Annotated in this window: 39 protein-coding genes and 2 pseudogenes (1 of these 41 running past the window's edge); 21 read left to right on the top strand and 20 right to left on the bottom strand. The window is 44.0% G+C overall.

Annotated features, from left to right (window positions below; all coding sequences use genetic code 11):
• Window positions 1–46 precede the first annotated feature (46 nt).
• Window positions 47–349: a transposase gene (locus BUQ89_RS14640; RefSeq protein ID WP_028461960.1), complete on the top strand. Its 303-nt coding sequence runs from the start codon at window positions 47–49 to the stop codon at window positions 347–349.
• A gap of 301 nt (window positions 350–650) precedes the next feature.
• Window positions 651–1,520 (top strand): glutathione-dependent disulfide-bond oxidoreductase, encoded by an 870-nt coding sequence (gene yghU / locus BUQ89_RS10000; protein WP_028461961.1) that lies wholly within the window; start codon window positions 651–653, stop codon window positions 1,518–1,520.
• Between the two features lie 695 nt (window positions 1,521–2,215).
• On the opposite strand, the gene BUQ89_RS09995 is transcribed toward yghU, so the two are convergent.
• The gene (locus BUQ89_RS09995) at window positions 2,216–3,106 is read right to left on the bottom strand and encodes a class I SAM-dependent methyltransferase (protein WP_028461962.1); all 891 of its coding nucleotides are present in this window, start codon (window positions 3,104–3,106) and stop codon (window positions 2,216–2,218) included.
• Between the two features lie 441 nt (window positions 3,107–3,547).
• On the opposite strand from BUQ89_RS09995, the gene BUQ89_RS09990 reads away from it, so the two are divergent.
• The 3 genes from BUQ89_RS09990 (at window position 3,548) to BUQ89_RS09980 (ending at window position 6,374) form a co-directional block, all read left to right on the top strand.
• Window positions 3,548–4,144 (top strand): TetR/AcrR family transcriptional regulator, encoded by a 597-nt coding sequence (locus BUQ89_RS09990; RefSeq protein WP_028461963.1) that lies wholly within the window; start codon window positions 3,548–3,550, stop codon window positions 4,142–4,144.
• Window positions 4,145–4,279: 135 nt separating this feature from the next.
• The gene (locus BUQ89_RS09985; RefSeq protein ID WP_028461964.1) at window positions 4,280–4,555 is read left to right on the top strand and encodes a DUF4242 domain-containing protein; all 276 of its coding nucleotides are present in this window, start codon (window positions 4,280–4,282) and stop codon (window positions 4,553–4,555) included.
• A gap of 67 nt (window positions 4,556–4,622) precedes the next feature.
• Window positions 4,623–6,374 carry a tetratricopeptide repeat protein gene (locus BUQ89_RS09980; RefSeq protein WP_028461965.1) on the top strand — a complete coding sequence of 584 codons (1,752 nt, stop codon included), beginning with the start codon at window positions 4,623–4,625 and terminating at the stop codon, window positions 6,372–6,374.
• A gap of 403 nt (window positions 6,375–6,777) precedes the next feature.
• On the opposite strand, the gene BUQ89_RS09975 is transcribed toward BUQ89_RS09980, so the two are convergent.
• On the bottom strand, window positions 6,778–7,953 hold the full coding sequence (locus tag BUQ89_RS09975) for a GGDEF domain-containing protein (protein ID WP_028461966.1): 1,176 nt from the start codon (window positions 7,951–7,953) through the stop codon (window positions 6,778–6,780).
• A 790-nt stretch (window positions 7,954–8,743) separates the two neighbouring features.
• Here BUQ89_RS09975 and BUQ89_RS09970 point away from each other — a divergent pair.
• Window positions 8,744–9,979: a Glu/Leu/Phe/Val family dehydrogenase gene (locus tag BUQ89_RS09970; protein ID WP_036573451.1), complete on the top strand. Its 1,236-nt coding sequence runs from the start codon at window positions 8,744–8,746 to the stop codon at window positions 9,977–9,979.
• A 93-nt stretch (window positions 9,980–10,072) separates the two neighbouring features.
• Here BUQ89_RS09970 and BUQ89_RS09965 read toward each other — a convergent pair whose 3' ends face one another.
• Window positions 10,073–11,878: a coiled-coil domain-containing protein gene (locus BUQ89_RS09965; RefSeq protein ID WP_028461968.1), complete on the bottom strand. Its 1,806-nt coding sequence runs from the start codon at window positions 11,876–11,878 to the stop codon at window positions 10,073–10,075.
• A 631-nt stretch (window positions 11,879–12,509) separates the two neighbouring features.
• On the opposite strand from BUQ89_RS09965, the gene BUQ89_RS09960 reads away from it, so the two are divergent.
• The gene (locus BUQ89_RS09960; RefSeq protein WP_028461969.1) at window positions 12,510–14,462 is read left to right on the top strand and encodes an amylosucrase; all 1,953 of its coding nucleotides are present in this window, start codon (window positions 12,510–12,512) and stop codon (window positions 14,460–14,462) included.
• Window positions 14,463–14,681: 219 nt separating this feature from the next.
• Here the strand turns inward: BUQ89_RS09960 and BUQ89_RS09955 are convergent, their stop codons facing one another.
• Window positions 14,682–16,199, bottom strand: a complete 1,518-nt coding sequence (locus tag BUQ89_RS09955) for a protein kinase family protein (protein WP_143071264.1) — start codon at window positions 16,197–16,199, stop codon at window positions 14,682–14,684.
• 259 nt (window positions 16,200–16,458) lie between these two features.
• Here BUQ89_RS09955 and BUQ89_RS09950 point away from each other — a divergent pair, with 259 nt between their 5' ends.
• Entirely contained in the window at window positions 16,459–17,196 is a 738-nt protein-coding gene (locus BUQ89_RS09950; protein WP_028461971.1) for a DUF1499 domain-containing protein, read from the top strand.
• 61 nt (window positions 17,197–17,257) lie between these two features.
• Here BUQ89_RS09950 and BUQ89_RS09945 read toward each other — a convergent pair whose 3' ends face one another.
• From BUQ89_RS09945 to BUQ89_RS09925, 5 genes are all read right to left on the bottom strand, one after another.
• On the bottom strand, window positions 17,258–18,409 hold the full coding sequence (locus tag BUQ89_RS09945) for a GNAT family N-acetyltransferase (RefSeq protein WP_036573456.1): 1,152 nt from the start codon (window positions 18,407–18,409) through the stop codon (window positions 17,258–17,260).
• Between the two features lie 10 nt (window positions 18,410–18,419).
• The gene (locus tag BUQ89_RS09940) at window positions 18,420–19,022 is read right to left on the bottom strand and encodes a DUF938 domain-containing protein (protein ID WP_028461972.1); all 603 of its coding nucleotides are present in this window, start codon (window positions 19,020–19,022) and stop codon (window positions 18,420–18,422) included.
• Window positions 19,023–19,218: 196 nt separating this feature from the next.
• Window positions 19,219–20,436 (bottom strand): PQQ-dependent sugar dehydrogenase, encoded by a 1,218-nt coding sequence (locus BUQ89_RS09935; protein ID WP_245812979.1) that lies wholly within the window; start codon window positions 20,434–20,436, stop codon window positions 19,219–19,221.
• Between the two features lie 190 nt (window positions 20,437–20,626).
• On the bottom strand, window positions 20,627–22,822 hold the full coding sequence (locus BUQ89_RS09930; protein ID WP_083399544.1) for a TonB-dependent receptor family protein: 2,196 nt from the start codon (window positions 22,820–22,822) through the stop codon (window positions 20,627–20,629).
• A gap of 685 nt (window positions 22,823–23,507) precedes the next feature.
• Window positions 23,508–24,983, bottom strand: coding sequence for a DegQ family serine endoprotease (locus BUQ89_RS09925; RefSeq protein ID WP_028461973.1), 1,476 nt, complete (start codon window positions 24,981–24,983; stop codon window positions 23,508–23,510).
• A gap of 620 nt (window positions 24,984–25,603) precedes the next feature.
• On the opposite strand from BUQ89_RS09925, the gene BUQ89_RS09920 reads away from it, so the two are divergent.
• From BUQ89_RS09920 to BUQ89_RS09910, 3 genes are all read left to right on the top strand, one after another.
• Complete coding sequence (locus BUQ89_RS09920; protein ID WP_028461974.1) at window positions 25,604–28,126, top strand: 3-hydroxyacyl-CoA dehydrogenase/enoyl-CoA hydratase family protein; 2,523 nt, start codon at window positions 25,604–25,606, stop codon at window positions 28,124–28,126.
• Between the two features lie 72 nt (window positions 28,127–28,198).
• Window positions 28,199–29,398: an acetyl-CoA C-acyltransferase gene (locus BUQ89_RS09915; RefSeq protein WP_028461975.1), complete on the top strand. Its 1,200-nt coding sequence runs from the start codon at window positions 28,199–28,201 to the stop codon at window positions 29,396–29,398.
• A 103-nt stretch (window positions 29,399–29,501) separates the two neighbouring features.
• Window positions 29,502–29,975 (top strand): hotdog fold thioesterase, encoded by a 474-nt coding sequence (locus tag BUQ89_RS09910; RefSeq protein WP_028461976.1) that lies wholly within the window; start codon window positions 29,502–29,504, stop codon window positions 29,973–29,975.
• A gap of 185 nt (window positions 29,976–30,160) precedes the next feature.
• Here the strand turns inward: BUQ89_RS09910 and BUQ89_RS09905 are convergent, their stop codons facing one another.
• Entirely contained in the window at window positions 30,161–30,457 is a 297-nt protein-coding gene (locus BUQ89_RS09905; RefSeq protein ID WP_028461977.1) for a hypothetical protein, read from the bottom strand.
• Between the two features lie 258 nt (window positions 30,458–30,715).
• Complete coding sequence (tnpA, locus tag BUQ89_RS09900; RefSeq protein ID WP_074202590.1) at window positions 30,716–31,084, bottom strand: IS200/IS605 family transposase; 369 nt, start codon at window positions 31,082–31,084, stop codon at window positions 30,716–30,718.
• A 78-nt stretch (window positions 31,085–31,162) separates the two neighbouring features.
• Between tnpA and BUQ89_RS13945 the strand changes: the two genes are divergently transcribed.
• The 3 genes and pseudogenes from BUQ89_RS13945 to BUQ89_RS09890 all read left to right on the top strand — a co-directional run bounded on the left by BUQ89_RS13945 (window position 31,163) and on the right by BUQ89_RS09890 (window position 34,022).
• Entirely contained in the window at window positions 31,163–31,669 is a 507-nt protein-coding gene (locus BUQ89_RS13945; RefSeq protein WP_218612787.1) for an RNA-guided endonuclease InsQ/TnpB family protein, read from the top strand.
• Between the two features lie 15 nt (window positions 31,670–31,684).
• Window positions 31,685–32,395 (top strand): annotated as a pseudogene (locus BUQ89_RS13940) (RNA-guided endonuclease InsQ/TnpB family protein); the annotation flags it as partial.
• 271 nt (window positions 32,396–32,666) lie between these two features.
• Window positions 32,667–34,022 (top strand): DUF3422 family protein, encoded by a 1,356-nt coding sequence (locus BUQ89_RS09890; protein WP_028461802.1) that lies wholly within the window; start codon window positions 32,667–32,669, stop codon window positions 34,020–34,022.
• A 112-nt stretch (window positions 34,023–34,134) separates the two neighbouring features.
• Here BUQ89_RS09890 and BUQ89_RS09885 read toward each other — a convergent pair whose 3' ends face one another.
• Entirely contained in the window at window positions 34,135–35,514 is a 1,380-nt protein-coding gene (locus BUQ89_RS09885; RefSeq protein WP_028461803.1) for an L-serine ammonia-lyase, read from the bottom strand.
• Between the two features lie 421 nt (window positions 35,515–35,935).
• Between BUQ89_RS09885 and BUQ89_RS09880 the strand changes: the two are divergent.
• A pseudogene (locus BUQ89_RS09880) lies at window positions 35,936–36,207 on the top strand (transposase); the annotation flags it as partial.
• Window positions 36,208–36,286: 79 nt separating this feature from the next.
• On the opposite strand, the gene BUQ89_RS09875 reads toward BUQ89_RS09880, so the two are convergent.
• The 3 genes from BUQ89_RS09875 to fur all read right to left on the bottom strand — a co-directional run bounded on the left by BUQ89_RS09875 (window position 36,287) and on the right by fur (window position 39,147).
• The gene (locus BUQ89_RS09875; RefSeq protein ID WP_028461804.1) at window positions 36,287–36,553 is read right to left on the bottom strand and encodes a hypothetical protein; all 267 of its coding nucleotides are present in this window, start codon (window positions 36,551–36,553) and stop codon (window positions 36,287–36,289) included.
• Between the two features lie 412 nt (window positions 36,554–36,965).
• On the bottom strand, window positions 36,966–38,216 hold the full coding sequence (locus tag BUQ89_RS09870; protein WP_051537621.1) for a lytic murein transglycosylase: 1,251 nt from the start codon (window positions 38,214–38,216) through the stop codon (window positions 36,966–36,968).
• 484 nt (window positions 38,217–38,700) lie between these two features.
• A complete protein-coding gene (gene fur / locus BUQ89_RS09865) occupies window positions 38,701–39,147 on the bottom strand; it encodes a ferric iron uptake transcriptional regulator (protein ID WP_028461805.1) in 447 nt (148 codons plus the stop codon).
• Between the two features lie 80 nt (window positions 39,148–39,227).
• Here fur and BUQ89_RS09860 point away from each other — a divergent pair, with 80 nt between their 5' ends.
• The 3 genes from BUQ89_RS09860 to BUQ89_RS09850 all read left to right on the top strand — a co-directional run bounded on the left by BUQ89_RS09860 (window position 39,228) and on the right by BUQ89_RS09850 (window position 41,456).
• The gene (locus tag BUQ89_RS09860) at window positions 39,228–39,626 is read left to right on the top strand and encodes an outer membrane protein assembly factor BamE (RefSeq protein WP_036573290.1); all 399 of its coding nucleotides are present in this window, start codon (window positions 39,228–39,230) and stop codon (window positions 39,624–39,626) included.
• Window positions 39,627–39,750: 124 nt separating this feature from the next.
• Complete coding sequence (gene dapB / locus BUQ89_RS09855; RefSeq protein WP_028461806.1) at window positions 39,751–40,557, top strand: 4-hydroxy-tetrahydrodipicolinate reductase; 807 nt, start codon at window positions 39,751–39,753, stop codon at window positions 40,555–40,557.
• A 77-nt stretch (window positions 40,558–40,634) separates the two neighbouring features.
• The gene (locus BUQ89_RS09850; RefSeq protein WP_028461807.1) at window positions 40,635–41,456 is read left to right on the top strand and encodes a symmetrical bis(5'-nucleosyl)-tetraphosphatase; all 822 of its coding nucleotides are present in this window, start codon (window positions 40,635–40,637) and stop codon (window positions 41,454–41,456) included.
• On the opposite strand, the gene BUQ89_RS09845 is transcribed toward BUQ89_RS09850, so the two are convergent.
• Together BUQ89_RS09845 and BUQ89_RS09840 are read right to left on the bottom strand one after the other, a co-directional pair.
• Window positions 41,389–42,204, bottom strand: coding sequence for a lysophospholipid acyltransferase family protein (locus BUQ89_RS09845; RefSeq protein ID WP_036573300.1), 816 nt, complete (start codon window positions 42,202–42,204; stop codon window positions 41,389–41,391). The genes BUQ89_RS09850 and BUQ89_RS09845 overlap by 68 nt on opposite strands.
• A 364-nt stretch (window positions 42,205–42,568) precedes the next feature.
• Window positions 42,569–42,847 carry an MTH1187 family thiamine-binding protein gene (locus tag BUQ89_RS09840; RefSeq protein WP_028461809.1) on the bottom strand — a complete coding sequence of 93 codons (279 nt, stop codon included), beginning with the start codon at window positions 42,845–42,847 and terminating at the stop codon, window positions 42,569–42,571.
• An 805-nt stretch (window positions 42,848–43,652) separates the two neighbouring features.
• Between BUQ89_RS09840 and BUQ89_RS09835 the strand changes: the two genes are divergently transcribed.
• On the top strand, window positions 43,653–44,123 hold the full coding sequence (locus BUQ89_RS09835; protein ID WP_028461810.1) for a hypothetical protein: 471 nt from the start codon (window positions 43,653–43,655) through the stop codon (window positions 44,121–44,123).
• 588 nt (window positions 44,124–44,711) lie between these two features.
• Window positions 44,712–45,368 carry a hypothetical protein gene (locus tag BUQ89_RS09830; RefSeq protein WP_028461811.1) on the top strand — a complete coding sequence of 219 codons (657 nt, stop codon included), beginning with the start codon at window positions 44,712–44,714 and terminating at the stop codon, window positions 45,366–45,368.
• Window positions 45,369–45,652: 284 nt separating this feature from the next.
• Here the strand turns inward: BUQ89_RS09830 and galU are convergent, their stop codons facing one another.
• Window positions 45,653–46,531 carry a UTP--glucose-1-phosphate uridylyltransferase GalU gene (gene galU, locus BUQ89_RS09825; protein ID WP_028461812.1) on the bottom strand — a complete coding sequence of 293 codons (879 nt, stop codon included), beginning with the start codon at window positions 46,529–46,531 and terminating at the stop codon, window positions 45,653–45,655.
• A gap of 368 nt (window positions 46,532–46,899) precedes the next feature.
• Between galU and BUQ89_RS09815 the strand changes: the two genes are divergently transcribed.
• Window positions 46,900–55,614, top strand: a complete 8,715-nt coding sequence (locus BUQ89_RS09815) for a glycoside hydrolase family 94 protein (protein ID WP_245812977.1) — start codon at window positions 46,900–46,902, stop codon at window positions 55,612–55,614.
• A 310-nt stretch (window positions 55,615–55,924) separates the two neighbouring features.
• Here BUQ89_RS09815 and BUQ89_RS09810 read toward each other — a convergent pair whose 3' ends face one another.
• Window positions 55,925–56,860: a carbohydrate kinase family protein gene (locus BUQ89_RS09810; RefSeq protein WP_028461815.1), complete on the bottom strand. Its 936-nt coding sequence runs from the start codon at window positions 56,858–56,860 to the stop codon at window positions 55,925–55,927.
• 131 nt (window positions 56,861–56,991) lie between these two features.
• On the bottom strand, window positions 56,992–57,671 hold the final stretch of the coding sequence (gene gcvPB / locus BUQ89_RS09805; RefSeq protein ID WP_028461816.1) for an aminomethyl-transferring glycine dehydrogenase subunit GcvPB. 766 nt of this gene lie beyond the right edge of the window; only the last 680 of its 1,446 coding nucleotides appear in the window; its start codon lies off the right edge, out of view; it ends in the stop codon at window positions 56,992–56,994.

Raw genomic sequence — 57,671 nt, 5'->3', positions numbered from 1 at the left:
CTTCGTTTAGGAAGGGGAGGATGTCAATGCACGTTGTTTATCTGGCGTGTCATCTGATTTAGGCCGAGAGGGTTACGGTATAGTCCGTCTATTCTACGGTTTGTTATTACAGTTTATGGAAGATTTAAGTGATCGGGAATGTGAGCGATTTTTGAAAGAGAAGCTGAGTGGCAAATGGTTGTGTGGATTTAGATTAAGAAGACCTCTGCACAACTGCATGAAGGTATTTCAGATCGAATTGTCAGGGCAGTCTCAGCAACAGCTGATGGCGGAATTTAATCATTTGAAAGCTTTTTCAGATGTTTATTTCCTGGCTTGGCCAAATTATGGGCACAGGGACATATTCTAAGCGAACGGCCACCAGTGTTGATAATTTCTGGCTGCTCTCCAGCAATCCTTGGGACGTGATTGGCGGCAGGGCTGCGGGATAAAGGCAGCATGGATTCAAAGAGATACCGCGAAGATATTTGATCCCTGGGGTATCGAGCCGGATTTGGTGGTTAAGGATTTAATTGAATTAAGCGAGCAGTTTGGCGGGTAAGGGTGGCGGTAATTTAATAATGATTTTGCGCTGGACATTGTTCTGAACCAGGTAAATATACAAAAAATCAGCCAAGCTGACGCTATCAGTGTTTTTTAGTGAGGGTTTTATGAGTGATGAATACGTGGCACCGAAGGTTTGGGTTTTTGAGGATGAAAATGGTGGCACTTGGTCCAAGACAAACCGCCCCATGTCGGGGGCGACACATGAGGCAACGCTGCCAGTGGGGGCTCATCCACTACAGCTTTATTCGATGGGCACACCCAATGGACAGAAGGTAACAATTATGCTTGAGGAGCTCCTGGCTTTGGGCGAATCGGGGGCGGAGTACGATGCACATTTGATTCAAATTGGCGAAGGAGATCAATTCTCAACGGGTTTTGTGGAGGTTAACCCCAATTCTAAAATTCCTGCATTGCTCGATTGTTCAGGGAAAAGCCCTGTACGTGTTTTCGAATCGGGTGCGATTTTACTGTATCTGGCAGAAAAATTTGGCCATTTTTTACCGCAACAGATAACTGAGCGGACTGAGATGCTTAACTGGCTGTTTTGGTTGCAGGGCTCGGCGCCTTACTTAGGCGGTGGCTTTGGGCACTTCTATTCTTATGCACCTCAAAAAAATAAATACGCCATTAATCGTTTCACCATGGAAATTAAACGTCAGCTCGACCTGCTCAATAAACAACTCGCATCGCGGCGTTTTATTGCGGGGAATGATTACGGCATTGCCGATATGGCTATATGGCCATGGTATGGTAATTTGGTACTGGGAAACCTGTACGATTCGGCTGAATTCCTGGGTGTAAAGAGTTACCAAAATGCCAGACGCTGGGCTGATGAAGTAGGGCAACGCCCTGCGGTACAGCGTGGGCGTATAGTCAATCGGACATGGGGCGAGTTATGGGAGATACTAGCCGAACGGCATGAAGAGTCAGACATTAACAATGTTCTGAAACTAAAATCCTCGAGACCAAGCTAGATGGGATAGTCGTGAGATGCTTTCCCAGAGAGCGATACATCTATCTGATTTGCACAGCGGCGAGGAATAAAGCGGTATTTTGGGCGTATCTTGTGGTGATGCCGTAATTTATAGTGTTCTTTGTCGTAAGACCTTTGTGCAGTGTGGTTTTCCTTTGAGAGGATTATGATTGTCATGCCTTGTCTGTTCAATAATTTCGTTGCTCTCATAACTGCGATCTGCCAGCAAATAATTCGAATCAGGTCCTTCGATTAAGCGATCAGCTTATGTTCAATCCGTTGTGGTACCTTATGTAATGAAATCACTGACCGGCATGCGATGCGCATCCACGGCCAGATGTATCTTGGAGTTGAGCCTCCTTTTGTGCGACTCATGCCTTGATCTCTGCCTTCCGACCCCGGCGGCAAATCCCGCCACAGTGCGTCCGTGCGCATAATCCAAGGCTTTTGTAAGAGTCCTCGCTAGAGGTTTAGGTTTTTTACTATTGATTATAAATAGTTAATTTTTCAACTACTGGGATTTTGCAAAGGTCTCTCAGGTTATGTCCGGTTAATCTGTGTAGTGAATTGTGCAGTAATGCCGTCAGCAATAGGAACCTGCCGAAGTGGTTCAAGCAGAAATTTATTAAACGTAGCAGGCTTCCTCACCCTTTAGGGTGAGGAGGGTGACGATGTAGAAACTCCACCGGCAGGTATTTAATTTTTATCTTCTTTGGGACGCAGCAATTCGATGATGATATACGATACGAAATATTCGCCGATAAAAGGCGTATTCATAAGCATACGGCCGATTTTCTGTCGAACACGCGAACCAGTAAAGCTATGAAGCTCATGACGTGCAATTTGAAATCCGACGTTATGAGCCAAGGTCTGAAATGTTGGGATATCCAGTTTATTAATATAAGCCTGTTCTTCGAATGATGACCAGGCACGCCATTTATTTGACTTTTTGTTTCCCTGTTCATCCAGATCCCAGTGTCGAGGAACGAATTCTGGCAGGTCATATATTTTTTCGGCAGTCCGAAACATTGCACGCTCACCAAAAATTACATGTGCCCAGGGAACTGGAATGAGTGCCTCCATATGTGGTCCCCATGGACCCTTATAGGGGAACCATTCTATGAGACATCGTCCACCAGGACGGAGTGTCCGATACCAATCACGTAAGATGAGTTGAGGTGACATAACGTGCTCTAGACAATCGAATGCCAGTAACGTATCAAATGATTGATCGGAGACTGGCAGTTGATCCGTAGAGCCCAACAAAAATTCGACATCAACACTGTCCGGGAGTACTGCGCGCGTGAGTGCCTTTTTTGCGCGTTCGATCGCTATATTATTAATATCGACGCCCACGATCTTCTTGGGATATTTTTCCTGTGCAAGAAAGAGACTCATGGGACCATCGCCAGAACCAAAATCCAGCACATCTTTACCCGTGATGTTTGAATCAGAAAATGCCGCCCAGCTTTTTGAAAGGGAATCGTTGCGCCAGTCCCCGTAAGCATCATAATTAACCGTTCGTTCGGTGGGAGGGCGCATTAATTTCTTGCTGAGCGTGAAACATGCCTGAGTACGAATATCCATAATTGCTCCTTATCTGATTACTGTTTTCTTAAAGAGACGGTGGCCAGTAAATAAATAATTGAAAGGTCTTGCCTGTCTTCTTTTTCTCTGTGTCTGGAATCGATGAATCTCGCTGAAGATCAAGTACGTGAACGAGTATCATTTGAAGCGATCTGATAACCTGTTCGGAAGATGATGATGTCAGTTATTGCCGCTGATTATATTTGGAAATAACGAAACACTGTTAGTTTAACAGGATCCTTCGATCAACCAGTATCCTTGGCGACAGATGAGGCAGGTGCTTGAGGATATCAACAAGATTTGAGACGTGAAAAGTCCGCCTAAAAGATAGTCACGCTATCAATGTGATATGTAAAGATCTAGTTCCGAAATGCATTGCGTTATGATTATGGTTAAAAAATTCTTCTTTACATTTAAGACAACCGGTCGTATTATAAAACTATGCATAAATCAACTAAAAAAGAATTGAATAAAGAGAATCTTCTGGACCATGGCGTGAATTTACTCATGGAGCAGGGCTATCATGGTACAGGGTTACAGGAGATTCTGGATGCTGCTCATATTCCTAAAGGTTCATTCTATAATTATTTTGGGAGTAAGGAGAATTTTGGTGCAGAAGTGATTCAACACTATATTGATCCCTTTATTGGACAATTAACGCATCATTTACAGCAATCAGAAATGGATGCACTGGGTGCGATACAACACTATTTTGCTGAGCTCATTACAGAGCTTGAGAAAAATGAATTCAAGGGGGGTTGCTTATTGGGTAATTTAATGGGAGAGATAGGCGATACCAGCGATATCTGCAAGGAATCGCTGCAATCGGCTATTGATCGTTATCGGGATTTACTGCAATCTGGTTTAGCCAAGGCGCAACAGCAGGGTACGATAAGATTAGATAAATCAGCTAAGGAGATGGCCGATTTATTAATAAATACCTGGCAAGGGGCCTTATTAAGAACAAAAATAGAAAAATCGGCTGCGCCCGTGAAACAATGCTGCCAAAGTTTGCTCGGGGATTTTTTTAAGCCTTGATGCTATTTCTTTGTAGAACGTACGGACGCCGTTAGGTTGGTTGGGGGTGTGAATATAAGCTATAAGAAAAGCTGATTTTTTTATTATTTATAAATAATACGACTGGTCATTTTTAATTCTATCTGGAGATGTCTCATGCCTAAATATATTATCGAACGTGAAATTCCTGGAGCAGGTTCGTTAACTGCGCAGGATCTACACGCTATTTCTCAAAAATCATGTGGTATATTAAACAATATGGGTTCACGCGTTCAGTGGCTGGAAAGTTACGTGACAGAGGACAAGGTCTATTGTGTTTACATTGCGCCAAATGAAGAGGCTGTCAGAGCGCATGCTGAGCAAGGTGAGTTTCCCGCCAACCGTATTTCTCGTATCAAATCTGTAATCGATCCGACTACCGCAGAAAATTAATACCTGCTGGCAGTCGAAGGTAACTTCGACTGCCTATGAAAATCAAGTATTATTTAAGGAGGTGTTTATGCAGCTTTATACGCTTAATATCCTGGTAACAGGATTAGTATTGATTGCCACCAGTGCATCCGATTCATTCGCCCAGGCGAGTGATCAGTTTTTCGCCGAAGATAAAATGCGTTCTACCGCTGTCTCTGCTGCTGCGGGTCACAAACATTATGAGTCTACAGATTTATCGAATCAGCCAGGACCAGAGGGTCAATTCGCCCCTAGACTGCAAAATCTGGGGACTCATACCTTTCCAGTCAGTACGAAAAATAAGGAAGCCCAGCTATTTATTAACCAGGGACTTAATCTGGCCTATGGCTTCAATCATGCTGAGGCATATCGGGCATTTCAGGAAGCTGCCCGACTCGATCCTGCGCTTGCAATCGCTTATTGGGGGCAGGCACTCGTACTGGGTCCCAATATAAATGCAATGATGGAGCCAGACGATGAACCGTTGGCTTTAAAGCGGGTACAGCAGGCGAAGTCGTTGATGGACAAGGCAACAGAGAAGGAACAAGCGCTGATCAATGCGCTTGCGAAACGCTACTCGGGTAAATCTGAGCAGCGCGTAATAAATGACAGCGCTTATGCGGATGCCATGCGAACAGTGCATGAGCGTTTTCCAGATGATCCTGATATTGCGATGCTTTATGTAGAGTCAATGATGGATCTTCGCCCTTGGGGTTATTGGATGCGTGATGGTCGCCCGTACGAAGGAACTGCCGAGATTGTGGCACTCATTGAGAGCGTGTTAGAGCGTCATCCGCGCCATCCTGCGGCATTACATTTATACATTCATCTTATTGAGCCGACAACCACTCCTGAGCGTGCCGAGAAAGCAGCGGATACCCTGCTCACCTTAATGCCGGCAGCAGGACATATGATACACATGTCATCACACATTTATCAAAGAGTGGGGCGGTATAGCGATGGAGTAAAGAGTAACCAGCTGGCAATTGCGGCTGATGAGGATTATATCGCGCAGTCCCAGGCTCAGGGCTTGTATCCTATGGCCTATTATCCGCATAATATTCATTTTCTTTGGTTTGCTGCTACGACAGGAGGGCAGCGCCAGATTGCACTTGAGTCAGCTCGCAAGCTAGCCAGTAAGGTCGATGATGCACTACTTAAAGAAATGCCATTAACTGCAGTATTTCGTATGGTGCCTTATTGGACGCTTGCACGGTTTGGATTGTGGAAAGAGGTACTCGCGGAACCGAAGCCACCTGCTACCAGTGCATTTCTAAAGGGGAGCTGGCACTACGTACGCGGCTTGGCATTTGTGGCAACCGGAAAGCTGAAACAGGCTGAAGAAGAGTTGGCGATATTGCGTGAGATTATGAACGATCCATCGTTAGATGGTCCTCTTTTTTCAAAGAACACTCCCCGTACCGTACTAAAAATCGGACCTGAGGTATTGGCTGGCGAGATCGCTGCAGCTCGTGGACACTTTGATTCGGCCATTTCACATCTTGAGCGTGCGGTTCGCTTTGAGGACGCACTGGTTTATACCGAGCCTTTAGAATGGCATTATCCACCACGGCTGGCATTAGGGGCTGTTCTATTGGAAGCAGGGCATCCGACTGAAGCGGAGACAGTGTATTGGGAAGATTTGCAGCGGAACCGTGATAATGGATGGGCGCTTTATGGATTGTGGCAGGCACAGCGCGCGCAGAATAAGCATGGTGAAGCAAAACTGACGGAAGCTCGTTTTAAGAAAGCCTGGACACATGCTGACGTAACGCTGAGCTCATCACGTTTTGGGCGCTAGCAGGGATCAGCTGTAGTGCACGCGTAATCATGTCGCGATCCTGCTGTCAGCATTCAATATAATGCTTCTGGGCTGGATTGCGGCAGTCTTATTTTACTTGTAATTTAATGAAAGCTAATAATAACAAGCTGATCATGGCGATTGAGGCGTTATTGGAGTAATGCAGTGTTGCCTGATCTGGGCTATTGACATATCGAGACTTTTGCAAAAACCCTCACCAGAAGTTTTTTGCTATTGATTATAAAGGGTTAATTTTTTAACTATTGGGGTTTTGCAAAGGTCTCGTATCCTTATCTCAGAATGAGTTGTGGCGGCGGATAGCTGATTCGATGAATGATACCAGCTTGAAAGCAAGCCGCTTCTAAAACATGGCTGGACATGGATTGACAATATGGATGTATCTTTAAGCACGTGCATGCACAGAATACATTATTACCCGGTTACGCCCATCGTGTTTAGCACGATACATCGCTTTATCGGCAGCAACGATTAGCGAGGCGAATTCGAGTCCGGCATGTTTTGTATCCGCAATGCCAATACTGATGGTGCTGCACAGCACCTCGCCATCGAATTCGATTGACATTGCAGCAAAGGACTGTCGCAGTCGATCCGCCAGCTTCCAGGCATCTTTCTCCAATGTTGTGGGTAAGAGTATGCAGAATTCCTCACCGCCGTAGCGAGCGAGATAGTCGTTGCTACGAATGGATTGCTGCGCTACTACGGCCAACCGCTTTAATACCTCATCCCCAGCTTGATGACCATAACGATCATTGATCGATTTGAAATGATCGACATCAATCATCATAACTGAAAGAACTTCGTCAGTACGGGAACAACGCGCTAGCAAGCGAATAGATTCTTCTTCTAAGCTTCGCCTGTTCATTACCCCGGTCAACCCATCAGTTGACGCTAATTTTTGATGATTTGCGGTAAGTCGGTAATTCACCATCAATACGAAGCCGAAAGCGATACTCATTTGTGCCATGCTGGCGGTAAAGAATGATACCGGGTTAAGTGGTATCTGAGAATAAAGGCCATACGTATTTGCTGGCGAGAGAAAAATGATGATTGCCTCGATCAAAAACATTGTGGTGAGAACTGTAAATCCTAATGCGGTGAACCAGTACGCTGTACGCAATGGTTGTTCAATATGAACAAACAAAGCACGGGCACTGGCCGCGTTGATGAGGCATAATAAAATTGAATTGATAATAGTTCTGGAATGAATATCAGGATAAAAAAGTACGAACCAAATACTTTGTAAAAATGTTAATCCGGCCAGCAACCAGGGAATGACTGGATTGCATTGCCTTGTTTTGAATAGTTGAATGCCGTTAAACTGAAAACCTGCGCCCGCGAGAGTAAATGTAGCACCCAATATCAGAGCCCATGGATGGCCGGGTGGTTCAAGTTGAGTATAAGCAAAACTAAGACCTAGTCCGGTACAGAAACAGCCAATCGCCCATTGTCGTACCCCACGGATATTGTCAGCATGTAATTCAACTAATGCCAGCAGACCAGAAAACAGCAAATTCAGCGCCGATATCATGACTAGCATTGTACGGAGGTCGAGATTCATTGGCAGAATTGTTTTAGTTGAAAGAGTGCGTTATTTATTCGATTCAAGCAACTAAGTGATTACTAACTGGGTGGTTAATATCAAATCAAGAAAATGGTTGGTTTGATCTTTCTCGAAAAGATACCAGAAACCTTCACAAGACTCGTTATTTCTGAGTAAGCCCTATCAATTGTGATTGTTGTCCGATGGTGAGAGGATATTTTTATAACTGTCTCGTTATAAAACATGAAAATGATTAACCTAATAGATTTCATCGGTCTAAAGAGTATTTTTTCCTGTGAGAATAGCCATATCAGGCGATCGAACGGCTGATTGTTGAGTTATTAACACTGTATTGGAAAACAATGCGCCTCAATCCATGGGAAAATGGATTGTTTATGGCAGAAATAACGCATCAAAAATCGAGAGAAGTCATTGAAAATCAGCAATAAAATCAAAAATAGATCTCATGTCATCGGAGTTCATCTTTAGTCTCGACAATTTCACTTCAGAAAGCATTATACAGCGCTTTTAAAGTAAAGCGCTTGGATGAAGCCATTTTAAGCTTATGATTGATAGCGTTTGAATGGTATTGATTAACCATCAATATAACTGATTTCATGAATTTGGAAAGCATAGAACTATTCGCTTCATATTGATGGGTATGCGTGGCTTTTTTTGCCGCTATGATGTTATAAAAAATATGTTTTTATGCTGTTGATTATGAATTAGAATACCGACAATCTGGTCATTATAGCTGGCGTATTGGGGAAGACGTTATCATGTACCAAATAATCAGGGGAGGCGGATTATGAGTCAAAGAAGCTGCGGAACAAATTATCTGAGCTGGGCACTGGATTATCTGGGTATGGATGAAAGGCTATGTGCTTATCTGACGACACCATATCGAGAGATTACCGTGGAATTACCTTTGCTGCGCAAAAATGGCATTGTTGTTTTTAAAGGCTATCGTGTACAACATAACCATGCGCGCGGGCCATTCAAGGGGGGGATACGCTATCACCCCGAGATGAATCTAGCGCACGCTCATGCCTTAGCCGAGCTGATGACATGGAAGACGGCTCTGGTGAATATTCCCTTCGGCGGAGCTAAGGGTGGTATCACCTGCGATCCTGCTGCGTTGGACGAGGTTGAGCGTGAAATGCTGACCAAACTGTATACGCGCCGTATGGCGAATTTATTTGGACCTGAGAGTGATATTCCTGCCCCTGATATGGGTACGGGTCCACAAGAAATGGCCTGGATCTATGACGCCTATAGTGGCTATACCAGCGGGCATCATCCTGGTGTGGTTACCGGCAAGCCTCTGCAGCTGGGTGGATCAATTGGACGCATTGAAGCAACCGGTCGGGGGGTATCACTGGTTACTAAATGGGCGGCGGAAGCCTTGAATATGAGTTTTCCTGATGTAACTGTTGCAATACAAGGATTCGGTAATGTGGGTGTGCATACCGCACGATATCTGAAACAGGTCGGCTGCAGGATTATTGCGGTCAGTGACGTTGATGGCGCTTTATACAATCAGGCTGGTTTGGATATCGAAGCCGTGCGTAAGACTTGTGAAGAAAAAAAGATTTCGGTGAATCAAGCGCTTGATTATGGAGATTCAATAAAACAGGATGAGTTGCTGGCTCTGGATGTGGCTATTCTGATACCGGCTGCCATCGGTGATGCAATTCATGAGGATAATGCGCCTAAAGTTAAGGCACGCTTGATTGTTGAAGCTGCAAACATGCCAATAACACATGAGGGTGAACGAATACTGACTAGCAACGGGATTACTATTATACCCGATATTATGGCCAATGCAGGAGGAGTGACGGTTTCATATCTCGAATGGATACAGAATCGCAGTGGTTTAATCTGGAATCTGGAAGAAGTAGAAAAGAAAACTGATCATATTTTGTATCAGGCCTGGTGCGCGCTGTGTAGGCGTCGCCAGAATGAATTAAGTTATAGGCAGGCTGCGTATCTTATTGCTGTCGAACGCGTTGCGCAGAGCTCAGCATTACGTGGCTATATTTAAAGAGTATTTATCTGGCTCATGATCTGCGGGGAGGAGCTAGCCATACGCAGGTGCTTGTTTTCCACGACCGAGTCTGAGCCAGTTGTGACGCTATCAATGAATTGATTTTCCAGATGACTGATTGTTTTGTTCACGCATCGCTTGAAATCCATCTCCTTGATGCAGCACCAGCTGGGGAAAAGGAATAACCCAATTTTCTCTGTTACAGACCTCGACACAGGTTTTTTGGATCAAACGACGTAGCATAAAATAGGACCCCGCAATTTCACTATTAAAGTTGATAAAGATCAGATAGTCCAGCGAATTTACGCCCGCTTCCTTGAAATCAACCATCAAATTTAAAACTTGATTATTGAGTTCCGCTTTTTCAAACGCTTGAATAAGTGCTTCTCGGAAGCGGATTGGGACAGCATCCAGGCATTCTGTTTGATGTTGATAGTCGATTCCAAATGTTACCGCTAAACCAAAACCCTGACGTGAAAGATTATACAAATCCAGGCGAAAGAAATCCGTGGCAGGAAATTGCACCAGGCTACCTGCTATCTGCAGCTGCACCAATTCCAGAGTTTGTTGCAATACCAGCCCGAGGCGGCCATCTGGCAACAGCACATATTCGCCCGCCTGGCAAGGAAACCAGGGTTCATCAATGACTGGACGCGATATCATGCTGTCTAATGCTCGCAGTGGTAGTCGCACAATACCCTTCAGATCAGGATTGCGTAACAGTGAATGTACATTAATCGATTTTACCTGCATTGGGAGGCCATTATAAACAACCCGTTCGCCAACCCGAACGGGGCCCATATCCAATAACAGTCTGGTTTCAGCAATATAGTGAGGCAGAATCTGTCGGAAACTTAATACGATGGCCACCAATAGAATGATGCCGAGTGTCAGCAGCAGGAAGTCGCTTGCGAGATAAAAAGTCATGATGATGGCTAATATCACCAGTAATCCAGTCAGAATACGGTAGGCATAGCCTATTAATCGAACTTGCATGCTGTTACGACGACTGGGTGAGATGAGTTTTTTCTGATATAACCAGAACAACCCGTTCATCAATTGCCAAACACCGAGTGCAGCGACGATCGCGGTAATGAGCGTTAACCCGCGGCCGAATGCAAAGTTTGTCAATCCGGATTTCAGATTTTGCCACCAGTCGCTATCCGTACCTTGCAGGCTAGTCAGCTGATAATGGGCAATCTCCAGATTGCGCTCATTATCAATTTGCCGTTGTTCCCATTCTTTAGCAATTGATTTGGATTTAGCCTGGGCTAATGGCGTCATAGCATCTGGCTTAAATTGTGCTATTGATTTAAGAGCTTGCCTGATTAGCTTATTTTGCTCTTTCAATCGAGAGATATTGTTACGTAATTTCTCAATTTTACGCGGTTTTTCAGTAAGATCTTTGAGCCCATCGATGATCGGCCTGGTTGCCTGGATTAATTCTTCGCGCCAATCGAATGGCCGTGCGGGGGTATCTGAAAATGGTTCCAAATCTAAACCACCGATGATAATTTGCTCGAATGACTGGTTCAGCTGTGCAATATCGGTATTGAGTGTATCAATGTGTTGTTGCACTTCTTTTTTTTCATTTTCCTGGGTAGATTTGATTAACTGCTGCTGCTCGGCCAGCTGCTTGCGCTTGTCTTGCAAAGATTGTTGTATATCAGATAACCGTGCGATTGCTTCTTCATGGCGCATTTCGATATCATTGGATTGATCGCTTGCAGTTGCAGCGCTGTCTGGTATCTGTTCTTGAGCATGTAGCGTCGGTACAAGCGAAATCAGGGCTAATAGACATACCAGTGCATAGTATCTTAAATAGTAGCGTCCAGAAATAAAAGCCTGCAATAGCATATCTCGTAATTGGATGGATGTTGAGTTGAAAATCTTCATGCACATATCAACCGAAGACTGTCAGTTTATCTTCAAATAGCTTGAGACTTTTGCAAAAGCCCTCGCCAGAAGTTTTTACTATTGATTATAAAGAATTAATTTTTCAATTACTGGGGTTTTGCAAAGGTCTCAGCTTGAATATGATTAGATCATAGCTACTTTTTAAGTGTGGATCTACAAAAAACTGATTTGACCCATTTTTGCGTGAACGTGATGAGCGTAGAGCGAGGGTAGTCTATTTCTCTGTGTAGCTTGAATAGTCAGATTGGTGGTTGAGATCGGAAGCGAGTGCTTCATCCAGATGGCTTGACAATGATTTATCTCAAGTGCACTATCAAATCGACCAGGTGCCTAAGCTGATGGGAATGCTAATCTCTCAGATTGAGGAGCAACCTGTCTAGCGGAAATTATAATACAAATAGATGGATAGCCAATGCCGATGCCATCACCCTCAATACGCTATACACCCTCATACGCTATCGTATATCCTGATTATGGAATTGAGTGACGGCGTATTGTCTCGATGAGGGTATGCACAAAGCGTTTATGCGATATGCGATCTATCTGATGATATCGAGAAATAGCTTTGATTAGGTCGTAGTCGGCATCCTGAAATATACGGGGTAGAAGCATGTACGAACAACATTCACACTCGTTACTTAATGAAATATTAGTTGCACTTAAACCGGAGATCAAACGTCGCAACTTACAGCACTTCTATACCCGTCTGGGAGCCAATTTTTACGCAATTCATTCATTATTCCATGTATTGTATGGAAAACGCCCTGATTTCAAAGTACAAATGCTGCGTCTGGTAGAAGCCATGGCGCGACAGTATATCGCCAGACCCATGGTGTTGAAAAGAAATGATTTGAATAGGGAAAAGGATCACAACTGGTTCCTGAGCCAGGAATGGGTAGGTATGGCACTTTATAGCGATGGCTTCGCGGACCATCTTGAAGGGTTGCATAACCATCTCGCTTATTTGCAGGAACTGGGTGTCAACATGTTGCATGTCATGCCCGTGCTTGATTGCCCGCCGGGTAGAAGTGATGGCGGTTACGCAGTGCGGGATTTTCGTAGGGTAGATGAGCGTATCGGAACGATTAAACAGCTGGAGTCATTGGCCCGTGAATTAAGAAAACGGAATGTGTTGCTGACCCTGGATGTAGTCGTGAATCATACTTCAGAGACACATGCCTGGGCGCAAAAGGCGCGAGCGGGCGAAAAGGAATATCAGGATTACTATTACATATTCGATGATCGAGAGATCCCGGATAGGTATGAAGCGGGTATGCCTGAAATCTTTCCTGAAACTTCTCCCGGTAATTTCACTTGGAATGAGACTATGGGAAAGTGGGTGATGACCGTGTTTAATCATTTCCAGTGGGATCTGAATTATGGTAATCCTCGCGTCTTTATCGAAATGATCGATATTATTTTATTCTGGGCTAATAGTGGTGCCGATATTATTCGGCTGGATGCGGTTGCATTTTTATGGAAGAAGATTGGTAGCACCTGTCAAAATGAACGTGAGGCACACTTGATTCTGCAATTAATGAAAGACTGCTGTCAGGTATCAGCACCGGGGGTGCTGTTTATTGCAGAAGCCATCGTGGCACCAGTGGAGATTATTAAATATTTTGGAGAGGATGCGATCAATGCTAAAGAATGTGAAATTGCCTACAATGCGACCTTTATGGCCTTATTGTGGGATGCAGTCGCAACTAAGAATGCAGTATTGCTCAATCGTGGCATTAAAAGTTTGCCGGATAAACTAGATCGGGCGACCTGGCTTAACTATATTCGCTGCCACGATGATATCGGTCTTGGGTTTGATGATAATGATATCCGTTCGTCAGGTTACGATCCGCAATTGCATCGTCGTTTTTTAGTAGATTATTACACCGGAAAATATGATGATTCTAGTGCCAGAGGACTCCGTTTTGGAGAGAATCTCAAAACGGGTGATGCACGTATAGCCGGTTCGCTAGCCTCCCTTGTTGGGCTTGAAAGCGCATTGGAGCATGATGATAGTGACGAAATTGACAGGGCAATCCAAACTATTTTGTTGCTGCATGGCCTGATTATGTCATTTGGTGGTATTCCTCTGTTGTATTACGGCGATGAAATTGGCACATTGAATTACTACGCATATCGAGATGATGAAAGCAAATATGATGATACTCGTTGGGTGCACCGACCGAAAATTGACTGGAATAAAGCGGAACTAAGACATAAACAGGGATCAGTGGAACAGCGTATTTTTGGTGGATTGAAAAAAATGATCGCGATTCGCAAAGAAGTGCCCGCTTTTGCTGATTACAATAATCGGCAGTTACTAGAGGTTGATAATCTTAATGTGTTTGCATTTTTACGTTTCGATCATCAGGATACCCACGCAAGGGTATTGGTGATTGCCAATTTTAGTATGTCTCCTGAAATGCTCGATACGAGTATATTGCGGCGCATGGGTTTCTTTCATCATCATGAAATGTGGGATTTGTATTCAGGCCGCATGCTACCAAGCATTGATGGAAAAATTGAGATTGCTCCCCTGACATTTTATTGGTTAACAAAATAAAACCATTCTGCACAGATAGCTGATTTTTCATGCATCCTGTCATCGTATGAACTACTTTCCACCGCCTGATATCTAGTTTTTATAAACAACAGGTTGATGAGGAGAGACTTTTGCAAAAGCCTTTGCCAGAAGCTTTCTACTATTGATTATAAAGAGTTAATTTTTAAACTATTGGGGTTTTGCAAAGCTCTCGAGGATTTTTAGCATGTGAAATAAATGTTAGTACGTTGATTGATCGGTGTGGGCATTGGAAATCATTTCATGCGCTGCATCGATATGCTCATAATAGGCCTTCAGCGTACCACTATTCCGTTTCAGCCTGTATTCAGAGCTATTCCTGAAACGTAATGCTTCAGCGGCAATCAGGCGATGCTGTGCCATGGCGGGTGCCTCTTGTAATGCGGATATGAATCTATGCCAGTTATTGCTAGTTAACCAGTGCTCAAAGGCTTCAAGTTGAAAAACATGAACGTTTGGATTAATGCGCGCGAGTTGAATACGGCCAGGTTGTCCATGTAGCTCATCGGCAAAATAGCTTGCCCGCCACAAATAGCTGGTGACCAGGCCAAGTTGCACGTAGTGCTTGAGTCGATCAATTTCATCGACATTGAGTTTTCTGGGTAAACGCTGCAGAAACCCTTTAACCGTCGCTTGGGCATTGGTAGGGGAGAATTCACCTGTTATGGCATCGAAAGCGAAAAAGGAAAGCGTTCTGCCCAGGTCTTTCTCCAGCGGCGTATGATCACCATTTCGATGCGTACCAAAAGCAATATTATCAAAATCAAAACTTTGAGTGATGCGCCATTGATTTATCCGTGGGTCATAAATGGCTCCGACATTAGCCGGCTTGATTTCATTGTGTATGGGCACATTTTGAGCCGGAGTTTGTGCCAGACTTGCATTAATATTTTCTTCCAACTGATTAAATCGCGCTAATATAATTTCTAGCTGATTTTCTTCGAGTCCACGTTTGAACGCCTGTGCTTCGTGGCTTTGACCTAGATTAGGTAGATATTGCTCGATATGTGCACGCAAGATGCGTCGATCATGATTGGTGCGCAGATAAGTCAGGGCATGGCTGATTTGAAAAATATCCTGTGCAATCTGACGACCCAGAATAAAGCCAGCGGGATCTGCTGTATCAATGTCAGCAGGCAAGTGACATGTAACGGATTGCATTGCATCACTTACTTTGACAATATATTCACCCAGTGTCTGCATCAACGCGATCTGACCGCGTTGCCCACCAGGTATGGCTGTCAGTGTCTCAGGCAGGCTGTCTATTCCGTTTTTTGCTACTTCGGTCAGAGTGATGGTTTGTCCAGAAAACAAAGAAAGTAAATTAGCCGATACGTTTGCAAGTTTTGCTGATACGATTTGATATAACTGTCCGTTTGCGCCTGGATAGGTTTTAAAGGTAGGGATAGTGCTATGCAAACGGCATTCTTCAGTACACAATACTGAAAAAGGAATATTACTGCGTACGAAACCCGGCTTAACCATTTTAAGGAAAGCTTGATTTTCATTTTGCTGGGCAATAAAAGCGAAGCTTAATCGCCCTGAATTCACTACTTTGATAGTGGTTGCAGGCGATAGAAAATCGATATCATTACTCCTGTCCAGATTTTTGACAGGATAGGCGTGTGCAAAAATCTGCCTGAGTAAATCAAAGTTATTCTGTTCCAGCTCAGGGTGGCGTGCGATAGTATTCTCCTTTATCAATAAGTCAGGGAACAAACTGATGATTAAGCTGGAGCGCTAACAGGTTAATATAACGCATGAATATTGCTTACTCTTCAGTGTCGCGGTGTTGGATACAAGTTATGAGTTTGCCTGGAAGAGCATAGAAGAACCATCGCGCTACACCTAGGAAAACCGGTATGTGTGTCATATGTTCTAATCGTAAATGTATTTGAATATCGGATGGATTGAAACATGTTTATCGCGTCAAATCCTCATTAATTGAAGATCAGGATCTATTAAAAGGAGATATATTATGGACGAACGTTCAGTCCTGGCCTATTGGAGTTTTAGATTTGCATTGCTGGGCATGCTAATTGCGATTTTTGCTATTCTGGGGTATCGGTTAGACATCATGCATTTTCGTCCGGCTCTGTTTGGTCTCATCGGCGCCGCTGGCATAGGCTTATTGGCAGCACTTTTCGGCATCATTGGTTTGATTATGGCAGTTAGGAAAAAGCAATCCGGCGGGGTCTTTGCATTGGCTGGATTAGCTCTTGGATCTGTCGTCGCGGTGCCCATTTTGCTTGCTGCACAGGCCGGTTCCCAAGTGCCCCGTATTCATGACATTACCACGGATTTGCAGGACCCCCCTGAATTTGTAGCTATGCAATCTGTACGCGCGCCCACGCAAAATCCGCTTGACCGAAAAATGCCGGTTAATCTTGCTGCGCTGCAGCAGGCGGGTTATCCTGATTTGAGTACTGTATTGATCCAGAAAAACCCAAACCAGGTCTTTGAGGATGCGGTTACGCTAGTCAAGGAACGCGGTTGGGAGATTATTGCAGCGGTCTCTGCTGAAAATAGCTGGATTGAAGCAACTGCAACAACGCGAATCATGGGTTTTAAGGATGATGTTGTCATTCGTATACGAGAAAGGGGAGGTGAATCGATTGTTGATATGCGCTCTGTTTCCCGCGTTGGGCAAAGTGATCTGGGTGTCAATGCGGCACGTATCAAAGCGTTCTTAGCCGATCTGCGCAATGTAAAATAATGATTGCCTGATGGCTTGAATAATAATCTGATACGACAGAGGCTAAATAGATGCGTTGGTTTCAGATGGCACGGCTGGAAGCATTAATGATTTCGATATGCTTCTGTTCTATCTGGTTGATGTGATTTACATTTGCTTGCCAGATTCGACTCATGGCGGGTTCGTAGAAACGGTGCAGGCTGTATACGGGTTGTGCTAAAAATCCACGCCGACTCTTGTGTTCGGCATTGCCGGATCCTGCATCAAAAAAACGGATGTTATTGGCAATGGCCCATTGGATAGGCTGGTAATAGCAGATCTCGGAATGCAGGTGATCAAAATGATCCATACTGCCCCAATAGCGTCCGTAAAGCTGTTCTCCTTGACGTATTAGCATTGATAGTGCGACGGGATCGGCGCTGTTATCATCTTCAACAGCCGCAACAAAGACTATGTAGCGAGCCAGATTTCCACTCAGTCCCTGAAAGAAGCGGCGGTTGAGATAATGGCTCCAATTGGAAAACTTATTGCAGGTAGCTGCATAAAAGTCATACATATAATTGAACCAGGCCTCCGGTGCTTCAGATCCGGAGACAATGACAAACCGACTTGTTTGTCCATCGAGTTTGCGTCGTTCGCGACGAATATTCTTGCGTCGCTTGCTGTTGAATACGTCCAGATAATCTTCAAAATTATCGTAACCTCGATTTTCCCAGATCAGAGCATGGTGCAGCCAGGGTGACATACCCAGCGTGTGCATGTGCTGACTCCAGTTAGGATCTGTGCGCAGGAAATGACAGCTGGATAAGTTTTTCTGACGGCAGAATGTATCGATTTCCCTTAACATGTGCTGGCAGAGGATAAATTCGTCTTCATCTGGGTGGACTAAAAAACGATAGCCGCTAACAGGTGTAAAAGGGCTCATGCCCAATAGTTTGGGGTAATAAGACATGCCGAGTTGTTCCGAAACTTCGGCAATCTGCTGATCAAACACGAATTCGCCACGGCTGTGAAACTTACCGTAAAGGGGGGCCGCAGCGATAAGGTGATCTTTTCTCCATACACTCAGATGCAGCGGCATCCAGCCGGTCTTGCTGCTTACGCAGCCGCTGGTTTCCAGCAGATTCAACCAGTCCCAGTCCAGGAAGGGGAAGCCGTATGGTTGAGCGAGTCGCTGCCATGCCTCACGGTTAATCGTCTTTAATGCTGTATGCCATTGAAAAGCTAAGGTCATGATAGCCCTATCATTTTATCTGCATCAGCTTGCGCCAGACCAGTAAGCGATTATTAGCAGGCATGGGATGATCCGCCTCCAGCCAAAGACCCTGCGCCTCGGCTTGTATAACCAGTTCCTTCATATCGCGGATACCGCTTTCCGGATTACGCATTCGCAGTTCGGCATCGAAACGTGCATTACTCTGGCTGGTAAACTGGCCATTGACGTTAAAGGGGCCGTAGGCACAGAATAAGCCGTCGTAGGGAAGTAGGCTGCTTACTTTTTTGAATATGCGACAGACTTGTGACCAGTTGATGATATGTAACGTATTTGCTGTGAAAATAGTATCCACTGTTGGCACAGACCAAGGCTCATCATCTACGTCCAGCGGTATGGGCTTATTCAGATTTGGTATCGAATAATTGTTACAATTAGTTTGCAAGTCGGGAAGATTATCCGGTATTTCTGTCGGTTGCCAGATAAGGTGGCCCAGAATTGATGCGAAAAATAGGGCATGTTGACCGGTGCCACTACCGATTTCCAGTACCACCGTGTGATGTATGAGGGTCGTTTGCAGTACATCCAGGATGGGTAGTTTGTTTCGTTCAGCCGCTTCAGAAAAAATTCTCATAAATACTCCAGATGATTCGACCGCAATTATTTATTCTGACGAGATGCGATACCATACCAGATATGAATTTGATTAAATGATCGGTTATGTCCGTGACGAATAATATGGGCCTGGTATTCGTAGATGAAGTGAATCATCTTTCATTGACAGTTGCCGGGAATGAATTTTCATGAATTTTTTGAATGAGATCAAATAATTATTGGTTATCTGTTACAGGTACCAGTTTTAGAATTTTTCCCTCTTCTTCATCTGTGAGCAGGTACAGGGCGCCTTCTGGCCCCTGTTCCACATCACGAATACGCACCGAATAATTTTTTAATAATTTCTCTTCATGAAGCACACTTTTAGCATCGACTACCAGTCTCACTAGATGCTTTCCGGCTAACGCACCAATAAATAGATTGCCCCGCCATTGAGGGAATAAATTTCCTGTATAAAACAGCATGCCTGAAGGCGCAATGGAAGGCGTCCAATAGTAAATCGGTTCTTCAAAACCCTGTTCCGCGTGTTCGTCCTTAATTGGCACCATCCAGTAGTGAATGCCGTAGCTTGCCTTAGGCCAACCATAGTTTTTACCGGGTTTAGGAATATTAATTTCATCGCCACCGCGTGGACCATGTTCATGAAGCCATAAAGCGCCTGTTTCCGGATGAATGGCTGCCCCTTGAATGTGCCGATGGCCATAGGACCAGATTTCCGGCTTAATATTCGGGTCATGGGTAAAAGGATTGTCAGTTGGTATCGACCCATCGGGTCGAATACGAATTAATTTGCCGATGTGATTATCGAGATGCTGCGCTTGTTCCATATGGCTAAAACGATCACCTAAGGTGATAAAAAGATTGCCATCAGGCGCAAATACTAAACGCGATCCGAAATGTTTTTCGCCTGTTGTTGTGGGATATTGGCGAAAAATTACGTTTATATGTTGTAATGTGTTATCGATAAGTTCGGCCCTGGCGACAGTGGTTCCGGCTGTTTTGCCGGTTTGTTCGGCGTAAGAAAAATAAATGAGGTGATTCTTAGCGAAATCAGGATCAAGCACCACATCAAGTAAGCCCCCCTGATCTTTATGCAATACTGCCGGTACGCCCTTTACTGGCTCGGATATCTGTCCCTCCTGCGAGATAATACGCAGCTGGCCCACACGTTCAGTAACCAGCATCTTTCCATTGGGCATAAATACCATACCCCAGGGATGTTTTAGCCCGCTGGCAAGTATTTTAATCTGGAATTGCGTTGATGTTGACTGAGCTTGCGCCGTTGACAAAAAATGACTGTTCTTATAAAGAAAAACATGATCACCGAAGAAAGCGATTATGCATAATACGATGATCAAAATATAATGCATGATTTCTTTTATTATTTGGCAATTTGTGGCTTGTGAAACCGTATAACGTTGTCGAGTTAACATAAGCAGTCACCAAAAAGTATGCGGTATTGAATATGGATGCATCATTGACCGTATTGCCTGGCGATAGTTTAAAAGCAATTTAGGTCAATTGTTATCGGCTAGTCTCAATCGGTTAGAATGATTGCGAGCTCTCATTTTCTGGATTTTCAGTATTTGCTTGTCAGCAATCACGGGTCAGGGAAATAAAATTTCAAAAGGAAGCTATACGAACTCGCAATCCACCGAAAACGTTAATAGGTGGACCGGGTTCAAAGAAACGATCGAAGGCGGCATTGATGCGGGTATTGGCATTATATCGTTCATCGAATAAATTGTTGATGCCAAAAAAAACGGACCCCTCGATTCCCTTATACTTTTTCTCCCATCCCAATAGCAGCTGACCCAGGTTGTATGGGTCATTGATCACAGTATTGATATCATTGACAAAAAATTTACCGATTCGTTGTACTTGCAGTTGTCCAAATATGCCTGAGGCGTGTGCATACCGTAAATGACCCACCCATCTGTGCATGGGAATCCCGGGGAATGCGTTACCTTTCAGATTGGTATTATTGAGCATGAATCTTCTGAATTCAAAATCTGAATAAGTATAGGCTATTTCACCGCTAAAGCCATGCCATTCGGGTGTCGCCACACGTGTTTCTACGCCTAATCTGCGCGATTGACCCGTATTCTGGAAAAAGCTACGGCCTGGCGAGGTAGGCAATTCAAAAGGTGTGATTTCGTCCCAGGAATGGACATAAAATGCGACAGCTTCGTATTGGAATCCAGCAGGGGTACCACGAAAACCGATTTCCTGACTCAAGGATGTTTGCGCGTCAAGGTTGGGATTAAATCCGCCGCTTCCGCCCGGATTATTGATGAGTTCAGTTGTTGTGGGTGCTTCAAATACGGAAGCGACATTGGTATAAATCTGATGTTGATCAGCCAGATGATACACAAGACCCACCGTTCCACTGGTTTGAGACAAGGTTCGAGAAGCGGATTGGTTATTATTTGCTTGAAATGCATCTAGCACCTGATAATGCAGCCAGTCCCAGCGCCCCCCCAGAACCAGATCCAGATCGGGGGTCATTTTCCATTCATTGCGAAAAAATGGACCAATACTTTGTACGCGCTCAACTTGATCCAGAGTCAGTATGCCTTGTATACCGAAATTGTTATTGAAACGCTGACGGTTATCATTCTGGATACCATAATCAACACCGATTATGAAACGATTGTTTTTTTTAAATAATATATGATCATTGACAAATTGCATGCTCAAACCACCCACCCAACGATCGAACTGTACCTGTCCACCGTTGACAAATGGCAGGCGGTTTTGGAAGTCACGATGCAATACGTGAGCGACTATGCTGAGTGTCTGGGTGGTCGCAATTTTTTTACGATAACGTATACCTAATTGTGCTTGCTCCACCGCTTCACCTGCATTGAACAGCAAATTGCCGGGAGCCGCCTGTCGTGGATTGACGAGTGCCTGTGTGTGCGTCAGGCCACCCGGATCTTTCGCTTGTGGCGCGTGAAATTTACGAAATAGCAGCATCCAGTTGGAATTGGTTTGGGTTTGAATATTCAGCTTGAATTGGACCAATCTATTTTCCATTTTGCTGTGTTCACGCCAGCCATTTTGTTGCAGGTGAGAACCAAATAAGCCATAGTCAAAACGATCACCTCGTCCGCTTGCGTGAATTTCTGATTTGAAATATCCAAATTCACCGAATATCTGGCGTGGTGTGAGTTCAAACTTCGTGTACGGCGCAGCTCGTGTGGTGATATTAATCATGCCACCAGAAGCATTACCAAAAAGTGAGGCCGAAGGGCCCCGCAGAATTTCCATTTGTTGAATGAGTGACGGATCTATGGAATCGAGTTGTGTCTGTCCATCTGGCAGGGTCTGTGGGATATCATCGACGCGTATCTGGATGCCGCGTACACCAAATGGTGTGCGTGCCCCAAAACCACGGATAGTAATACGTAAATCCTGAGCAAAGTTGAACTGATTTTGGAAAAAGACACCCGGTGTGCCGCGAGCAAATTCATCCAGGGTTGCGCCGGGTTGATAGTTCTGTTGTGTATTTCGTCCTAGATGAGTCAGTGCGTTAGGAATTTGAGTCAATTGCTTTTTACTACGTGTTGCGGTGACCTCAATGGGTTTAAGAATGGTCATTTCTGGCTCAGCGGGTTCTTGTGCTCGGGCCGGGAAAGTAATCAAGACGAATCCAACTAGAAAGATGAAAATAATCGTTGAAAGATGAATCGAATGAAAATAGTACTCATACTCCCTGCGGCTGGATACAAAATCTACGGGAGGCTTGTGGGTGCGATTTATTGTTTTCAGGTCATTTAGAATCAATAGGTTGGTGTTATTATAGTCAGCATTCATTTTGCCTCACTATGGATATTTATTTTTAATAATATCGCTCAAATAAATAAATTTGGCAGCGAATTTATCCTGTTGAGATTAATCTCTTTTTGATGTATTGACAGTGTTTGCATGTAATCCGAGAGCTTTGCAAAACCTTAATAGTTTAAAAATTAACTCTTTATAATCAATAGTCGAAAACTTCTGGCGAGGGCTTTTGCAAAAGTCTCAATCCATGTAGCTAAGAGAGCCGAATGCATCACCGGCATAAAGGCATTCAGTTAGCGACGCCAGAAAATGGCTTTATCCTGATGGGTGCGAGCAAATTAATACATCAATGTAAGATTGTGAGCAGGAGCAATGCTATTTACAGCCTAATGGTCAATTAGGGAGTAATACAAAAGACCGCTGCATAACTGTGTTTTTGAGCTTTTCTGATTACTTGCAGCATTGATAAATCAAACACTTAAAAATCTTATCCAGTCCGAGATAACAGTTATGCAGCGGTCTTCAACGGTTTCCCTGTATCGAACAGGTGAGTCACGTATTTGCCTGGCTAAGGGAGAAGTACTCTTCTCGATTCTGTTGCTGCACAACAGAGGCAAATATCGATGTCAGGTTAGATGCGTGTGATCTGCAAGCGATTTTTGTTCAGGATACAAGGGTGAAACCTATTCACCCTTGTACATATAGCTGGCCGTGATATTTACCAGCTCAAGGCAACATAGCGTTGCAGGTTGTCTTTACGAATAAGCAAAAGTACGCGCCTTTTATCATCGCTCTTCTTGATCATTGTTTTAAATTCGGTCGCATTTTTTATCACTTGTTGATTCACCTGAAGAATTACAGAACCCGATTCAATGCCGGCCATCGCTGCAATTGAGCCAGGCTGAACCTTTGTCACGACGACGCCTGGGGTGGGTTCTATGCCGAGCTGTTCGGCCAACTGTGGTGTCAGTGTCTGAACAGTCAGACCTATGTCTTCTGTACTTTCCGTTGAATCCACTGCCACCGAATCATCCTTGGCAAGCTCGCTAATGGTAATTGTCAGATTTTTCTTCTTGCCTTCCCGCAAAATGGTTAATTGTTCCTTTTTGCCTGGTGGAGTAAGCGATACCTGATTGCGAAAATGACCGGTATCTTTTACGGGTTTGCCACGATAAGCAATGATCACATCTCCTTGACGCAAACCTGCTTTATCTGCAGGCGAGTTGTCTGATACTTGGGCAATGAGTATGCCCTGATTGGATTGAATCCCGAACGATTCGGCCAGATCGGTTGTGAGTGGTTGAATGACAATTCCGAGGTAACCTCGTGTCACTTCACCTTTCTCAATAAGTTGATTAGCGATCGACTGGGCGAGATTGATCGGAATCGCAAATCCGACACCCATATATCCGCCGCTACGGCTGAATATGGCGGTATTAATGCCGACAACCTCGCCATTCAGGTTAACCAGTGGCCCACCTGAATTACCTGGATTGATAGCGGCATCAGTCTGAATAAAATCTTCATAATCGTTAATACCCAAGCTCGTTCTTCCCTTGGCGCTGACCACACCGACCGTAAGAGTGTGACTCAGGCCGAATGGATTGCCTATGGCGACTACCCACTCGCCAACTTCCAACTCTGATGAGTCAGATAAGGGGAGTACAGGTAAGTTGCCTGCCTTGATTTCAATCACGGCTACGTCGGATTGCGGATCATGACCGGTAACTGTGGCATCATATTCGCGGCCATCTTGAAACTTGACACGAATCCGGTCAGCGTTGGCGACCACATGATTGTTGGTGAGAATGTAGGTTTTATCGGATATCAGTCCATTTTTTGCCGCAAATACAAATCCAGATCCTTGTCCTATGATCTGAGGTTTATTTTTCGGCGTATCAGAACGTGGTTTGCGTGGGGTTCCTGGGAAATCTTCGCCAAAAAAACGTTTGAACAGGTCATCGCCAAATGGCCATTCATTGCCGAATGGTGTGGAAAATTGTGTGATGGTTGAATCTGCTGCTTGTGATTCGACTTGAATGAATACAACCGATGGTGAAACGGATTTTGCTACTGAAGCAAAGGCTTTACCCGTTTGGCGCAGATTCTCGATGCCATTGTCGAGCGCATGGACAGGCAGCGCAATAAAAAAGATCGATAGTAAAAAAAATTGTATGATGCGATTTCTTTTCATCTTTCTCTCCAAATAAGTTTATCGATGTTCAATCCTTGATATCTACTTATCCAATTTATGTGAGCGGTTAGAATCGAACTAAAAAATAGCCATTTTTTATTTTTTAGAAAAACTAAGGATGATTTCTGCGTTAAACCTGAAAGCTTCGGTTAGGCTATTTTACAGGTAATTATCTGTCTGACTGAAGATTTATCAAGTCATAAATCCCATGGTTTTTGAAATAATCATCTCATGACAACATTGGGGTATAAAGTAATTTTTTCTATCGAAATAGCCTGTTTTATAAATAAAAATATTTCTTTCTGAGGAGTTGAATAAGAGTGGGGCGTATCTATGTCATTATGCTGACAAGGTCAGGTTTGAATGTGTGAATGACTGATTTTATTGAGCCCAGGACACCTTGTTTTTCTACAAACATCTTAAGCAGATGTGATTGTGGCAGTGTTATCGATATGTCTGAAAGATAGCTCATGCTTGCTCTTTAGTGTTGATGCTTGTAATCTCACAGGCAAGTAATATGCGTAATTAAAATTGCCGGTAGCTGGAATGAGCGCGAATGATCTAAAAATAGATCATGGTGATGGCTGTGTTCGATAACCTAATTCATGCAGGAGGTAAAATTGAGTGACAATCACTTTATTGTGCGCAAGGCGGCGGTACTGGGTGCGGGCGTGATGGGTGCCCAGATTGCAGCACATTTGGTTAATGCTAATATCGAAACGCTATTGTTTGAGCTTCCGGCTGGACAAGACGACCTCAACGCAAATGTTATCAAGGCGGTAGCGCAGTTGAAAAAACAAGAGCCTGCGCCGCTATCTATTCTGGCTAAGGCTGCTGCTATTCAACCAGCTAATTATGATCAACATCTTGAATTGCTCCGCGATTGTGATTTGGTTATCGAAGCCATTGCCGAGCGTATGGACTGGAAATCTGAACTATATGCGAAAATCGCACCTTACCTTGGCCAGCAAACTATTTTCGCAAGTAATACTTCGGGTCTTTCCATTAATCGGTTAGCACAAGCTTTCCCGCCCGAACTGCAACATCGCTTTTGCGGAATCCATTTTTTTAATCCACCACGTTATATGCATTTGGTGGAACTCATTCCCTGTGCCGCAAGTGAACCCGAGATGTTGGACAAGCTGGAAACTTTTTTAGTTACCTATCTGGGCAAAGGAGTCATCCGTGCCAAGGATACACCCAATTTCATTGCCAATCGTATTGGTGTGTTTTCCTTGCTTGCAACCATGCATCATGGCGAGTCATTTGGTTTTAGTTTTGATCGGGTAGATGCTTTGACCGGTTCTTTGATTGATCGCCCCAAGAGTGCCACATTTCGTACAGCTGACGTGGTGGGTCTTGATATTCTGGCACATGTGATAAATACCATGCGCGATACATTGCCTGATGATCCATGGCATTCTTATTTTGTGGCACCGGATTGGTTACAAGGCTTGATAGATGATGGCTTTTTGGGACAAAAAACCAAGCAGGGTGTTTATAAAAAGGTAAATCAAGAAATTCACGTGTTGGACCTTGCCACACAAGCATATCGTCTTTCGACAGGCGATGTCGATGAGGATATCAAACAATTAATTAAATATAATAATCCACCGGAAAGATTTGCTGCATTACGCAATAGTCAGCATCCGCAAGCTAAATTTCTTTGGTCTATTTATCGTGATCTATTTCACTATTGTGCCGTTCAGTTAGAAGCAATTGCGAATAATACGCGTGACCTTGATTTGGCTGTTCGTTGGGGCTTCGGCTGGAATCAGGGGCCTTTCGAGATCTGGCAGGCAGCCGGCTGGAAGCAGATAACAACATGGATTAATGAGGATATTGCCGCAGGTGAAAGTATGAGCCAAACACCTTTGCCTGAATGGGTCATGGCTATTGGAGAAAGCACTATTCAACAGGTGCATACGGAGCAAGGTTCCTACGCACCTGCCAGCAAAATGACCCAGGCACGTTCAATACTTCCTGTTTATCAGCGCCAGCTATTTCCGGACCGGTTAAAGGGCGAGGTAGTTTCTTATGGAGAAACGATATTTGAAACCGATGCAGTACGTATGTGGCATACGGGGGATAAAATCGCCATTGTCAGCTTTAAAAGCAAGAAACATACTATTGATGCCGATGTTCTAGGTGGCGTACAACAAGCCATTCAGGAGGCTGAAAAGAATTGGCGTGCTCTGGTGATCTGGCAGACTGAGCCGCCGTTTTCCTTAGGGGCTAATTTACAAAAAGCGACGGAACGCCCCAAGCATACTATGCAACCAGAACATGCGACTCCGCCGTTACCCCCATCTGCTCTTAGCCAATTCATGAAAAAGTTCAAGAGGACAGCGCAATCTACTGTGCTTAAAGCAGCGCGCGAATTGGATCTTGCCGATGTTTTAATGGCAAAGAAAATGGCGGAGGTAGAAGGGATGGTGGCTCAATTCCAGAGAACCTCACAGGCCCTGAGATATGCGATGGTTCCAACAGTGGCGGCTGTCGATGGACTGGCACTGGGTGGAGGATGTGAGTTTGTGATGCACTGTGATCGTACGGTGGCTACACTGGAAAGCTATATTGGTTTGGTAGAAGTGGGGGTGGGATTATTACCGGCCGGTGGTGGCTGTAAAGAGTTTGCACTTAGATCGGCGCGGGAGGCTGGAGATGGTGATCCTTTTCCGAAATTAAAACGCTATTTTCAAACGGTTGCTATGGCACAATTAGCGAAAAGTGCTGAGCAAGCAAAAGAACTGGGCTATTTGCACGCCGCAGATGTGGTGATAATGAACCGCTTCGAATTGTTATATGCGGCTAAGGCTCAGGCGCTGGCATTAGCTGAGGCCGGTTATCGTCCGCCGCTCAAAGCCAGGGCTATTCCTGTTGCGGGCGCGACAGGCATAGCGACCATTCAGAGCCAGTTAATCAATCTGTTGGAAGGGGGGTTTATTTCAGAGCATGATTATCTGGTTGCCGGTAAAGTGGCATATGTAATGTGTGGGGGGGATTTGACGCGTGGCAGTCTGGTGGATGAAGACTGGCTCATTGAATTAGAGCGTACTGCATTCATGGAGCTGCTAATGACCGAGAAAACGCAAGCGCGTATTGCACATACGCTGAAAACAGGCAAGCCGCTCAGAAACTAGACGATATATCAAATTAAATGGATATTGGAGTGTAATAAGGTATTCCACGATCTGCGATTCACGGAGAAACTGATGACCAAGCAAATTCAAGATGCTTTTATCGTTGCTGCTACACGGACGCCGGTTGGTAAGGCGCCGCGAGGTATGTTTAAGAATGTACGTCCCGACGACATGCTGGTGCATGTATTACAGGCTGCAGTTAAACAGTGCGATGGATTGGATCCGACTGTTATTGATGATGTCATTGTTGGCTGTGCCATGCCCGAGGCGGAACAAGGCATTAATGTCGCACGGGTTGCATTATTATTGGCGGGTCTGCCAAATAGCGTGCCGGGTATTACAATCAATCGTTTCTGCGCATCAGGCTTGCAAGCCGTTGCCTTTGCTGCGGATCGTATTCGCTTGGGAGAAGCCGATGTTATGATTGCTGCTGGAACCGAAAGCATGAGTATGATACCGATGATGGGAAATAAAGTAGCGATGAATCCTGCTTTGTTTCAAAATGATGAGAATGTAGCTATTGCCTATGGCATGGGAATGACGGGAGAAAAAGTGGCGCAGCAATGGAGAGTCAAACGCGAAGAGCAGGATGAGTTTGCCATGACCAGTCATATGCGCGCACTTAAGGCAATTGAACTTGGTGAGTTTAAACAGGAAATTTCACCGTATTCTATTACGGAAAAACGCCCGGATCTGATTACGCATAAAATCTGTGACTTATCTGTAATTAAGGATACCGATGAAGGACCGCGTATGGGCACAAATATGGATGTACTGGGAAAACTGAAACCAGTTTTTGCAGCGAAGGGGTCGGTAACAGCTGGAAACAGCTCGCAGATGTCTGACGGTGCTGGTGCAGTAATTTTAATGAGTGCGGCTGCGATGCAGCGCTTTAATCTTTCACCGATTGGCCGGTTTGTCGGATTTTCTGTAGCAGGTGTGCCACCAGAGATCATGGGGGTTGGGCCAATTCGGGCGATTCCGAAAGTATTAAAACAAACGGGTTTCAAGCAAGATGACCTTGATTGGATTGAATTGAATGAAGCTTTTGCTGCGCAAAGTCTTGCGGTTATTAATGATCTGGGACTGGATCGTGCCAAGGTAAATCCATTGGGAGGTGCCATTGCACTGGGTCATCCACTGGGTGCAACGGGTGCTATTCGTGTTGCGACGTTACTTCATGGCCTGCGCCGGCACAAGCAAAAATATGGCATGGTTACCATGTGTGTTGGTAGTGGTATGGGCGCAGCGGGTATATTTGAAGCGCTATGAGAATTGTCTGTTAATCAGATTAAATGTAATAACATAACTTGCTGAATGGAGAGAACTTATGTTTATTTATCAATGCTCCGGAAAGATATGAGGAAGTAGTCTAATGAGCAACATTTGGTTTAAGGATTACACACTTGGATATCTGGAAGGATTGCGTAACGCCAATATGGGTGTTCATATTGGTATCCACTTTACTGAAATAGGACCTGATTTTCTCAAAGCTCGGATGCCGGTTGATCAAAGAACAACTCAGCCATTCGGAATCTTGCATGGCGGGGCTAGCTGCGTTTTATCTGAAACATTAGGCAGTGTTGCTGGATGGATGACTATTGATCCCGAGAAATTCCGAGCTGTCGGGTTGGAGATTAACGTTAATCATATTCGTGCGGTAACACAAGGCAGTGTTTTGGGTATTTGCACGCCGCTACATACGGGTCGTCGTACGCAAGTTTGGCAAACAGATATTATTGAGGAGGCGACCGGGAAGCGTGTGGCTATCTCAAGATTAACGGTTGCGATTATAGAACAAGGTACATTAAGTACGCAAAAGGAAGCGGTTTATGTAGGGCATAAATGATAACCGTACATATGCTTGCTCAAAATGAGAAGAAGAACTACTCGGGCTTGGGTCCAGCCTAGTTTATTAGGCTGGATAGTGCCAATGAATCGCAATGTTAGTGAAACATCAGTAGACGCCGGATGAATAAAACGATCTCCTGGAAATACTAGGAGGACCATCGTTTTATTTTTATATTGTAATAATTATGAATCCTTCTGTTGAGGTTTTTCCTTCCACATTACATATAGAACACCCATTATAATAATAATAATGGGCATGACAATATAGAAACCAAGTGCATAACCGATGCTGATATCCTGATCTTGAGGAGGCGGGCTGCTCACAATCATATAAGCATGTGTAAGACCAACTGCAAAGACGGGGATTAAAGCGGCGGTATAGCGATTACGAATCCAAGGTTGAACTGTTAATAAATTAAGAATATAAGCGGCATAGTAGCCAAGCAGGTAGATTATTATATAAAAGGCTAAAGCACCCATTGTGGTCCCCGTATATTACGATGTTGTTGTTAATTAATTAGATTTTTCCTGAATTGATTGATTTGCATGATATCAAATAAACTCATCAGGCAAGAATCCATGGCTGTTCGTTGACTGATCATACACAAATGTATGCAAAAAATCACCGGCTGTTTTTCTTATTTATTCTTCTAGGTTATCGTGATCATGTATTTTATCAAATAGCGCGTAAAACTTCGTCCTTCAGGGCGGAGATATAAGCGCACAGGCGAAGCCTGTTTAATGCGGTCTTTGCTGTTGTTCAATATATTGCTTAATAATCGAGAGTGGTGCTCCACCACAACTACCCGCAAAATAGCTTCGACTCCAAAGCATATTACCCCAAAGCTTATTTTTAATTTCGGAATAATTCTTTTTGCGAATGAGTCGGCTTGAAACGCCTTTCAAACTATTTACCAAGTTAGAAATAGCAATTTTTGGTGGATAGTTAACTAAAAGGTGAATATGATCATGCTCACCGTTAAATTCCACCAATTCTGCTTCAAAATCCAAACACACGTTTTTAAATATTTCTTCCAAATCAATTAATACCCTTCCGGAGAAAACATCTCTACGGTATTTTGTTACAAAGACCAAATGAACATGGATATTAAAAACCTAATGTCTTCCTGTTCTTACATCGTTATTAACTTGCATAGACAAATTCCTTTTTGTATAATTATAACCATGAAGCAGATTATACGCAAAGCCTTTAAATCTCGACTCAATCCAAATTCTGACCAAGTACAGAAGATGGTTGAGTTTGCGGGTGCTAATCGGTTTGTTTGGAATAAAGCCTTAGCAATGAATCTGTTCAGATTAGAGCAGAAACAGCCATTGCTTTGGTACAACGAGTTGTCATTTTGGCTAAAGCTATGGAAATCCTCAGAAGATTATGGATTTCTAAAAACCGTTCATTCTCAACCGTTGCAACAAGCCTTAAAAAACTTAGAAAAAGCGTTCAAAGACGGTTTTGATAAAAAACAGCCTTTAAAACGGATTCCAAAATTCAAGAAAAAAGGTTTGAGTGACAGCTTTCGTTATCCACAAGGATTTAAGCTGGAGCAAGAATCTAGCAAAGTGTTCTTGCCTAAAATCGGTTGGGTGAAATATCGTAATTCACGCCAAGTCATTGGTGACGTTAAAAATATGACGATTTCCCGTAAAGGCGGTTATTGGTACGTGTCGATTTAGACTGAGTACGAGACCGAGCTAAAGCGTCATAGCTCAACCAGTATGATTGGTGTTGATATGGGCGTTACCCGCTTTGCAACTTTGTCAGACGGCTCATACGTAGAACCTTTAAACAGTTTCAGAAAGTTATCAAAGAAACTGGCTTTTGAACAGCGTAAGCTGTCTAAAAAAGTCCGTTTCTCTGCTAACTGGAAAAAGCAGAAACAAATCATTACCCGACTGTATGAGCGTATTGCCAATGCTCGTTTAGACTTCTTACACAAAACCTCAACCGAAATCAGCAAAAATCACGCAATGGTCGTAGTTGAGAATTTAAAGATAGGAAACATGTCTAAGAGTGCCAAGGGCAGTGTTGAAAAGCATGGTAAAAACGTCAAAGCGAAATCGGGTCTAAACAAATCCATTCTTGACCAAGGATGGGGAATGTTCGTTTCGTTCTTGGAGTATAAACAGGCTTGTTCAGGCGGGGATGTATTGAAGGTAAACCCTCAATACACCTCTCAAACCTGCCCTAGATGTCAACATGTTAGTCGTGACAATCGCAAAAGCCAAAGTGCTTTTGAATGTACAGAATGTGGATTTAAAGCCAATGCCGACTTGGTAGGTGCCTTGAATGTACTTGAGCGAGGACATCGCTTGTTAGCCTGTGGAGTTGAAACGTTAGTTTCGTCTAAGAAGCAGGAACCAGTAGGCAGTAGCAATACAAACCTACTCTTAACGGCTTAATAAGTCGCTAGGAATCCCCTTCGTTTAGGAAGGGGAGGATGTCAATAGAACAGATAACTTCTATTAACGATCGCTGTATTAAACGTGATTTCTGTAATAATATTTATATACTCTTATCTGATTAATTAGGAGTTTGTATTTATCCAAAAGTAAAAGAAAGTATTCATGAGCCAGGATATCGAAGTAAAAAAGCCTGTATAAAAGCTTATGGATAGTCTACTGGTCCTCTGTTTTCTTCGTATATTTATATTAAATAGTTTTAGGTATATTTATGAATTTTTTAACTCATGTATCAAAGCACACCACTGAAGAGAGTGATTCTTTAGGAAAAAAATGGCTGGATATTCCCGAATATGAGGAAAGACATAATTTACATGGTGAGCTTAATGGGATCAGTTATGAACTGATCACTTTACCTGTGCAGCTTTCTCATCTGGTTTTGCTATCAGATCGTCAGTGGATTGACCAGGAGAGGGAGCTTGTCGCACAGTTAGCTGAGCGTTATGATATCACTCCCCCGAATATACACGATAACGATTTCAGCGCAGATTTTGGAAAATTTCGTCTCAGGTGGGAACGTCATACCGAATATTCTACTTATACAGTTTATTATGCCGGACGATTTGAAGTTCCCTTTGAAAAGCCAGCTATCATGCATGTGCCGAGTGAATGGTTAGCCAGTTTGCCAGGCAAAATACTGGTAGGTACCCATATCGCACTAGATGATCGGTCGCATCCTAAACTTAGTTTAAATGAACTTGCGAGTTTATTTTCTTCCGGTACAGTTATTGGTTCTAAAGTGGCTGGAGGCAGTGCCAGCGCGTGGAGCGATAATCAAATCCATAGTGATGGTTTTAGACGGATACTGATTCACGATGAGAACTTGCGTAGTCGACAGGTTGGACGATTGGTACAGCGTCTGCTGGAAATTGAAACTTATCGCATGCTGGCTATGCTGCCATTACCTAAGATGCGTCAGATGATTCCACAACTAGCCCGCGCTGACCAACGTTTGGCCACATTGACTGCTAATAGTATTGAAATGACGGGTATAGATAAAGAACAAGGGTTGCTGGATGAATTAACTAAACTGGCGGCTGAAATTGAAGATTTATCAGCACGAACAAGCCATCGGTTTAATGCATCTCGAACCTACTATAATATTGTCAAATTACGAATTACCGAATTACGTGAAGAGCGTATCGAAGGTCTACAGATGCTACAGGAATTCATGATACAACGTTTATCATCCGCTATGGGTACCTGTGAATTAGTATATGCTAAATTAGAAATTTTATCCTTGCGTGTATCGCGTGCATCAGCATTACTAAGAACTCGCGTTGAAATTTCCATGGAAGCACAAATTCGTGATTTGTTAAGATCTATGGATAATCGGGTTCATATGCAATTACACTTGCAAGAGACAGTTGAAGGTTTGTCTGTAGTTGTGCTGACTTATTATCTATTAGGTATCGTGGGTTATGGACTTAAAGCAGGTAAGGCTGCTGGCTTGAATATCAATGTTGAACTATTGACAGGCATCGCTATTCCCGTTGTCATAATCGGCGTTTTTTTCGCTGTGAGAAATTTACGCCGTTTAATAAGTAGACTGTATCATGGCAAATAATATCGCCATGATGAAATCCCATATGCGCATAATAAGGCGTGGATCCGTTTATTCTCTAAATTAAAGACAAAGAAATTCGCTGCTTTATTTTTCTATTTCAAGCATCAGCTTTCTAACATTCCGTTATGCTAACAGCCAAACCACCTAGTGATGTTTCCTTATATTTGACTGACATTTCCAAGCCTGTCTGTTTCATGGCTGCGACACAATTATCCAGTGACATAAAATGTCGGCCATCGCCCCTGAGTGCTAAAGAAGCTGCTGTATATGCTTTTATTGCACCAAAGCCATTGCGTTCAATGCATGGTACCTGAACCAGGCTCCCAACCGGATCACAGGTCATACCAAGATGATGTTCCAATGCTATTTCTGCCGCATTTTCAACTTGTTCAGTTGTACCGCCTTTGATGGCACATAAACCAGCTGCTGCCATGGCTGAAGCAGAGCCGACCTCACCCTGACATCCGACCTCAGCGCCTGAAATTGAACTCCGATGTTTGATCAGCCCACCGATAGCGCCAGCAACCAGCAGGAAATCTCGAATTTGCTCAGCATTTATCTTTTCGTGCTTCACAGCATAATAAATGATCGCGGGTATTACCCCGGCAGCCCCATTTGTCGGCGCGGTAACGACCATATGGCCTGCGGCGTTTTCTTCATTCACTGCCATGGCATAAGCACATAACCAGTCATTAAGGTTCGCTTTTTCTGGACTATCCTGTAATTGTTTATATAGGGATTGGGCGCGTCGTGGAATATTCAGCCCGCCGGGTAATCGTCCCTCAGCTATCAAGCCATGTTCGATACAGGTATGCATTGCGTGCCAGATAGCATCCAGCCCATTATTTAGATCATTTTCCGATATATGTTCCATTTCATTATGGCGCTTCATAGATGCAATGGATAGCCCGCTTTTAGCAGACATATGCATCATAGAATTAGCAGAATCGAATGGATAGCCGCATGAATTTGTTAATTCTACTTTAAGTGGCGCAACGAGCTGATCAATTTCAGAAATTGTGGTGATAAAACCGCCGCCGATAGAAAAATAAATTTCTGTTAAAAGTTGATTGCCTGATTGATCAATCAGTTCAAGAATAATGCCATTTGGATGCTCCGGTAGTGGATCGCCGCGATCAAAAATAATGTCATGAGAAGGATTAAATCGAATCAAAGTGGTATCGCTTAATTTGACTGTATCACAATTCCAAAGCTGGTGGACTAGCTCATTAACATCTTGATCAGCAAGCCCTTGCGGTGTGAAATCGTGTATGCCTAGTAATATTGCTCGGTCAGTCGCATGACCTTTGCCGGTAAAGGCGAGCGATCCTCTTAAAGTACACCGAATCTGTAAAGGAAGTTTAGCCGTATGAGATGACATGAAGGTTTGAATGCGCTGGCGAAAATCTCTGGCTGCAACCATGGGCCCCATAGTATGAGAACTTGATGGGCCAATTCCGATTTTGAAAAGATCAAGGACGCTAATAAACATTAAGGTAACCTGTAGAATTCAATATAAAATAGAGGTGTCAGTCTGGCTAAACAAAGGAATCAGTAAAATGGTAGAAGACCAGAAGCTATCTAATAATACATAAAGTACGTTAATGGCAGAATTTGAGTCATGAAAGATCAGATCAATTCTTAATTAATTTAGAGGTATAAAAAATAAATTATTGCCCACCTAGATGATGGCATACTCCTAATCATATACTACAAATAGTATATTATCTGTTTTTTATATATTCGGCCAATTTCTGATTGGCTTTTATTTTAAATTTGAAAGTAGCAGATAAATGAAATGAATTTCAGGTATTTTTTTCCTGAATAATATAGTTACGAGATGAAAAATATGAGGCGCTTATAAAAACGAAAGGGGCTTATATGACACATTCACATTGCAGGCAATAATATGCATGTCAGGCGAAGTATGGGCGCTATTTGAGATTCATTTGCCTGGTTGTCAAGGCGTTTGGAGAGCTGACTAGAGATAGCCGCTAGTTCATTAAGCCGCTTTCTGGATTACACGCCCGGGCGCACCGTGGCGGGATTTGCCGCCGGATTATGGGGATTGGAGCAATACAATACGCGCCACCGTTTTATCCGTTGGCACGACAAGAGCATCTGGGAAAAACTACTGGAAATCTTGATTGACGATCCGGATTACGAGTGGCTTATGATTGACGCGCATCGCTCTCTGAGCAAATGCTTCATGATTACATTGTCCAATTTCTTAGCTTGATTTTCATATTAATATACGTTGTGCATTAAATCGATAGATGATGTTTTAATCCTGGAAATAGATGCTCGTGTATCTCCTGTAATTTATTGATTTCTAATATAACAGGGTAGGAAAAACCATTTCTATTACGACCCTTTTCAACAATAACCAGCTTTTCCATATATTCGTAAAACTCTTCATAACCCCAGTGTAATTTAATTTTTTCTGCTGTATTTTTGTGATATCTATCAAGATGAGACTCATTCTCACCTAAGTAACTTCTAAATTCTTTAATTGTATTTTTTAAGGTCATATGGGCTTTTCCAATTTATTGTTAAAAATAATAAGAGATCTCTACAAAACCCCCAATAATTGAAAATTTAATTTTTGATAATCAATAATCAATAATCAATAATCAATAATCTAGAAATTCTTGCGAGGATTTTTGTAAAGGTCTCTATTGATATGTCGGCATATGAGGATAATACTTGAGTATTTTCTTCATTATTTTTTATCGGAATGCGCTAAAAGTGCTTGCTTGAAAAGCGGAGATGGATAGCGCAGGTGCCGCAGTGTTTCTCTTGTAGTACGATGTTTGAGCAGGTCAACTGTTTTCGTGCAGGCACGATTACAAGCTGGCTAAGTATTGATGACGCATCACTTGCGCTGGCGCGATCTTGAGATTTGAGAATTCGTATATGGCTGAAATCCTTTGCTCACATAACCTAATCAATGCCGGAATGAATACGAAGTTGATTTATTGCCGCTTCTCGAATAGCCGCCAATAACTCAGCATCAATATGACCATCTGCAATACGTTGAGTATAATGCTGGAAGTGGCTTAGTGCATTCCGGGTAACGGGGCCCAAGACACCGTCGGCTTCACCGACATCAATACCCAGTTTGGCTAGGTCCTGCTGAAGCTGGCGTACTTGTTCGCGAGTCAGCCTTAAATCATTGATGGGTGGAGCACGATGCAATCCCTGCCCGCCAGTAATTCGGTCGGCCAGATGTCCGACGGTTAATGCGTATAGTTCGGAGCGATTCCAGCCCATAATCACATTGAAGTTTTTATAAACAAGAAAGGCAGGGCCTTGATGACTGGCAGGGACTAATAATGATGCTTCTTGATCCTGTGGCAACAATCTTGTCCCAGATGTCGTTGTTACACCGTTTGCTGTCCACTCAGCCAGGCTGAGAATCTGATCTCTTCCAGCCAGTGTATAATCAAAAGAAGGGGGCAGTTTTACTTCTTGACCCCAGCTTAATCCGGGTATCCAACCAAGCTGTTGTAAAAAGAATCCTGCTGATGTGAGTGCATCCGGGATGCTGCCCCATAAATCACGACGGCCATCGCTATCGCCATCACGGGCGTAGCGTAGATAGGTTGATGGCATGAATTGCATGTGACCCATTGCGCCGGCCCAGGAACCCAACATGCGTTCTGCTGAAATATCCCCTGCATCAATGATACGTAGCGCATCGATTAACTGGTCTGTGAAAAAGATACTACGCCGTTGATCACAGGCGAGAGTGGCTAATGAATCCAGCACGGGCATATTTCCAGAATAGCTGCCATAGTTTGTTTCCAATCCCCAGAATGCGATTAAATATTGTGCTGGTACGCCCGTTCTTTGTTGTATTTGCTCTAGTAACTGTCGATGTTTTTCCAGCAGTACCTCGCCACGTCTGATACGTTCTTCACTGATTCTGGAATTGAAATAATCGGCAAATGTTTGAGTAAATTCGGGCTGGCGTCGATCTAACTTGATAACCTGCTGTACATGTTTGACTTTGCCCAATATCTGGTTAACTGTTGCAGCTGAAATGCTCTGCGTTCGTGCTTTCGCCTGCAGTTTGGAAACGCAATCAATGAACGGTGTGTTATTTGCTTGAATCGGGTTGGAGAAGGTTGCGCCAAAAAACAGGGTAATACCTAAGAGTAGGCTGTAACCCGGTATTCCGTTTCGAGGCATCGGTTGATTGATTTTAATATGGAATCTAAAACAGCAAAGATAAAAATAGAAATTTAACATATTCTTTAAATGTCGTTTCAGAATCAATACAATGATGAATATTCAAATGCATACGCCCAGCTTGGCAGGTTGTCGATGCCCATATTTCCGTTTCAGGTATATTTCCAACTGATTTAGACGGTACCGGAATAATTGAATATTACTCTGACTGCTTATTGTAGCGCGGAAAGTATAATAAGAAGTGGGCTTATTGGGGAATGATGATCATAACCAGATTAAAAATACTCATAAAAATCTTAATTAAACAAACGTGGATATACGGATGCTATCTTTATATACTATTAAGCAAAACGGTACGCCGTTTACTTTACGATTTAGCCCATAGTCGAATCAAATTAGACTAACTTATTCTAACAAATAAGCTGTTGAATACGTTATTGTTGTGATTTTGACAGGTAAATATCAGTAATATCCTGTTGTTCTGCTATTTTCTTTTCCTGTATGGGCAAGGTGATTTAATACAATCTGCATAAAGAGATAAAGAATGTTCCTGAAGTTTAAAGCCACGGTCTTTAGCGATCTTAAGCTGACGCTTTTCAATCTCCACATCATAAAATTCTTCTACGCGCCCACATTGCAGACATACTAGATGATCGTGGTGTCCATCATTATTTAGCTCAAATACGGCTTTACCGCTTTCAAAATGATGACGCTCTAATAAACCTGCCTGTTCAAATTGTGTGAGTACCCGATAGACTGTAGCTAAACCAATATCTTCGCCCTCATTAATTAATTCTTTGTAAACATCCTCAGCTGACAAGTGTCGTACCGAGCTATTTTCAAATAAATTAAGTATTTTAAGTCGCGGTAGGGTAGTTTTGAGACCGATCGCTTTAAGATCTATACTTTTCAGATTATCTGGGTTAGTCATGATTGTGTCTGTCCGGTAAAATTGTTTACTGTATCATATATAGTGTTGGATCTATTTTGGAAACACTTAATATCAATAAAATGGTTGTATATATAATCACGCTGCTTGTCCTGCTACAACTTGGAAGCTGTTCAGTTATTCCTCCTTTGCTGTACAGAATTGACGTGCAACAGGGAAATGTAGTGACTCATGACATGGTGAAGAAACTCAAGCCGGGTATGACCAAGTCGCAAGTCCGCTTTGTCCTCGGCTCGCCGCTGATTGTCGATACTTTTCGTGATAATCGTTGGGATTACGTATATCTTCGCCAAGAAAAGGGAGAGCTTATTGAACAACAGCGACTCACGATATTCTTCGAGGAAGAAAAGTTAACACATATTGAGAACCACTTATTACCTTCGACCATTTCTACTGAAGCCGAATCCATAAAATCTGATCCTAGACAAGAAGCCGCCCGGCCTGAAGGGGGTGATAATTAAAATGCCAATCAGATGTATGGACAAGATACCGTAATTAGTTTCATTTTGTGGTGTTATATTCTGTCTCATTTTAAATGATGGTTTTTTTCTTTTTCAATATTCGATCAATTTCTGTAGGGATCAAATGGTAACTCAAAAAATTGCTATTGCTGGAAGCGCGGGACGCATGGGGCGTGCGCTGCTAGAGGCCGTCACGCAAGCCTCTGATATGCGGCTATCTGTCGCACTGGAACGAACAGACAGTTCCTGTTTGAATAAGGACGCAGGAGAATTAATTGGCAAAACCTGCGGTACTCATGTTGTGTGTGATTTTACCTCTGCTCTTGTCGGGTGTGATGTATTGATTGATTTTACTCGCCCCGAAGGAACGTTAGCACATCTTGCTGCCTGCCGCGCGGCAGGTGTAAAAATGGTGATTGGCACAACAGGTTTTACATCAGAGGAGAAAGCAGCGCTCAAAGCGGCATCGCAAGAAATTGCCATAGTTTTTGCACCCAATATGAGCGTGGGTGTCAACGTTACATTTAAACTGCTGGAACTTGCTGCAAGTGTGTTGAATGAGGGATACGATATTGAGATTATTGAGGCACACCATCGTCATAAGGTGGACGCGCCCTCTGGCACAGCACTGCGAATGGGTGAGGTCATTGCACAAGCGCTAGACAGAGATCTAAAAAAAGTTGCCGTTTATGGGCGCGAAGGTGTTACAGGAGAACGGCAGTCCGACACCATCGGTTTTGCCACTGTACGAGGCGGGGATATAGTAGGTGATCATACCGCGATGTTTGCTGGGACAGGTGAACGCATTGAAATATCGCATAAAGCAAGTAGTCGAATGACATTTGCTCTGGGTGCATTGCGTGCAGCTCGTTTCTTGGCAGATAAACAGGATGGCCTATTTGATATGCAGGATGTATTGGGTTTACGTTAGTAGTGGCGATGACAGCTAACAGGTCGATTCTGACAAGTTAAATGAGAAGGGCAGCATTCTAAGTGCTTTGATGCAATATGGCTATTTACGCAATCGGTGATTTACAGGGTTGTTATAAGGCGCTGCGGCAGCTTCTTGATCTGATTGGTTTCGATACGAAGCGAGATAAATTATGGTTGGTGGGAGATATTGTTAACCGAGGTCCAGATTCCTTATCTGTATTGCGTTTCGTTAAAGAATTAGAAGATGCCGCCGTGATGGTGTTGGGTAATCACGACATACATTTACTCATGGTTGCTTCAGGTCTGGCTAAATTATCTCCTGGTGATACTTTGCAGCCCATTCTGGCTGCGCCGGATCGAACCATATTACTTAATTGGCTTCGTCACCAAAAATTATTGCATATCGCTGATGACCATGTGATGGTCCATGCTGGACTATTGCCAACCTGGAGCGTGGCTCAGGCTGCACGATTGGCGCAAGAAGTTGAAACGACTTTGCGTAAAGAAAATTTCCAGGAAGCGCTCTTGCAGCTTTATGGCAATCAACCCGATTATTGGGATGATGACTGGGATGGCTTTGTCCGTCTGCGAGTCATTGTTAATGCGATGACCCGGATGCGCGTTTGTACAGCTGAAGGAAAGATGGATTTTTCTTATAAAGGGACTGAAAAAGCGATTCCAACTGGCTACCTGCCTTGGTTCGAAATTCCGAATCGCGTCAGTAAGAAGGCGACTATTATATGTGGTCACTGGTCAGCATTGGGTCTAAAAGTTAAGGATAATCTGATTGCGCTGGATACGGGCTGTTTGTGGGGGGGTAGTTTGACGGCTATTCGGCTGGAAGACCGGAAAATTTTCCAGGTTCCTTGTGAGAAACCGGCAGTGATAATGCGTTAGCAATGGCCTGTTCGGTAAGACGGGCTAATTCGCGTCGATTTTTTCCACTACTGACGATGGGATCAATAAAAACCAATTCAGTATCGATTCTGGTTTGGCCCAGTATTTGTCGTAGTGAAGAAAATAAGGAAGGGTTAATATATGCCGCTTCTTGGCTGATTTCACCTGTTACATTCCGATAACAGATGGCAATGGGATAGAGCAGAACATCATCGGCTACCGCGGATTGGAATAATGACGCGTGAAAATGCCGTAATACTGTGCCATCACTGGTTGTGCCTTCAGGAAAGATTGCCACGCGTTCTCCTGTCATGAGTACATCATTAATGTGCCGGTTCATGCGTAGCGTATCACTGCGTTTTGCCCGTTCAATAAATAATGTTCCTACCTTTCGGCTTAGAAAACCAAACACAGGCCAGTTACGAATCTCAGCCTTGGCCACGAAACGGGTGGGACAGGCCGCCATTAATACACAAATATCCAGCCAGGAAACATGATTAGCGGCAAATATAACCTGCTGTTCTCTAACAGTGGGTGGCTTACCTTTGCAATGTAATTTGATGTTAAGGATAGCCAGTAATCCAGCAGCCCAGTTCTGCATCAGACGCCTCTGCGTGGATTGTGAAAAGTGTGGATAAACTACGGACTGGATCAGTCCGGAAACGATATGTAAGAATAAACGGGCAAGGCGGATAACTTGCACTGTCAAACGGGTGGTGTTGCGTATCGTATTATAGTGTATAGCCATTTGATTCTAAATTAAAGCTGAATAGTGAAAATCGCATTATTTTACCGGGTAGATATCGAGCAGGGGGCATGATAAATGAGTAAACATGGTCTTTCTGAGGTCGGTTATAGCTTATTTATGACTATAAAGACTTATTAAACCGTATCGGTCAGTAACTGGCAAGTGCGTATGCCTGAAAGATGCACATATACAAGCTGTCTCATAGGTGAATACGGTCAAGGTTTGCATCTCAGATCCGGATAAGAGCGTTCAAAAAATAATGGTTAGCTGAAATTAAGATTGAGCGACTGTATAAAAAAATAGAACTGATTACGTTTAGATTCTCCTGAAAGAAACCTTCAAATAAATCGCAATCGCAGTGAATCTATAACTGTTTATCAGCTAGAGTGGGTGTCTTATCAATACGTGTTTCCAGTTTTATGTAACTAATCAAACGCACGCTGCCTTCTTTGTGCAGTGTTTCATGTATTTTTTCAATTACAGTGAGTATCACCTTTAATTCCCCTTGAATATTGGTGCCTGTAGCATGTGTTTTCACCAGAATCTGATGATTCCGCAGCAGCTCAATGACACGGGCAATCTCTTTTCTGACAGAAACACCGCTGCCGAGGGGAATCACTTGTAATTCTACGATTGCTTGCATGAGGCTGTCCTTGCGCTGTTAATCAAACATTAATTGAGCCATGATTATCTGTTAATTACAAGCTCTTCTGCGTGAAATAAATTGCTTGAGGATTGATAAAGAGCATTTCAGCAAAATAGCAACGTTCTACAATACGGGCCACTAATATTGAAGTGGCTTCCAGAAAAGGGCGCCACGGCCAGTGATAAATGGAGCGTCATCTAGGTTATGGTCGACAAAACCTTGCTGAATCCAGTATTGTAGCTGCTGCATTGCGAAAATGGCCGGGTACTGTTAAATGATACCTGTGCTGATTTGGTGGGTTTCTCGATCAATCATGTCTGCACTTGCTGACTGTATATGGGTGAAAATGCACAGGCGAAGCATTCACACATAGCAGGTGATTTTGCCAAATATTACCTGGCATTCAACCGCTTGGCCCGCATGCGTACAAATTTGTAATATCCTGATTTAAAATTGTTTTGTTTTTTGTCTTAGTCGCAGCCAACGAACATTACTGTTGTGAGCGGTATGATTATTAGGCTAATAGTCATTTTCTTATTAATTAACCAACATGACTTCTAGAATAGAAAGCACTGTTGAAGCTACTCCGGCGACTAAGCTATTTCATTTGAGATTCGATGATTATCGCCCCCGGTGTGCCTGTTGATGACTTCTTTACTAAACGGCCATAATCACATCAAATTAAATCCGCGAATCATTAATGAGTGGAATTATGCCTAAATGGCATAGGTAAGTATGCGCTATTCGGGTTGATTGATGCCAAGTAGTCTTTTTCAATGTGGGAATCCATAAGGAGTAATTCATGAAATGGCTTGCAGGAATGATCTTCTTGATACTGCTGGCAGTATCCGCGAGATTCAGAAAATTTACTGGAATGGTTATTTTGGTCGGTATGGCAAGTGCTTTTCTATTTTGGCAGTATCAAGAATATGAAAAGATGCAATCCAAGGAAAGAATTCTGCCATCGGATCTGTTTCTTGAGGATGTATCATTAAAATCATCGATCGATGGTTATGACATGGTTGGTCGCATCATCAATCACTCAAATAAATATACGCTAACGGGCGTGCAACTAAAATTGACCTTTAGAGACTGCATAATAGACAATAAAAGTGATTGCATCATTGCTTCAGAAGAAAACGAATACATATATATCAATATCCCACCAAAACAAGCCAGAGATTTTAGAAAGCGTGTTTATTTATATTCTGATTTAAATATAAAGGGAGGATTGATCTTGGATTATTCAATCATATATGCCGAAACAGAATAGCGTGAGACCTTTGCAAAACCCCAATAATTGAAAACCTCTGGCGAGGGCTTTTGCAAAAGTCTCTAATCATTAAATTCAATTATCAGTAGCGGGAATCGTAAGTTTCCCAGGTTTCAATGTTGGTCAGCGAACACGCAAAGGTGGTTTCTTGAATCAGATTGAATTTCTGATTACTTGCAGCATTGATAAATTGAATCCGCGCACTTAAAAATCTTGTCCAGCCCGAGATAACCAGTTATGCAGCGGTCTTTTTATTAGTCGATGCCGTTTGAAGCCTCTATTTTATTGTGACTATAATAGGGGATTTGCTTATTTACTTATCCTGATTTGTGACCTAATATCATTGCCAATTATTAAGTCATTGATTTTCACATAAATTATTCTGAAAGTTTAACAGCATGAGACCTTTGCAAAGCCCCAGCAGATGAAAAATTAACCCTTTATAATCAATAGTAAAAACTTCTGGCGAGGACTTTTGCAAAAGTCTCAGCATTCTTATATTAAGAGATCTTTGCAAAATCCCAATAGTCGAAAACTTCTGGCAAAGGCTTTTGCAAAAGTCTCATTAATTCTGAGGATTTGAATCATATGGCAAGAATAGACCCGGAATTCAGGAGATTGCTTGAGAACTATAACTTAGATGATCTAGAAGCACACTCTGGACCCATTTACGGTGTATGGAAAAATTTTATTCTGGCCTATCTCAATCCGGGTTGGTATCGATTCTCTCAGGAGAATGGGGGGGAGCCTATGATATCTGCTGAATGGGATTTGGGAAGATCAATTCTGGACTGTATGCCGGGTGAGATGAAACTGTTTTATAAAAGTAAATTGAATGACTGCTTAAACTCCCATAGGGCTTGGGACTATGAGTTTGAATGCTCAAGTGATATTTTTTATCGACGTTATCATCAGATTGTCCATCCGTTAGGAAATCGAGAAGGACTCCTGATTATCAATTCTCTCGTAATCGAACGATATCATACCCTCGAAGATAGACCCGTGAGAGCGGCCGATAGATCGCTTTATACAGATAAGAATGGCATGATTAATCAATGTGCTTACTGTCGCAGAGTAAAAAGTATACAGGAAGTTGAGTGCTGGGATTGGGTTCCTGAATGGGTAAAACAGTGTCCAAAAAATACGACGCATACCTTTTGTTCAACTTGTTTTGGTTTTTATTTTCCAAAATCTATGACCATTTCCAGCAGCAACGGTCAGGCTCAAGGAAATAGACCAGGCTAGAGGTTGCGCGCTCATCTTGTCGAGCTGCTACGAACACGATTACTCGATAACGATTACGAAAAATGGCAACACCATGAGAGGCCTTTGCAAAACCCCAATAATTGAAAAATTAATCCTTTAAAGACCGCTGCATAACTGGTTATCTCGGGCTGGGCAAGATTTTTAAGTGTTTGATTTATCGATGCTGAAAGTAATCAGAAAAGCTCGAAAACACAGTTATGCAGCGGTCTTCTTTATAATCAATAGTAGAAAATTTTTGGCGAGGGTTTTAGCAAAAGTTTCGCTTAGAACTGCTTCGTAATATCATCCAAATATTGTGCAAACGCCTGTTTCAGTTCCGGATGCACTAAGGCATATTCTACCGTTGCCTTTAAATATCCGAGCTTGCTGCCGCAATCGAATCGTTTACCATCAAACTCGTAAGCAAATACGGGTTCTTCCTCTAGCAATTTTGCGATCGCATCGGTTAATTGAATCTCACCGCCGGCTCCTTGTCCTGTTTTTTCAAGTAATCCAAAGATTCTGGGAGTCAAGATATAACGACCTACTACGGCCAAATTAGAAGGCGCAGTGCCAACGGCCGGCTTTTCAACAATGGTGCTGATTCTTGATAATCGTTCAGTAACCGGCATACTTGCAACAATGCCATACTTATCAACGCTCTCGTAAGGAACGCGTTCGACCCCGAGTACAGAACTGTAATATTGATTATATATTTTGACCATCTGAGCTAAACAAGAATGATCACGAGATTTTATTAAATCATCAGCCAGGAAAACTGCAAAAGGTTCATCTCCAACGACTGGCCGGGCACATAAAACCGCATGGCCTAGCCCTAATGTTTCAACTTGTCTGATGTAGATGCAACTCACATGGGGTGGCAAGATGTTGTGCACAATATCTAGCCCGTCCTGATTTCCGTGAGCTTCCAGCTCTTTCTCTAATTCATAGGCCTTATCAAAGTGATCCGGAATTGAGCGCTTATGGCGGCCTGTTATAAAAATGAGTACATCCATCCCCGCCGCAACTGCTTCTTCAGCTGCATACTGGATCAAGGGCTTATCTACTATGGGAAGCATCTCTTTTGGACTGGCTTTGGTTGCCGGTAAAAATCGCGTTCCCAATCCTGCGACCGGAAAAACTGCTTTCTTTATCACTTTCATTTGGAAATCCCCTTACTTTTGGTAGATTCATTCCAGCGCTTTGCTTTGAAGTGTTTCAAAATAATTTTTACAGCGTGCATAAAAACCAGATATGCGGATGCGTAATTCAATATGCATCCTTTTTTTGATCCGAATGATGATTTTTTTACTGAAAACAAGGCATCATCAGCATATGGATGATTAATCATACAGGATTTTATGAATAATCCTCTAGCTGAATACGATAGTCTGATAATCGAGTAACGGATCTATGGATCAGATTGATGCGATTGATTGATTAAACTCAGTGATTAATAGTTGACAATATAGTCTATTGCATGGTAAGGGTATTAAGGAGAAGGCAGATCAAAAGACAAAAGACCGATGCTGTGCTGATTGATCTTAGTTCCGACGAGGAGAATATCATCACGATTAAAGATATATTTTCGGCATATAAACGGAAGAATGAACTGAGTAACGATTGCGAAGCCGATCTGTTACGTTCGGAGCTGCTGAGTATTGAACAGCTAAAACGCCATGCCATTATACTGGCCGGGCAGCATCGTATCAATTTTCATCCAAAACCAGATAAATTATTGCCCCGGTTGGCGAATAATGAGCGGGTTTTATTGGCGGCGTACGATATCGTGATGGCTGCTGCCACACAAGGCCAGCGAATCGTGCCGGCAGAAGCCTGGCTACTCGATAATTTCTACCTGATTGAGCAGGAAATCAACTTGGCGCGTCGGCATTTACCGCGCGGGTACAGTCAACAATTACCTCAACTGGCGAATAGTCAATCAATTGGCTACCCCCGTGTCTACGATCTGGCATTAGAATTGATTTCTCACATGGATGGTCGTGTCGACAGTAATAACACAACACAGTTTATCGCCGCTTACCAGACACTCGTACCATTAAATCTAGGCGAATTATGGGCATTCCCCATCATGCTACAGCTGGCGCTACTGGAGAATCTACGTCGCGTTGGATTGTGCATCGCTCATCGGCGTCAGGAGCGCAACGAGGCGGCTGCATGGGCCGATCGTATGCTCATAACGGCTGAAAATGAGCCGAAACAGCTTATTCAGTTGCTCGCTAAGTTTGCTAATACCGATATTCCACTTACTGCCCCATTTGTGGAGGAATTTTACGCGAAACTCCAGGCTCACGAGCCCACCCTGGCATTGATTCAGATCTGGATTGAGCAAAGATTGCTCGAACAAGGCGTGAGTGCAGTACAGTTGTCGGAAGCAGCCAGCCGAACATCCGCGGCCAATCAGATTTCTATTGCAAACAGTATTGGGAGTTTACGCTTTATTGGCGCAATGGACTGGACACGCTATGTGGAATCGCTCAGCATCGTTGAGCAGACATTACGTGAAGATCCGGCAGGAATACACGTTAACCAGGATTTTGCCACTCGTGATCAATATAGACATGTCATCGAGGATATAGCCAGAAGCAGTACATATAGTGAATACAGGGTGGCGCGTGAAGCTATTATGCTCGCACGCGTGGCTGCGGAACGATTAAGCCCCGGTGATCGTACAGCACATGTCGGATACTATCTGATTGATCGCGGGCGGCCATTACTGGAACAAGCAATTGGTTGCCATCCATCCTGGAAAGAACGCGTTAGCCGCACTAGTAGCAATCACCGCCTGTTATTTTATCTTGCTCCTATTTTATTGCTTACCACACTGGTTACAGCGTTCGTGTTCCGTTCTTCCGAGACGTTCCAGATGGATGACTGGCAGTCCTGGTTTCTTGCAGTGACAGCTGTAATCGCCAGTTCGGCGCTGGCTGTATCACTCATGAATTTACTGGCCACGCTGATCTTGCAACCCCGCCTGTTACCCCGGCTGGATTTCTCTCAAGGTGTTCCATCGACCCATCGCACGATAGTAGTTATTCCTACTTTTCTAAGCAAGCCAGAGGAAATTGACAATCTTCTGGAAGCCCTGAAAATTCGTTATTTGGGCAATCGTGACTCTAATCTATTCTTTGCTTTATTGACAGATTTTCGTGATGCACCTGAGTGCATTTTGCCGGATGATGATGCATTGCGCCTTTATGCGCGCGAAGCTGTTGAGGCACTTAACGAAATCTACTGTGATGATCGTCCATGTATTTTCTATCTGTTTCATCGGCCTCGCGTATGGAATCCATATGAACAGTTATGGATGGGGTATGAGCGCAAGCGTGGTAAGTTAGAGCAGTTCAATGCCTTGCTACGCGGAGGAGATCAAACAAAATTCCTGGATATTGTCGGTGATATATCCATCCTCAATTCGATTCAGTACGTTATTACTCTGGATACAGATACACAGTTACCCCGCGATACGGCACGGATGTTGATAGGAAATATAGCGCATCCACTGAATCGACCCATGTACGATATTGAAAAAGGGCGTGTTGTCGAAGGTTACACGATCCTGCAACCGCGTGTTTCGATTAGCCTGGTTAGCGCAAATCAGTCATGGTTTACAAAACTATTTGCGGGTGAATCCGGAGTCGATCCCTATACCCGCGAGGTATCGGATGTTTATCAAGATATTTTTAGAGAAGGCACCTTCATCGGTAAGGGTATCTATGATGTGGATGCTTTTCGTCAAGCCGTTTGCGGGCGCTTTCCAGAAAACCTGATTCTTAGTCATGATTTATTGGAAAGCGGTTATGCACGTTCGGCACTGGTGACCGACGTTGATCTGATTGAGGAGCATCCAGATAGTTACACCGTAGATGCTAGCCGGCGACATCGGTGGATCCGCGGTGATTGGCAACTGGCTGGCTGGTTGGTTCCAAACGTAGGAAAATTATTTGGATTAAAAACGAAGCGGCAACCGAATCCACTGGCGGCTTTATCTATGTGGAAAATTTTTGATAATCTCCGCCGCAGCCTCGTTTCTCCTTCATTACTTACCTTACTGGTAGGAGGATGGCTGCTGAGTATAGAGGAGGCATGGTTCTGGACATTATTAGTTGCGGGCATCGTGTTTTTACCTATTGTATTGGGAACGCTCATTGAGTGTATTCGTAAACCCGAGGAGCAGGATTGGCTGGTGCATTTGAACTTGACAAGAAAATCTGCAGGGCGCCCGGCAACACTTTCTTTTTTGTCATTAGTATTTCTGCCTTACGATACGCTCATCTGCCTGGATGCCATTTTCCGCTCGGGTGTACGAATGCTATTCACGCGCCGGGGATTGTTAATCTGGCACATGCAGTCTTATATAAGTCGTAATGCATGCCGTACATTAACTGATTTTTTCAAAGAAATGTGGATTGCGCCTTTTCTTGCGGTGGTATTGGCGTTCACATTAGGAATTAGTCAGTCAACCGTATTATTTATTTCCACAGCGCCTATTTTGTTACTCTGGTTCGTAGCACCGATTGTCGGTTGGTGGATCAGTATGCCACTGTCATCACCCCTGCCGAACTTAACGTTTGACCAACAGGCATTCTTACGTGCATCGGCTCGACGGACATGGCGCTTCTTCGCAGACTTTGTTGGGCCACAGGATAATTGGTTGCCACCGGATAATTTTCAGGAATATCCCGCGCGGGCTATTGCCTCGCGTACCTCACCGACAAATATCGGCATGGCACTGCTGGCAGACTTGGCTGCATATGATTTGGGCTATATTTCTGCCGGGGAATGCCTGCAGCTTGTTGAGAATACTTTGATTACGATGGAAAAGCTGGAGCGTTACCACGGTCATTTCTATAACTGGTATGACACACGTACGTTGCAACCGCTTTGCCCGCAGTATATTTCTTCGGTGGACAGCGGCAATTTGGCCGGAAGCCTGCTGACTCTACAGGCAGGATTGGCTGAATTAAAGAATCAACCTGTGTTATCTGTGCATGCGTTTCAGGGATTGCAGGATACTTTGCAGGTGCTTGCCGAGCATGTACCTTTATCACCTGCGCCAGATCTGGCTAAACGAATCCAGTTTTTACAGGATAACCTGAGTTCGCTGGCATCAAATAAAGAATGTCCGTCTGTCGCAGTAGCTGATATTTTATTGGAGAAAATGCATCATGCCACGGGAGAATTAGCTGCCTGGCTACCAGCCGATAATGATATTGATGGTGAGCTATATTATTGGGTACAGGCACTCGATCAGCAATCTCTTGCGCTACGCAATGACCTTCATTCTTTAATATCTGAACCCGGATGTTTCAGCAATGTCCCGACATTAGCTGAATTATTTGAAACGCAAGTGATGGATGCGGAAGCATTAATAGTCGATGGAGCAAATACAGCAGCAGCATCTTGCTATAAAAATGTGGTCGAACGACTTGGAGTTATCGACAACCTGATTGATCGTTGCGGGAAACTGGCGGCGATGGATTTTGAATTTCTTTATGATAGATCACGTGGCTTGTTGACGATAGGTTATGATGTAGGTGAACGCCGCCGTGATCCGGCCTGCTATGATTTATTGGCATCTGAAGCACGCTTAGCCAGTTTTTTGCTCATTGCACAAGGGCAATTGCCGCAAAAACACTGGTTTACGCTTGGTCGTTTATTGACAAGTCATGGGGGGGATGTGAGCCTGATTTCGTGGAGTGGCTCGATGTTTGAATATCTTATGCCGCAGCTGATGATGCGAAGCTATGACAACACCCTGTTGGAGCAGACTTGCAAAGCTGCGGTATCACGTCAGATCGAATATGGCCGGCAACGTGCTGTGCCGTGGGGTATTTCCGAATCCTGCTATAACGTAACCGACATGCATCAGGTTTATCAATATCGCGCATTTGGCGTGCCCGGTCTGGGCTTCAAGCGCGGATTGGGAGACGATCTGGTGATCGCGCCTTATGCCAGTGCGTTGGCATTAATGGTCGCCCCGGTGGAAGCCTGCCGTAATTTGCAAATATTGGCTAATCAGGGAGGTAGTGGTATATACGGGTTCTATGAGTCGATTGATTACACGCCGTCGCGTGTCTCTCGAGGAAAAAATCATGCCATTGTGCGTACCTTTATGGCACACCATCAAGGGATGAGTTTGCTTGCTTTTGAACATGTTTTGCTTAACAGCCCGATGCAGCGTCGATTCATGTCTGATCCTCTTGTGCGAGCAACGGAATTACTGTTACAGGAGCGCATACCCAAGAAAGGGGGAACACTACACCCACATGCCGCTGAGGTCAGTGCTGCTGCACGTCCCCCAGTCACGGAAATCGGTGCAATCATGCGGACATTTACCGATCCCGATACCCCGATACCCGAAGTGCATCTACTATCCAATGGTCGGTATCATGTTATGGCAAATAATGCCGGGGGTGGGTATAGCCGCTGGCGTGATCTGGCCGTCACTCGCTGGCGCGAAGATGCTACATCGGACTGCTGGGGTACTTTTATCTACCTACGTGACTGCGATACGGGATATTACTGGTCAGCCGCGCATCAACCAACGTTGCGCCATGCTGATCATTACGAAGCAATCTTTGTACAGGCGCGTGCCGAATACCGACGACGCGATCATATGATCGAGACACATACCGAGATCAGCGTTTCACCTGAAGATGATGTTGAGATTCGTCGTGTTACCCTTACTAATCTCTCTTCGCGTACCCGACGTATTGAAGTGACGAGTTATGCAGAGGTTGTATTGGCATCCTTGAATACTGACCTGGCGCATCGTGCTTTCAGCAATTTATTCGTGCAAACTGAAATTCTATCCGATCAGCAAGCCATCCTCTGCACGCGTCGACGGCGTATGCCAGGAGAGCAGGTACCCTGGATGTTTCATTTACTAGCAGTGCCTGATGCAGCTGCCGGTGAGCCATCATATGAGACCAGTCGTGCTAAATTCATCGGACGATGCCGGACAGTTGGCAATCCTATGATGCTGGATAATGCTGACAGCCGCTCAATATTATCAAATACGGATGGCCCGGTACTCGATCCCATTGTCGCGATTCGCCGCACGGTAAGTTTGTCAGCGGACGAATCCGCGACCGTACAAATCATTTCAGGTGTAGCAGAATCACGTGAAGCAGCCTTGGCTGTGCTTGAGAAATATTGTGATCGCCATTTCGTGGAGCGTGCCTTTGAAATGGCGTGGTTTCAAAGTCAGGAGGTGCTGCGTTATCTTACTGCAACCGAAGCGGATGCACAAACCTATGGTCGCCTGGCCGGTTCAGTTATTTATGCCAGTGCTTTGCGTCGTAGCGCACCTAATATCATCATGCGTAACCAACTTGGACAATCAGGGCTTTGGCGATTTGCTATTTCAGGTGATTTACCGATCGTTTTATTCCGGATCGGTGATCTCAAACGCCTTGATCTGGTAAAACAGATATTGCAGGCTCATGTGTACTGGCGCATGAAGGGTCTGGCTACAGATCTGGTAATCATGAATGAGGATTTTTCGAGTTATCGAGCTGTTTTGCAGGATCAGATCATGGGATTGATCAATGCAGGTCCTGATGCCCCATTTGTCGACAAGCCGGGCGGCGTATTCGTGCGGCGGGCAGAAGAGCTTTCTGAAGAAGAGCGTGTTTTATTTCAGGCTGTTGCTCACGTCATGTTTACTGATGCCACGACAACGCTGCTTGAGCAGGGGAAGCGCGGTATAACACCAGAATGGATGCCAGATCGTCTGGAGCCTTTGCTGCAAACACTAGCTGAGCCGATTCTGCCGTTGCCAGTGCGTGAACGTATTTTTTATAATGGTTTGGGTGGTTTCACGCCAGATGGACGAGAATATGTAATCAGTCTTGAGTCCGGCCAAAATACGCCAGCGCCATGGGTTAATGTTATCGCCAGCCCGCATATTGGTACAGTCGTCAGCGAAAGCGGAAGTGCATATACCTGGGTGGAAAATGCACATGAATTTCGATTGACCACATGGCACAATGACCCACTTAGCGATAGCAGTGGCGAAGCACTCTATATGCGGGATGAGGAAACGGGCGCATTCTGGTCATTATCACCTTTACCTGCCGGTGGTCGATCTGGCTATGTATGCCGACATGGATTTGGGTATAGCGTATTCGAGCATTATGAGGCTGGTATTTCTTCGGAACTGTATACCTATGTTGCAATGGATGCACCGGTGAAATTTCTAGTAATCAAGCTGCGTAATCATTCGAAGCGCCCTCGTCGACTATCGCTGACGGGGTATTGGGAGCTGGTACTTGGAGAATGGCGGCACAGCAATTCGATGCATATCGTGACTGAGATAGATCCGCACAGCGGGGCACTGCTTGCGCATAATACTTATGGTCGTGAGTGCGCCAATCGAACTGTTTTTGTACAAGTTAGCAAGCGCGAGCGCACGATGACCGGGAATCGTACGGAATTTATTGGCCGCAATGGGTCGTTGGCTGATCCGGCGGCCATGCATCGCAAGCATTTATCGGGCAAGGTTGGCGCAGGTCTTGATCCCTGTGCTGCAATACAAACACCGGTCGAACTGGCTAGCGGGCAAGAAAGCGAGATCGTGTTTGTGTTCGGCGCAGCTGGCAACATCAGTGAAGTGCAGCATTTTATTCAGCGATTCAGCGGACAAACTGGTGCAAGGGAGGCATTAGAAACGGTGTGGGCACACTGGAATCATGTTTTGGGCGCGGTGTATGTGGAGACACCTGATAGGGCGCTAGATGTTTTAGTTAATGGCTGGTTGGTTTACCAGACACTGTCCTGTCGGATTTGGGGACGTAGCGGATATTATCAGTCTGGCGGTGCTTACGGTTTTCGCGATCAATTACAAGATACTCTTGCACTGAACCATACGACACCATGGCTTATCCGCGAGCAACTGATTCGCTGTGCTGGACGACAATTCATCCAGGGAGATGTACAGCACTGGTGGCATCCACCGGGTGGACAAGGTGTACGTACACACTTTTCCGATGATTATTTATGGTTGCCATATGCGACCTGTCGTTATGTGCTGGCAACGGGTGATACGGGCGTGCTTGAAGAACCCATACATTTTCTGGAAGGTCGTGAGCTGTATCCGGAGGAGGAAGCTTATTACGATCAACCGCAACGTTCAGCTGAGATGGCAAGTCTCTATGAGCATTGTGTTCGCTCAATCAAACATGGCTTGAAATTTGGCAAACATCAGCTGCCGCTTATGGGTTGTGGTGACTGGAATGATGGAATGAATCTTGTCGGCCGCAATGGCAGGGGGGAAAGCATCTGGCTGGCATGGTTTCTATATGAGAATCTGCAACTATTTGCAGAGCTGGCTCGGAGTCGAAATGATGAGGTTTTCGCTAAAGTTTGTATTGAACAAGCGGAATTACTGCGTAATAACATTGAAGCCAATGCCTGGGATGGTGGTTGGTATCGACGCGCCTATTTCGATGATGGTACACCGTTGGGGTCATCCAGCAACGACGAATGTCGAATTGATTCAATCAGCCAGAGCTGGGCGGTCATTTCGGGTGGCGGCAATCCCGCGAGAGCCCGTCAGGCAATGAAGGCAGTGGATCAATATTTGGTGCGACGCGATATGCGGCTGATTCAACTGCTTACACCCCCTTTCGATCAGTCAGATCTTGAACCTGGTTACATCAAGGGTTATGTGCCCGGTGTTCGCGAGAATGGAGGGCAATATACGCATGCGGCGATCTGGGCCACGATGGCATTTGCCATGATAGGTGAGAGAAAGCAAGCATGGGAAATGTTTGCTATGCTCAACCCCATCAACCGTGGTAGTCAATCAGCGGATATCGATCGCTACAAGGTTGAACCCTATGTCATGTGTGCGGATATTTATGCCACTTCACCCTATGCAGGACGAGGTGGCTGGACTTGGTACACTGGCGCGGCTGGTTGGATGTATCAACTGGCTGTGGAAACACTCTTGGGTCTGCATCTGGAAGTAGATCATCTACGTGTTACGCCTCGCATTCCAGCCCACTGGAAAACGTACAAAGTCCACTATCGCTATCGTGAAACCTTTTATCACATCACAATTAATCGTATCGATACAGAGCGAAAGCAAGGAATCCGTGTAACGATGAATGGTGTCATAATAAGTGAAGGAGGTGTAGATGAGACAGGGCAGGTGCAGGCTGTGATTCCGCTTGTGGATGATTGTCAAGAACATCATGTCCAATTGAGTTTGCGTTAGAAACAGTGATGAATACACTCATGGTTGACTTTAACCTGACAGATCGTTTGATCTAACCGATCACTGCCAGGTCAGGCCTCAGTTAGTACAAATTATGCCGTGTTTCACTGCGATTCATCGAGAAATACGCTATGAGACAATAGACAAAAACTTCTGGCGAGGCTTTTGCTACTTCAACCAATGTTAATCCCCTGTCTTTAGGAAATCTGCGGATTGTATTCGAAATTCCTGGTTGCATCCTTTGCGGGATAATTTTCCCATCTTTTGTCTTTCATGAAAGCCAGCATACCGTAATGTGATGAGTATTTCTCTAGAAAAGGCGACTACCAAAATTCTCATAATAAAGCTGATCAATCTCATTTTGGCTAAACTGATGGTTTTGCCCTCCACGCTGCGCAATTTTCAATGCGCCCAGCAATGATCCAAGTTGCCCTGTAGTTTGCCAATCCAAATTATTAGCAATTCCATAGAGTAAACCTGCACGATAGGCATCACCACAACCCGTTGGGTCAATTAATTCCTTAGCTTTAACACACGGAATCTCGATTTGTTTGCCGTTCGTGTATATAACCGATCCTTGCGAACCCATCGTCACAACAAGCGCCTTGGTTTCATTTGCCAAAGATTTGATAGTACGCCCGGTGCGTTCTTGTAGTAGCTGTCCTTCATAATCATTAACTGCGATGTAATCAGCCTGATTAATAAATTCAATCAGCTCTGCACCATTAAACATGGGAAGACCTTGGCCAGGATCAAACATAAATGGGACGCCTGCCTCATGAAATTCACGTGCATGCTTGATCATGCCGTCGCGCCCATCAGGGGCTATGATACCCAGATCAACATCCGCTACATCTATTACGGAGTTTAAATGTGAAAAATTCATAGCACCAGGGTGAAATGCCGTAATTTGATTATCATCCAAATCGGTAGTGATGAAAGCCTGTGCAGTGAATGTATTACTTACATGATGAATATGATCTTGTGATAATTTTAATTTTTCTATCTGGTGAGCATAAGGTTGGAAATCATCGCCCACTGTCGCCATTATGAGAGGATTTCCTCCAATCATTCCCAGATTGTAGGCAATATTACCCGCACAGCCACCAAATTCCCTACGCATTTCTGGAACGAGAAAAGAAACATTCAGTACATGAATTTTTTCTGGCAGGATGTGATGTTTAAAATGATCCTGAAACACCATAATGGTGTCATAGGCGATAGAACCGCAAATAAGTGTATGCATAATTTTTTATAAGCAAGAACTAGCTTGCGTATTTTATCAGTGGATACAGATATAAAATATTCAAGCTAGGAAACTATGTCAGTTGTAAAAGTATATAGTTGATTTAAAGAGCGAACTGTATTGATATCTGATCATGGCTTCCAGGTCAGATCGAGCTCTCGAGCGGCTTTGACATCATCCAGTTTGCGTATTGGCATCGTATGAGGCGCGCTTTTCATCATATCCGGCTGCTCTTGAATCTCAACTAGAATTTCCTTCATGGCGACAACAAAGGCATCCAGCGTTTCCTTGGATTCGGTTTCGGCAGGTTCAATCAGGAGACACTCCGGTACCAGCATTGGAAAATAGGTGGTGGGAGCATGATAGCCCTTATCGAGTAATCGTTTGGCCAGATTCATGGCTGTCACACCCGTTTTGTCTTTGATATCTTTCAGGGTAACAATGAATTCGTGGCTGGCCCGGCGAGTAGGATATGCGATCTCAAAACCTGCTTTGCGTAATTCTGCCATTAGATAATTAGCATTAAGTGTAGCGAATTCGGCAACCCGGTGCATTCCATCCACACCCAATAAGCGGATATAGATATAAGCCCGTAATAACACACCTGCGTTACCCATGTGCGCAGACAATCTACCGATAGATTGTGGTTTTTCCTTCTCGGTTATCCAACGATAAACGCCTTCTTCATGAGTGACAATTGGTATCGGTATAAATGGCAGCAAGCGTTCCGCAACGCCAACTGGCGCAGATCCAGGGCCACCCCCGCCATGCGGCGTTGAGAAAGTCTTGTGTAGATTAATATGAATAACGT

It is taken from the genome of Nitrosomonas cryotolerans ATCC 49181, assembly GCF_900143275.1.
In the GTDB taxonomy this organism is placed as follows: Bacteria; Pseudomonadota; Gammaproteobacteria; order Burkholderiales; family Nitrosomonadaceae; genus Nitrosomonas; species Nitrosomonas cryotolerans.
Note: the sequence above shows the minus strand (reverse complement) of the source record. Positions and strands in the feature narration are given on the sequence as shown.

Excerpts from the sequence above, each read along its gene's own strand:
- BUQ89_RS09885 (WP_028461803.1), bottom strand. The coding sequence starts at position 35,514 with ATGTTTATTAGCGTCCTTGATCTTTTCAAAATCGGAATTGGCCCATCA.
- BUQ89_RS09975 (WP_028461966.1), bottom strand. The coding sequence starts at position 7,953 with ATGAATCTCGACCTCCGTACAATGCTAGTCATGATATCGGCGCTGAAT.
- BUQ89_RS09960 (WP_028461969.1), top strand. The coding sequence starts at position 12,510 with ATGTACGAACAACATTCACACTCGTTACTTAATGAAATATTAGTTGCA.
- yghU (WP_028461961.1), top strand. The coding sequence starts at position 651 with ATGAGTGATGAATACGTGGCACCGAAGGTTTGGGTTTTTGAGGATGAA.
- BUQ89_RS09860 (WP_036573290.1), top strand. The coding sequence starts at position 39,228 with ATGGTTGTATATATAATCACGCTGCTTGTCCTGCTACAACTTGGAAGC.
- BUQ89_RS09875 (WP_028461804.1), bottom strand. The coding sequence starts at position 36,553 with ATGACCTTAAAAAATACAATTAAAGAATTTAGAAGTTACTTAGGTGAG.
- BUQ89_RS09995 (WP_028461962.1), bottom strand. The coding sequence starts at position 3,106 with ATGGATATTCGTACTCAGGCATGTTTCACGCTCAGCAAGAAATTAATG.
- BUQ89_RS09980 (WP_028461965.1), top strand. The coding sequence starts at position 4,623 with ATGCAGCTTTATACGCTTAATATCCTGGTAACAGGATTAGTATTGATT.
- BUQ89_RS09845 (WP_036573300.1), bottom strand. The coding sequence starts at position 42,204 with ATGGCTATACACTATAATACGATACGCAACACCACCCGTTTGACAGTG.
- BUQ89_RS09965 (WP_028461968.1), bottom strand. The coding sequence starts at position 11,878 with ATGAAGATTTTCAACTCAACATCCATCCAATTACGAGATATGCTATTG.
- galU (WP_028461812.1), bottom strand. The coding sequence starts at position 46,531 with ATGAAAGTGATAAAGAAAGCAGTTTTTCCGGTCGCAGGATTGGGAACG.
- dapB (WP_028461806.1), top strand. The coding sequence starts at position 39,751 with ATGGTAACTCAAAAAATTGCTATTGCTGGAAGCGCGGGACGCATGGGG.
- BUQ89_RS09915 (WP_028461975.1), top strand. The coding sequence starts at position 28,199 with ATGACCAAGCAAATTCAAGATGCTTTTATCGTTGCTGCTACACGGACG.
- BUQ89_RS09905 (WP_028461977.1), bottom strand. The coding sequence starts at position 30,457 with ATGGGTGCTTTAGCCTTTTATATAATAATCTACCTGCTTGGCTACTAT.
- BUQ89_RS09840 (WP_028461809.1), bottom strand. The coding sequence starts at position 42,847 with ATGCAAGCAATCGTAGAATTACAAGTGATTCCCCTCGGCAGCGGTGTT.
- BUQ89_RS09850 (WP_028461807.1), top strand. The coding sequence starts at position 40,635 with ATGGCTATTTACGCAATCGGTGATTTACAGGGTTGTTATAAGGCGCTG.
- fur (WP_028461805.1), bottom strand. The coding sequence starts at position 39,147 with ATGACTAACCCAGATAATCTGAAAAGTATAGATCTTAAAGCGATCGGT.
- BUQ89_RS09930 (WP_083399544.1), bottom strand. The coding sequence starts at position 22,822 with ATGAATGCTGACTATAATAACACCAACCTATTGATTCTAAATGACCTG.
- BUQ89_RS09940 (WP_028461972.1), bottom strand. The coding sequence starts at position 19,022 with ATGAGAATTTTTTCTGAAGCGGCTGAACGAAACAAACTACCCATCCTG.
- BUQ89_RS09870 (WP_051537621.1), bottom strand. The coding sequence starts at position 38,216 with ATGCCTCGAAACGGAATACCGGGTTACAGCCTACTCTTAGGTATTACC.
- BUQ89_RS09990 (WP_028461963.1), top strand. The coding sequence starts at position 3,548 with ATGCATAAATCAACTAAAAAAGAATTGAATAAAGAGAATCTTCTGGAC.
- BUQ89_RS09830 (WP_028461811.1), top strand. The coding sequence starts at position 44,712 with ATGGCAAGAATAGACCCGGAATTCAGGAGATTGCTTGAGAACTATAAC.
- BUQ89_RS09950 (WP_028461971.1), top strand. The coding sequence starts at position 16,459 with ATGGACGAACGTTCAGTCCTGGCCTATTGGAGTTTTAGATTTGCATTG.
- BUQ89_RS09945 (WP_036573456.1), bottom strand. The coding sequence starts at position 18,409 with ATGACCTTAGCTTTTCAATGGCATACAGCATTAAAGACGATTAACCGT.
- BUQ89_RS09890 (WP_028461802.1), top strand. The coding sequence starts at position 32,667 with ATGAATTTTTTAACTCATGTATCAAAGCACACCACTGAAGAGAGTGAT.
- BUQ89_RS09835 (WP_028461810.1), top strand. The coding sequence starts at position 43,653 with ATGAAATGGCTTGCAGGAATGATCTTCTTGATACTGCTGGCAGTATCC.
- BUQ89_RS09935 (WP_245812979.1), bottom strand. The coding sequence starts at position 20,436 with ATGTTAACTCGACAACGTTATACGGTTTCACAAGCCACAAATTGCCAA.
- BUQ89_RS09970 (WP_036573451.1), top strand. The coding sequence starts at position 8,744 with ATGAGTCAAAGAAGCTGCGGAACAAATTATCTGAGCTGGGCACTGGAT.
- BUQ89_RS09910 (WP_028461976.1), top strand. The coding sequence starts at position 29,502 with ATGAGCAACATTTGGTTTAAGGATTACACACTTGGATATCTGGAAGGA.
- BUQ89_RS09985 (WP_028461964.1), top strand. The coding sequence starts at position 4,280 with ATGCCTAAATATATTATCGAACGTGAAATTCCTGGAGCAGGTTCGTTA.
- BUQ89_RS09810 (WP_028461815.1), bottom strand. The coding sequence starts at position 56,860 with ATGCATACACTTATTTGCGGTTCTATCGCCTATGACACCATTATGGTG.
- BUQ89_RS09925 (WP_028461973.1), bottom strand. The coding sequence starts at position 24,983 with ATGAAAAGAAATCGCATCATACAATTTTTTTTACTATCGATCTTTTTT.
- BUQ89_RS13945 (WP_218612787.1), top strand. The coding sequence starts at position 31,163 with ATGAAGCAGATTATACGCAAAGCCTTTAAATCTCGACTCAATCCAAAT.